Below are 56,321 nucleotides of genomic sequence, written 5' to 3' on the forward strand. Positions count from 1 at the left end.
GAACAGCTCCACGTCCAGCCCTTGCGACAGCGCCGAGGCGATTGGGGAAGTGCCCGCCTCGCCGATGGCGATCTGGCCCGACGCCATCGCGCGGATCACGTCGCCGCCGCCGCCGAACTGGCGGAACGAGACCTTGTAGCCGGTCTGCTTCTCCAGCTCCTTCATGTCTTGCGCATAACGCCAGGGCACCACCATGTCCTGGTAAGCAATGACTACATCCTTGCTTTGCGCGTGGGCGGCTGGCACCAGTGCTGCTGCCAGGGCGAAATACGTCGCAAGTCGCTTGATCCACCGCATGGTTCTGCTCCTCGAAAGGAAAGGGGTTGAAGGTCTCGGCTTTATAGGTGAGCGCCGATCCGGCGCTATAGGACCAGTTGGCCGGATTCGCTGGGGCCAGCCTCGCCGCGGCGCCGGAAATGGCGACAGGCCGGGCGGAGCGGTGGCCCGGGCCAGCGTCAATCATGGAAATCCTTAGCGGCCCGGAAGTGCGCCGGCGCGCATCCAAACTCATCGGTTCCGACGACGAGCTTTGTGGCGTGACGGGTCAACAATGTCCGGTCGAGGCAGCGACCCACCATCCGAGGAGACAGACATGAGCAAGCACCCCTTCGACCTGGCAGGAAAAGTGGCCCTGGTGACCGGCGGCAACGGCGGCATCGGGCTGGGCATCGCCGAGGGCCTGGCCGCGGCCGGCGCGGATATCGCGATCTGGGGCACCAACGCGGACAAGAACGCCGTGGCCGCCGACCGGCTGGCGCAGCATGGCCGACGCGTGCACACCGAGGTGTGCGACGTGGGCGACGAGCAGGCGGTCGATGCCGCGATGCAGCGCACGGTAGCGGCGCTGGGGCGGATCGATGGCTGCTTTGCCAACGCCGGCATCGGCGGCAACAAGGGGCCGTTCGATGCGATGACGGCCGAGGTATGGCGCAAGACCATGCGCGTCAACCTGGATGGCGCCTTCTTCACGCTGCGCGCCGCGGTGCGGCAGATGCTGGTGCAGGGCGAGGGCGGCGTGCTGTGCAGCACCGCGTCGGTCGCGGCCATCGAAGGCGCGCCGCGCACCGAGCACTACGCCGCCACCAAGGGCGGCGTGATCTCGATGATGCGCGGCCTGGCCGTCGAATATGCACGCAAGGGCATCCGCGCGCATTCGATCCTGCCCGGCTGGATCAAGACCGAGATGACTGGCGCCGCGCAGGCCAACGATGCCTTCCAGGAGATGGTGCACAAGCGCGTGCCGATGCGCCGCTGGGGCGAGGGCAGCGATTTCGCGGGCATTGCGGTCTACCTGATGAGCCCGGCGTCGGCCTACCACACCGGCGACACCTTCGTCATCGACGGCGGCTACACGCTGTTCTGAGGCCTGCTCTGAGCGCTGTACTAAGGTGCGCGGCCAACCGGCCAGACACGGCCGCCGCCGACCACGTAGACGCGTTCGTCCGGCTGCGGCCGCACCGTGGCGTGGCCGGTGAAGGCGCCGAAGGCGGGCAGGATGGCGCCGCACGGGCCGAACAGGAAGCACGGCAGGCGCAGGCTGTCGGCGCCGGCACCGCGCAGCCGGCACGCCGGGTGCAGGTGGCCGGCCAGCACGTAGCCCAGCGGCGATGCCCCGGGCATGTGGCACAGCGCGAACGGGCCCGCCGCGGCCGGCTCCGTCACTACGCGGATCTGCAGCGAAGCGGGCGGGTCTCCCGCGCGCGCATCATGGTTGCCTCGCACCAGCGTGCAGCGCACCGGCGGAGGCAGGCTGCGGCGCCAGCCGTCCAGCGCCGCCAGCACCGCCGGCGTGCGCGCGGCGCGGGCGTGCAGGAAGTCGCCGAGGAAGACCAGCTCCTCGACGGGCAACTGCCGCGTCAGCTGCGTCAGCAGGCCGAGGTTGTCGCCGGTGGTGCCGTGCGGCACGGGTTGTCCGAGCGCGCGGAATGCCGCGGCCTTGCCGAAGTGCACGTCGGCCACCATCAGCATGCCCGCCGCCGGCCACCACGCCGCATGCTCGGGCAGCAGCCACAGCGTTTCTCCCGCCACCTGAATGGGGCAGGCGCCGTTGGCCTGCAGGGTGCCGGTATCCGGTGTCATGGCAGCGGCAAGGGTCTGGAGGGCTTGCGCGCTCGACGCGGCTTGCGCGGCGTGCGGCCGGACGGACCGGCGTGGTCGGCCATGCCGAAGCGCGCCGCTTCTGCCACGGCGTCGGCCTGCATGCCGGCGGCTTCGCCGGGCTCGGCGCCAGCGGCCAGTTCCAGCTCGGCGAGCATGCGCGCGATGCGGTCGGCCAGCTTCTCGGTGCTGAGCTTCTCGCGCAGGAATTCCACCACCAGCGGGAACGACAGCGGCGTGGGGCGCTTCAGGGCGTGCAGGTCTAGCCTGAGCGTTGCCAGCCGTTCGAGGGTTTCAGCGAGCCGGTGTGCGTCCAGTTCCTGCATCAGCACTTCGCGCTCGGCCTGGCCAAGCAGCAGGTTGCCGGGATCGTGCTTGCGGAAGACCTCGTAGAACAGGCTCGACGACGCCTGCAGCTGCCGCGCGCTCTTGGGCGCGCCCGGATAGCCCTGGAAGATCAGCCCGGCGACGCGCGCGATCTCGCGAAAGCGCCGCAGCGACAGCTCGCCCGCATTGAGGCTGCCGAGCACGTCGGCGGCCAGGTCGCGCCGGCGCTCCTCGGCCAGCACCTGCGGCAGCCAGTGGCCCCAGTCCATCGGCGCTGAGGCGAGCAATTCGAGCCCGTAGTCGTTGACCGCGACCGAGAACGTCGCCGGCACCTTCTGCCCGAGCCGCCATGCCAGCAGGCTGCCCAGCCCGAGGTGCACCGAGCGGCCGGCGAAGGGGTAGAGGAACAGGTGCCAGCCCTCGCGCGAGTGCAGCGACTCGGCCAGCAGCGTCTGGCGCGTGGGCAGCGCCGACCACTGCGCCTGCAGGTCTACCAGCGGCTGGATCAGCGGCAGCTCGGGCGTGGTGCGCGGATCGAGCCGCCCCGCGGCGGCGGCTTCGAGCGTGTCGATCACCGCTTCGGCCAGCTCGGTCGACATCGGCATCTTGCCGCCGTTCCAGCGCGGCACCACCGGGCGCCTGCCGGTGGCGCGGCGCACGTAGGCGGTCATCTCCTGCACGCGCACCAGCTCCAGCAGGCGGCCGCCGAACAGGAAGCAGTCGCCTGGCGCCAGCCGGGCGATAAAGCCTTCCTCCACCGATCCCAGCGAGGCGCCGCCGCTGCCGGCGCGGCTCCAGTAGCGCACCTGCATGGTGGCGTCGCTGACGATGGTGCCCACGCTCATGCGGTGGCGCCGCGCCAGCCCGAGGTCGGGCACGCGCCAGACGCCTTCATCGTCGGGCACCGCGCGGCGGAAATCGGGATAGGCGGACAGCGTGGCGCCGCCCTGGCGCACGAAGTCCAGGCACCACTGCCATTCGGCATCGGTCAGGCCGCGGTAGGCCCAGGCGCCGCGCACCTCGGCCAGCAGCGCCTCGGGCCGGAAGCCGCCGCCCAGCGCCACCGTCACCAGGTGCTGCACCAGCACGTCGAGCGGCTTGTCGGGCGACTCGCGCGCCTCGATCCGGCCCGCCTGCACCGCATGCCGCGCGGCCACGGCTTCCACCAGTTCCAGGCTGTGCGTGGGCACCACCGTCACGCGCGACGCGCGGCCCGGCGCGTGGCCGGAGCGCCCGGCGCGCTGCAGCAGCCGCGCCACGCCCTTGGGCGAGCCGACCTGCAGCACGCGCTCCACCGGCAGGAAGTCGACGCCGAGGTCCAGGCTCGATGTGCAGACCACCGCGCGCAGCTCGCCGTTCTTAAGGCTCAGTTCCACCCACTCGCGCACCGCGCGGTCGAGCGAGCCATGGTGCAGCGCGATCTGTCCTGCCCAGTCGGGGCGCGCATCGAGCAGCGCCTGGTACCACAGCTCGGCCTGCGAGCGGGTGTTGAGGAAGACCAGCGTGGTGCCGCTGTGCCCGAGCTCCTCGACCACGTGCGGCAGCATCGACAGGCCCAGGTGGCCGGCAAACGGGAAGCGGCTGGCATTGCCGGGCAGCAGCGTGTCGATGACGAGGGGCTTGGGGGTGTGGCCGTGCACCAGCACGCGCAGGTCTTCCGGCACGCCGCACAGCAGCACGTCGGCGGCATGCGGCAGGTTGCCGAGCGTGGCCGACAGCCCCCACACCATCAGCGCCGGCTGCCATTGCCGCAGCCGCGCCAGCGCCAGCTGCGCCTGCACGCCGCGCTTGTTGCCGATCAGTTCGTGCCATTCGTCGACCACCACCATGCGCACGCGCCGCAGGGTTTCGTGCGCGTCGGCGCGGGTCAGCATCAGCGTCAGGCTTTCCGGCGTGGTCACCAGCGCGGTCGGCAGGCGGCGTTGCTGCGCGGCACGCTCGGCGCTGCCGGTGTCGCCGGTGCGCAGCGCCACGGTCCAGTCGAGATCGAGTTCCGCCAGCGGCGCCTGCAGCGCGCGCGTGGTGTCGGCGGCGAGCGCGCGCATCGGTGTCAGCCACAGCACCGTCAGCGGCGGCGCGGGCTTGTCGTGCGACAGCGCGGCGCGCGGCGTGCCGAATGCCATCAGCGCGCCCAGCCATGCCGCATAGGTCTTGCCGGTGCCGGTGGTGGCGTGCAGCAGGCCGCTCTGGCCGCGCGCGATCGCGGTCCAGACTTCGCGCTGGAACGCGAACGGCTGCCAGCCGCGCGCATCGAACAGTGCCTGCAGGCCCTGCGCGACGGTCAGCGGCTCGGTGGCGTCCTCCGCCGGCTTGCGCGCGGCACGCGGCGGGGTCATGCCGCATCCTCCCGCGGCGTGGCAGTGCCAGGCAGCATGGCTTCCAGCGTGGCCAGCGTGTCGGCTTCCTCGATGGGCTTGTCGGTGCGCCAGCGCAGCATGCGCGGGAAGCGCACTGCGATGCCGCTCTTGTGGCGGCCGCTGCGGGCAATGCCTTCGAAGCCGAGTTCGAACACCTGCGTCGGCTCGACGCTGCGCACGGGGCCGAATTTCTCGACCGTGGTGCGGCGGATGATGGCGTCGACCGCGCGCATCTCCTGGTCGGTCAGCCCGGAATAGGCCTTGGCGAATGGCACCAGCGCGCGGCCCGGCGTTCCCGGCGGCGCGTTCCACACCGCGAAGGTGAAGTCGGTGTAGAGGCTGGCGCGGCGGCCGTGCCCGCGCTGCGCGTAGATCAGCACCGCATCGACCGAATAGGGATCGATCTTCCATTTCCACCAGACCCCCACGTCCTTGGTGCGGCCGGCGCCATAGGCCGCATCGGCCGCCTTCAGCATGAAGCCTTCCACGCCCAGGTCGCGCGAGGCATCGCGCAGCCGCGCGTAGTGCTCCCAGCTGCCGGCGTCGACCAGCGGGCTCAGTTCCAGCGCGGGGTGGATGTGGCCGGCCACCACCTGCTCCAGCCGCGCGCGGCGTTCCGCCTGCGGCCGCGCGCGCCAGTCCTCGCCCTGCCATTCGAGCAGGTCGTACGCCATCAGGATCGCCGGCGCATCGCGCAGCAGCTTCGCGCCCAGCGTCTTGCGGCCGATGCGCTGCTGCAGCAGCGCGAACGGCTGCACGCGGCCGTCCTGCCAGATCACGATCTCGCCGTCGAGCACGGTGCCGTCGGGCAGCGCCGCCGCGGCGTCGATGATCTCCGGGAAGCGCTCGGTGATCAGGTCCTCGCCGCGCGACCACAGCCAGGTCTGCCCGTCGCGGCACACCAATTGCGCGCGGATGCCGTCCCATTTCCACTCGACCAGCCAGCCGCCAGGCGCGCCGAGCACGTCGCCGAACTGCTCGACGGGCGCCTGCAGCGGATGCGCGAGGAAGAACGGGTAGGGCTGGCCGCCGGCGCGCAACTGGCGGTCGTCATCGCTCTCCGGCGCCAGCAGGGCGAGGAAGCGCGCGGCATCGGGGCGCGCCGACAGGTCGGTGTAGCCGACCATGCGCTCGGCCACGCGCTTGGGCTCGATGCCCGCCACCTCGCCCAGCGCGCGCGTGACCAGCAGGCGCGACACGCCGACCCGGAAGGCGCCGGTGATCAGCTTGAACAGCACCAGCCGGCCTTGCGCGTCCAGCGGCCGCCACAGCGCATCGAGCCGCGGCATCAGGTCTTCCGGCGGCAGGCCGCGCAGCGGCAGCAGGCGCTGTTCGACCCATTCGGCCAGGCCGGCGTGGTCGGCATCCATGGGTTCGGGCAGCAGCAGGGCGATGGTTTCGGCAAGGTCGCCGACGGCCTGGTAGCTCTCCTCGAACAGCCAGTCGGGCAGGCGGGCGGCCTCGCGCGCGAGTTCGCGCAGCACCGACACCGGTACGATCTGCCGCGGCTTGCCGCCGGCCAGGAAGTACACCGCCCACGCCGCGTCCTGCGGCGGGGCGGCGCGCAGGTAGTCGACCAATGCTGCGAGCCGGGCCTTGGTGGAGGTGGTGCCGTCGAGCGCGGCGTAGAGGTCGGCGAAGGCCTTCATGGGGCGGCTTCTTCGTTGCTGGCTTCGCTCACGGCTTCGGCCTGCGCCTCCACGCGCACCGCTTCATCGTCGTCGCCATACTCGGTCTCGAACGCCTGCGCCTGCCAGCCGCGTTCGTTCAGGTAGCGCACCATCACCGGCACGTTGCCGTGGGTCACGATGATGCGGCCCGCGCCGGTGGCGCTGATCGCCTGCAGCAGCCCCGGCCAGTCGGCGTGGTCGGACAGCGCAAAGCCGCGATCGACGCCGCGGCGCCGGCGCGTGCCGCGCAGCTGCATCCAGCCGCTGGCAAAGGCATCGGACGCATCGCCGAAGCGCCGCAGCCAGGGCGAGCGCTGCGCCGACGGCGGCGCCACCACCAGCGCCTGCCGCAGCAGCGGGCTGCGCGGCGGCAGCTCGGACGCGAGCGCCATCGGCGGCAGTGCCACGCCGGCGCCGGCGTAGGCCGCGTTGAGCGTGGTCAGCGCGCCGTGCACGATCACCGGCCCGGGCAGGCCATCGACGCCGGCATGGTGCAGCAGCCCATGCAGGATGCGCTGCGCCTTGCCGAAGCTGTAGGCGTAGACGATGCTGGCGCGGCCAGCCTGCGCATTGGTGTACCACCAGCGGAAGATCTCCGCCATCAGCGTTGCCTGCGACGGCCAGCGGTAGATCGGCAGGCCGAAGGTGCTTTCGGTGATGAAGGTATCGCAGGGCACCGGCTCGAACGGATCGCAGGTGCCGTCGGCCTCCAGCTTGTAGTCGCCGGAGGCCACCCATACCTGGCCGCCGTGTTCCAGCCGCACCTGGGACGAGCCGAGCACGTGCCCGGCCGGATGCAGGCTCAGCGTGACGCTGTGGTGGGTGATGCGTTCGCCGTAGGGCAGGGTGTTCAGGTGGATGCCGGGCAGGCGCGCCAGCAGCACGTCGCGGCCCGGCTCTGAGCACAGGTAGTGCGCATGGCCGAAGCGGGCGTGGTCGGAGTGGGCATGGGTGATGACCGCGCGCTCGACCGGGCGCCACGGGTCGATATAGAAGTCGCCAGGCGGGCAATACAGCCCTTCAGGCCGGGCGACGACAAGGTCGCCGGGGCGCGCGGGTTCGGACGGGAACGGCCGGGGGTGGTCCAAGCGTGCCTCCTGATGCACTGCGGCCGCCATGCGGCTGCGATGCTCCCGGGGCGGGAGACTTGGGCATCATACTGCGGCGGCATGCGGGGTGAGGAGGCGGCGGGGTCCGGTTTGGGTGTCGGTGGTGGTCCGACAAGGCATGCAAGATTGATCGCCAACTGATGCGGTGGCGGCGGGGAGTTGGCACCCTATGGGAGCTTCACCTGGGCAGTTCATGTTTGATGAATAGATTGCCGTCGCGTCGTCTGTATCGAAATAGATCCCATCATAATGATCGCCCCTGAAATAAAGCGAATAAATTATGCGGCGCTTGAATTGACCTCTCAATCTAAAATCTGGCCATGCGCAATATGGGCCGTTCCTTGATATGGTGTCGAGGGAATTCAGTAGTCCATCGGTATTTCCCTTGTAATTTACGACGACGTCCCATCCGAGGTAGCGATGGCGTATTGCTTTCTGATTCGTAATCATGTTTGTCAATGAAATTTCCGCTATCCTTGTCAAGGACCCGGGTAACTCGTTCTTGTACATAACATTCTCCGCAAGCATAGGACATGTGGCGGGTTTCTATAATTATGTTCGGCTCAGATAAGGGGAAGGGATAGATTGATATCGCGCATGCACCGCCCGCGATACAGGCCATTGCGCAAAAAAACCGAAGCATTTTATTTTTGGGATTTTCATTGTGTCAACCATTTTTCGTCTATTACGCCTTTTTGTTTTGTTAGTTTTATTAGTCGGCCGCCCTTGAAAATCGCTCGGCTGCCGTGCCTGTAGTCCTGTCTTGGTTTGTCGTCAGCGTCAATTCCGGGGACGGCGTTCGTCGTGTGGCCGATTACGGACGACTTGATCTTTCCCGCCTCTTTCAGTCGTCTCGAGAAATCTGCTGCAATATTGTCTTCGTCTGTTGGATTGGCGGCCGTCTGGCATCCCTGGAACTCGATTTTCGCCTCGTTGGTGAAATTTGAAAATTGAATTTTCGAAAGATCGGGGCGCGAAAGAGATGCATTGTGGACAGCGTAGCGGTACCAGCGAAAATTATTAAAACCTCCATTATTTTCCTCGCGCACGGATACCATATAGGGCCTTTGCTGTCATGATGCGTTGGCAGAAACCGTCTTCGTCGGTGTGGCCGCTGTAGCTGGTCCCGTCCGACACATCAATGACATAAGCGACGCCAGCCAGGGTTTCTGTGTAATTTCATCTACCAGGCGCACTTGTTCGTCATAATCGGCCGAGGCAGGCTGAGCCGGTTTTGACGAGGCCAGTGGCGAGGCCTCTGGCCGAAGTAATGTCTGCCGACCACTCCGGTTTACTTCGATGACGAAATCGCTGCGTGAGTGAGTGACGATCGGGTTGATAGCGCATTTGCAGTGGACACGCGCTCCTGTTACTAATACCTGCTTGCCATCAATATCGAAGGCCGGGTAGCAGTCGTTCATGACCCGCCCGCCAGCCTTGCAGGCCGGGCATGTTGCGTGATCGCCTTCTACACCTACGATGGCGTCACGGTGGAATACACTGCGGCCTGTCGCGATAAGCACGCCGTTCGTACTGGTCTTGTCTCCGTTTCGGAGCGCGCAGCGATTATCGACCATAACTGCCCCTTGTATGCGAACAGGGTAATAAGCGGGAGTTCATCGTTGCTCCTTGAGTCGGTTTTTTTGCTGAGTAACTAATGAATCAGGATTGGCAACGGAACTCAATCGGAAAAATAAGAATTTGCAGCGACATCTAAAAAAGCCGCAGACTCGGCAGCACGCTATGGCGCCTTCTGTCGTACTGCTAGATTGTGTGTTGCGCGTGGCAATGGGTCGTGCGCGATGCAACGCACGCTACGAGTTATCCCTGCGAGGGGTATGCCAGTCCGGCTCGTGTGGGAAGTTTGTACCGTACGATTAGTGCTTGCTTCAGCGCCTTAGAAATACGATCACAAGGACATCGCATCGCCGGTGCTAGTGAACGCGAGAATGTGATGCCTGCTGCGCTGGTTGCGTATGCCTCGCGCGAGTGGGGGTCTCGGAGTGAGATGCCCAACCGGGAAGCGGGCCGGAGATTCTTCGGCGGTATGAATGAGGGACCAGGCACGTCCAAGCGGCTCAAGAACATGGTCTTGACCTGATCCCTGCAAGAAAGGAATGAGTTAGCAGCGGTCCCTTTGGATGGAAGCAACCGGCATCATCGGTGCTGTGGCCGCTTCAAAACACATCATCCTTCCAGTGATACCAGTGATACAGCGCCCGCTGCCCCATCCGGCGGAACGGCGCGAACATCCGCGACTCCGCCATCTCGAGCACGTTCGGGAACGGCAGCGGCGAGCGGAAGATCGGCAGCTGCGGCAGCGACGACTCCTTGCCGGCGATCAGCGCCGCCAGCCGCTTGCCCGCCTGCGCGGAGTACATCACGCCATTGCCGCCATACCCCATCGCGTAGTAGATCGATTGCGACGGGTCCGGCTGCGTGATACGCGGCATCATGTCGTGGCTGACATCGACCCAGCCCCACCACGAGTAGTCGATCTGGATGCCGCGCAGCGCCGGGAACTTGCGGTACATGTCGGCGATCAGCTTCTGCTTGTACTGGTCCTGCGGCGCGTCGTTGCCGGTGATGGCGCTGCGGCTGCCGATCTGCAGGCGGCCGTCGGGCATCAGCCGGTAGTAGTGGCGCAGGATGCGCGTGTCGGTGATGACCTGCGTGGTGCGGAAGTTACACGCGGCAATTTCGTCGGGGGTCAGCGGGCGCGTGACGATCGAGTTTGACAGGATGGGAAACAGCCGGTTCTTGAGCTGGCGGTGCAGCGACTGCGAAGTGTAGCCGCCGGTGGCCACGCCCACGGCGCGGGCGCGCACGATGCCGCCGGGAGTGCGCAGGTAGTGGACGCCGTTGCGCGTTTCCCAGCCGGTCACGGGGCTGGACGGATGCACCTTGGCGCCCAGCTCGCGCGCGCGGCGCAGGTAGCCGAAGGCCAGCTTGCCGGCGTGGATGCCGATGCCCTCGGGTTCGTGCATGGCGCCCGCGGCTTCCTTGTCATCGACGTATTCGCGCCGCACGGTGCTGGCATCGAGGATGCGCGCGTCGTAGTTGAAGACTTCCCGCAGGATTTTTGCTTCCTTTTCCAGCCCGGGCATCACCTTGTCGCGGTGCGCGATATACAGGTGGCCGCCCGGCTGCGGATCGCAGTCGATGTCCTTGATCAGCCCCTTGAAGGTCTCCATGCCGTCACAGACCTCTTCATGCAGGCGCAGCGCGGTGTCCAGCCCATAGCGCTGGATCCACTGCGAACGCTTGAGGCGCCCCGACGCGCATTGCGCCTGGCCGCCGTTGCGCGTGCTGCAGCCCCAGCTGACGCGGTTGGCTTCGAGCACGGTGGCCTTGATGCCGTACTGCTGCGCCAGGAAGATCGCGCAGGTCAGGCCGGTGAAGCCCGAGCCGATGATGGCCACGTCGACGTCGATGTCATGGGTGATCGGGCCGTCGTCGGCGGGCGGCGTGCCGGCGGTGCCGATCCAGTAGGTGGGCGCGTACTCGCGGCCCTGTCCGGGGGTAGGGGTATGCAGCGGGTCGTAGGCGGGGTCGTACGGACGCGACGGCGCGGTCGTGTGCTCGCCGCCCAGGGAACTGCGGGGGACTACGGCTTCCATGGCGCGTCTCCTGCGTTCAGGCTTGCGCTGCCACTACGGGCGCAACCACGGGCGGGCGGTCCTTGCGGTAGGCGTTCTTCACCGCGATCTTGCCGTCGCGGAAGGTGAAGACGTCGACCATGCGCGCCTCGATGCGGGCGCCGTCGGCGCGGGTGCCTTTGAAGGTGGATTCGCTGACGCCGCGGTCGCCCACGACAAAGTGATCGCCATCGACCCATTGTGCGTCGGGGAAGGTCTGCCAGGCGAGCTGGAAGCCTTCGCGCACGGCGTCGCGGCCGATGAAGCTGCGGCCGAGCAGTTCGCTGCCGGCCACGCCGTGGAAGGCGCAGTCATCGGCCATGAAGCCCATCAGGGCGTCGAGGTCGTGACGGTTCCAGGCGTCGTTGAAGGCTTGCAGCAGTTCGATGCCGGCGGCGGTGTTGCGATCGGACATGGCTTGGTCTCCTGAGTGTTGTCCACCGGCCCGCGCAACGGCGCTGCGGAACCGGCCATGACTCGAGGATAGGGAAGGCGGCCGCGGCGCTGTAGCGCCAGTTCGCGACAATCGCTTGGGCCAGCCTTTCGCGCGCCCGTTCAGGCGGCCGGGCGGGCGCGGGAAGTGGCGGCGGCGTCCGCTACAGCCGCACCTGCCGCGCCGGTGGTGGCCTGCAGTTCACGCGCGACACCCGCCAGCACGCGGATGCCGGGCTCGATGCGGTCCAGCGAGATCGAGGAGTAGCCCAGCCGGAACACGTTGCGAGGCGCCGGCTCCTCCATGAAGAAGACGCTGCCGGGCTCGATCAGCACGCCCTGCAGCTCGGCCAGCCGCGCGAGCGCGTTGGCGTCGAGCCAGGGCGGCCCTTCGATCCAGCAGGACGCGCCGCCGGCGATCGGCACCGGACGGAAATCGGGCATATGCGTGGCCAGCGCCGCCAGCACCGCCTCGGCGCGCTCGCGGTGCGCCGCCGACAGGCGCCGCAGGTGCGCGTCGTAGTGGCCCAGTGACAGGAACAGCGAGAACGCGCGCTGGATATACGCCGACGGGTGCCGCAGCATCAGCCGCCGCGCCGCGCGCAGCTCGGCGATCAGCGGCGCCGGCCCGACCACATAGCCGATGCGCAGCCCCGGCGCCAGGCTCTTGGACAGGCTGCCGACGTAGATCACGCGGTTGCTGCGGTCCAGGCTCTTGAGCGTGGGCGTGGGGTCGCCCTCGAAGCGGCTCTCGCTTTCGTAGTCGTCCTCGATCAGCACGAAGTCCGCTTCCTCGGCCTGGCGCAGCAGCGCCTGCCGGCGCGCCAGCGGCATGGTCACGGTGGTGGGGCACTGGTGGCTGGGCGTGACATAGACGTAGTCGCACGCGCGCTGCGCGTCGGACAGCACCAGTCCGTCGCCATCGACCGCCAGCGGTACCAGGTGCGAGGTATGCGAGCCGAAGATATTGCGCGCATCCGGATAGCCGGGATCTTCGATGCCGACCGGCGTATCGGGGCTGACCAGCAGGTCGGCCAGCAGGTACAGCGCCTGCTGCGCGCCCACGGTGACCACGATCTCGTCGGCGCCGGCCCAGACGCCGCGGCGCGGCAGCACGCGGGTGCGGATCTGCTGCACCAGCGACTCGTCGTCGCGCAGGATCATGTCCTGGGCCCAGTCGTGGATGTCGAGCACGCTGAGCGCCTTCAGGCAGCATTCGCGCCAGTCGGCAGTGGGGAACAGCGTGGGGTCGTACTGGCCGTAGATGAAGGGGTAGGGGTAGTCGCGCCAGTTGGCGCGCTTGACGATATTGCGCTGCTGCGTGGGGCGGAACACGAAGCGCCGCTCCCAGTCCGGTTCGCCGCCGCGCGCCGGCACCGGCTCGCCGCGCAGCGAGGCCACGCCGCTGACGCGCGTGCCGAGGATCCCGGGATTGACGAAATAGCCGCTGCGTTCGCGCGCCACCAGGTAGCCTTCATCGACCAGCTGCTGGTACGCCAGCACCACGGTGTTGCGCGCCACGCGCAGCTGCGCGGACAGCTCGCGGCTGCTCGGCAGCGGTTCGCCCTGCGGCAGTTGCTCGTCGAGGATCGCCGACACCAGCATCTGGCGGATCTTGCCCTGCAGGCTCAGTCCGGACAGGGCGTGCTGCTGGAACAGCTGGAACCACATGGTGGCGGGAGACTTGAGGCTCATGGTGCGGGAGCAATAACAACGACACTGCAAACGACACAGCGCGCCAGCTTACTGCACTGGCGCGCCGCGTGGCACATCAATACTTGTGAAGATCGGGCCTTGGCATCTCGGCCAGCGGGACTACCGGCCCCGCGCCACGGCGAAACAGTTGCCGCGCACCGTAGGCAATCAGCAGGATCAGCAGGCTGATGACCCCCAGCGCAAGCGGCGTGCGCTGGTCGGGGATAAAGGCCATGGCGATCACGATGCCCAGCATGCCCAGGATCGCGACATAGGTGAGATACGGGAAGCACCACATGCGCACGCGCAGCAGGCCCGGAGCCTCGCGTTCCAGCCGCGAGCGCAGGCGCAGCTGCGAGATCGCGATCAGGATGTAGACGAAGATGGCGACGGTGCCGTACGAGTTGACCAGGAAGGCGAACACCGTATCGGGCGAGACATAGGACATCACCACCGCGCCGTAGCCGAACAGCGTGGCCACCAGGATGGCGCGCACCGGCACGCCGTTGCGGCTGACGCGGGCCAGCGACTGCGGCGCATCGCCGCGGCGGGTCAGCGCGAACAGCATGCGCGACGAAGCGTACAGGCCGGAGTTGAGCGCCGACAGCACCGCGGTCAGCACGATCGCGTTCATGATCTGCGCGGCGGCGGGAACGCCCATCACGTTCAGCGCGCTGACGTACGGCGTGGCGATGCTGTTGGAGTTCCACGGCACCAGGCATACCACTAGCAGGATCGAGCCGACATAGAACACCAGCACGCGCGTGATCACCGAGCTGGTGGCCTTGGCCACGGCCTTCTGCGGCTCGGCGGTCTCGGCGGCGGCGATGGTGACGATCTCGGCGCCGAAGTAGAACCCGGTGGCCGCGACCGCGCCCGTCAGCACCGGCACGATGCCGTTCGGCAGGAAGCCGCCGTTGACGGTCAGGTTCGCCACCTGCATGCCCTGGGCGCCGGGAGCGAGACCCAGCACGTACACGCCGGCGACGAACAGGAACACGATGATTGCCGCGACCTTGATCGAGGCGAACCAGAATTCGAACTCGCCGAACGACTTGACCGACACCAGGTTGGTCAGCGTCAGCATCACCAGCAGCACCAGGCTGATGATCCAGTTGGGCACGTCCGGCAGCCAGTAGCGCACCAGGTCGGCGCCGGCGACGGCTTCGAGCGCCACCACGATGACCCAGAAGTACCAGTACATCCAGCCGGTCAGGAAGCCGGCGAGGTTGCCCACCCTGGGGCGGTCGCGCCAGGCTTCGCGCGCATACTCGTAGAAGCCGCCTGTGCCGGGCAGCGCGCACGCCATCTCGCCCAGCATGCGCATGACCAGCACGACCAGCAGGCCGGTGATCAGGAAGGAAAGGACCGCGCCGGGGCCGGCCGACTTGATGACGACGCCGCTGCCGACAAAAAGGCCGGCGCCGATCACGCCGCCAAGCGCGATCATGGTCATGTGGCGTTGCTTGAGGCCGTGGGATAGTCCGTTGCCGGACTCGGGTTGTTGGATCATGGTGTGTCTCCTGTGCTGCGCGTGCTGCCGGTGCTACTTGCAGCCAGACCAGCGTTTTTGGCAGGCGCCACGGCTTCTCTTCTGTATAGGTGGCGGCGCGGGAAACGCCAGCCGGGGCCGTGGTCGGTTCAGTGTTTGCAATCCCGGGTACGGGATGCTTATCCGTCCATGTCGACTAGTCTCCGGTGTCTACTTAAAAATCCGGAACCAGTTGTTCCGAAAACTTATTGTTTCACCGGAATGTAGGCCCTCCTCGGCGGAAGGTCAACCAGAAGTTTCGATAATTGATATGATTTGACTCTGAAAATGAAACTTACCTATGATGGAGCCAGGCATGAACGATATGCGCCTCGCCAAAAGTGACGCCAGGCCCGACGGAGACACGCCGGCACTGCGTTTGTTCGGCCTGCTCGAAGTCATCGCGGAGAAGGACCAGTCCTTCAACCTGCAGGCGCTGGTGGAAGAAACCGGCCTGCCCAAGCCCACGCTGCACCGCATGCTGCAGCAGCTCGAGGCGGCGGGGCTGATCCAGCGCAACGGCGACGGGCGGCAATACGGCACCGGCCTGCGGCTGCGCCGGCTGGCGGAGAACCTGTTGCTCAACAGCACCTCGCACGGCGCGCGCCACATGGTGCTGCGGCGGCTGGTGGAAGAGGTGGGCGAGAGCTGCAACCTGACCGCGTTCTCGGGCGGCGAGGTGCTGTACCTGGACCGCGTGGAAACCGCGGCGCCGCTGCGCTTCTACCTGCATCCGGGTTCGCGCGTGCCGGCGCACTGCTCCGCCACCGGCAAGCTGTTCCTGGCGCAGCTGGCGCCGGCGCAGCGGCAGCGGCTGCTGGCGCATGCGGAGCTGGAGCGGTACACGCAGAACACGCTGACCGATCACGCAAAGCTGGAAGCGGAACTGGAGCGCGTGAAGCGCGACGGCTACGCGCTGGATGACGAGGAGTTCCTGCCCGGCCTTATCTGCATCGGCGTGCTGGTGCCGGCCGTGGACGGCGGCAAGTCGAACCTCGGGCTCGCGCTGCAGGCCCCGGTGATGCGCGTGGCGCGCGACAAGGTGGTGCAGCTGCTGCCGGCGCTGCAGCGCGCGGCCAGCGCGCTGGCGGCGATCGAGGCTGAAAGCGCCACCAGCTGGCAGGGCGGCGCGGAGGGCGCGGATAGCGCCGAAGAGGACGAATAGCGCGCACGGCGTCACGCGGGATTGCTCCGCTGGTCGCGGTGCCGATGTGAAAGCAGGCATGGCGACCAATGAGGAGCATGAGGTGACGCAAGAGCAGTATGGCAAGCCGGACCGGATGATTCCGGTGCGCGAGGTGTTCGGCATCGATTCCGGCCTGATGGTGCCGGCCTTCAGCCTGCGCGACGACCACGTACCGGAGATCGACCCGGCCTACCGCTTCCACCCGGAGGTGACGCTGGCAATCCTGGCCGGCTTCATGCGCGACCGGCGCGTGATGGTGCAGGGGCTGCATGGCAGCGGCAAGTCCACCCATATCGAGCAGGTGGCGGCGCGGCTCAACTGGCCGTGCGTGCGCGTCAACCTGGACGGGCATATCAGCCGGCTCGACCTGGTCGGCAAGGACGCCATCGTCGTGCGCGACGGGTGCCAGGTGACCGAGTTCCAGGAAGGCATCGTGCCGTGGGCGCTGCAGCGGCCGGTGGCGCTGATCTTCGATGAATACGACGCGGGCCGTCCCGACGTGATGTTCGTGATCCAGCGCATCCTGGAACGCGATGGCAAATTCACGCTGCTCGACCAGAACCGCGTGATCCGGCCGCATCCGTCGTTCCGGCTGTTCGCCACCTCCAATACCGTGGGACTCGGCAACGTCAACGGGCTCTATCACGGCACCCAGCTGCTCAACCACGCGCAGATCGACCGCTGGAACGTGGTCGCCACGCTGGACTACCTGCCGCACGAGGAAGAGGCGGGCATCGTGCTCGCGCGCGTGCCCGAGCTGGACAACGACGCCGGCCGCGCGCTGGTCGACGCCATGGTGGCCATGGCGGGGCTGACGCGGCGCGGGTTTGCGGCGGGTGACCTGTCGGCGCTGATGTCGCCGCGCACCGTGATCAGCTGGGCCGAGAACTGCCAGATCTTCCGCGATCCGGGCCTGGCGTTCCGGCTGACCTTCCTGAACAAGTGCGACGAGGCCGAGCGGCCGGTGGTGGCGGAGTATTATCAGCGCTGCTTCGGGCAACTTCCCGGTGACCCCGCCGCGGTTGCGGCAGCGTCGGAGTCCGCGCGATGACCACGGCGTCGGCAGCGCAGCAGCTGCGCCGGCGCCAGCGGCAGGACGAACTCTCCGGCGCCGCCGTGCGCGCGCTGACCGGCGATGCGGCGCTGCATTTCCGCGACGGCCAGCTCTGGCGCGCGATGCGGCCGGTGCCGCAGCATGCGCCGCACCTGCGCACCGATCCGGGCACTGACACGGCTGCCTGCCTGCGCGGCGCCGCCGACGGCGCGGCACTGCGGCAGGCGCATTCCGATGCCGCGCTGCACCGCAGCCTCTGCCCCGCCGATCCGGTCGAGCGCCTGCTCTTCGAGCTGCTCGAGCAGCTGCGCTGCGAGACCCACCTGCCGCGCGGCATGGCCGGCGTGGCAGCCAACCTGCGGCACGGCTTCATGGCGTGGTCGCGCGCGTTCCATCGCTCGGGGTTGACCGAGGGCCATCTCGGCATCCTGCTCTACACGGTGGCGCAGGTGGCGTGGTCGCGCCTGAGCGGCGAGCCGGTGCTGGAAGAGACCGAAGACCTGATCGAGGCCACGCGCGCCGCCATCGTTCCCGTGCTGGGCACGGCGCTGGCCGGCCTGCGCGCGCAGCGCCAGGACCAGTCCGCGTTTGCCGTGCATGCGCTGGCGCTGGCGCGTGCCGTCGGGGACATGGTCCGCAGCGAAGCGCCGCGTGCCGGCGAGGACGACGACAACGCCGTTTCATCGGCACGCGCGGGCTTTGCGCTGTGGCTCGATTTCGACGAACCGCCCGCTGAAGCCTTCGCGCTTGCCGACAGCGGCCACAGCCGCGTGCTGGCCGACGCAGCCGATGGCTACCGTATCTTCACCACGCGCTACGACCGCGAAGTGCGCGCCGCCACGCTGGTGCGGCGCGCCTTGCTCGATGAGTACCGCACGCGTCTGGACGCACGCATCGCCCGCGCGGGCGTCAACGTGGCGCGGCTCGCGCGCAAGCTGCGCGCCGCGCTGGCGCAGCCGCGCGTTGATGGCTGGTCCTTCGGCGAGGAAAGCGGCCGCATCGACGGCCGCCGGCTGGCGCAACTGGTCAGCTCGCCCGCCGAACGGCGCCTGTTCCGCCGCGAAGCGCACAAGGCGCACACCGATTGCGTGGTGGGCTTCCTGGTGGATTGCTCGGGATCGATGAAGGCGCGGGCGGAGCCGCTGACTTTGCTGCTCGACCTGCTGGCGCGTGCCCTCGACCAGGCCGGCGTGGCCACCGAGGTGCTGGGCTTCACCACCAACGCCTGGAACGGCGGGCGCGCCCGCGCCGACTGGCTCGCGCGCGGCCGGCCGGCGCACCCCGGCCGGCTCAACGAAACCTGTCACATGGTGTTCAAGGATGCCGCGCGCAGCTGGCGCCGTGCGCGCACCGACATGACTGCCTTGCTCAAGGCCGACCTGTTCCGCGAAGGCATGGACGGCGAGGCGGTGGAGTGGGCCTGCGCCCGGCTGCACGCCACCGGCAAGGCGCGCCGCATCCTGCTGGTGGTGTCCGACGGTAGCCCGATGGACACCGCCACAGGGCTGGCCAACGATGCGTGTTATCTCGACAACCACCTCAAGGCCGTCGTGGCGCGGCATGAGGCGTTGCGTGATGTGGAGGTGCTGGGGCTGGGGGTTGGGCTGGATCTCAGCCCGTATTACCGGCACACGCTGGCGCTGGACCTGACGCAGCCGGTGGACATGGCGATGCTGGACGAGGTGGCGGGGTTGATCGCCGCGCGGCGGCGCTGAACTCAGGCGCGGACTGCCTCCCTGGGTTGCCACGACACCGCGATATCGCCCTCGATGAACGTCTGGCAAGCCAGCCGGAAGCCCCCTGCGAGCTCTTCTTCCGTCAGCAGTTTCTTTTCCTTCGGCTTGACCGCGTCGGTATGCTCGCGGCCTTTGTCGATGCGGCACTTGCAGGTGCCGCACAGGCCGCCGCCGCACTTGAACGGGATGCCGCCCCGCTCGCGCAGCGACACACGCAGCAGGTTGCTGTTCACCGGCGCGCTGACCGTCTTGCCGTGGTTGGTGAGGAAGGTGATCTGGATCATGGCGATGAATGCGTAGCGTGCGTGTGGGAGGCTTCAGGACTGGCCGCCCACGGCGACCGGCGTGGGCACGAGGGCGATGTCCATGCTGCCGAAGCTGGCCAGCTCGCGCAGCGCGGCGCGGGCGGCCTCCAGCGTGGCGTACTTGTCGAGGAACTTGGTCGATATCAGGTTGACGATGCCGGGTGGGGTTTCCTCCTGCACTCGTACCTTGCTATCGGCTGTATCGGCCGCCAGCTCGGCGATGACGAAGCGTGCAGTGCGCTTGCCATAGAACACGTAGTCGTATGCCTCGACGGCGGTCATGCCGTCGGTGGGCTCGGTGCGGAACTGGCCGGGGCGGCTGGTGAGCAGCACGAACATGTCAGGCTCCCGCGCATGCCGTGGCGAGGGCGGCGGGGGCCGGCAGGTCGTCCTGGGCCAGCTCGATGTCATGCTCGATCCAGAGCTGGCACGCCAGCCGGTAACCCTGCTCGAGCCGTTCGCCGAGCTGCTTCTTTTCCTTCCAGTTGGGCGGCGGCAGGTGCTCGGCCCCGGCGAGCACGCGGCAGGCGCACTTGGAGCATTTGCCCATGCCGCACTCGTAGCGCAGGTTGGGGTAGGGGAACTGCCGGATGCCGGCGCGGACAACCAGGTTGGTCTGGGGCTTGACCTCGTCGACAAAGGTCTCGCCGAGCTTGTGGAAGGTGACTTTGGGCATCGTCAGGTCTGGGAAAAGTCAGGGAAAACAGCGGTAGCGATGCTTGCGGGCGCCTACGACCACAACACCATCGCCGCCACGGTGGAGCAGCCCAGCCCGATCAGCACCGGGATCAGCAGCGCGCGCACCGCTTCCAGCACCGGCACCCGGGCGAAGCCTGCCACCGCGATCAGCGACGACCACGCCACCAGCGTGCCGCCGCCGGTCCAGACCGCGCCCATCTGGCCTACGGCCGCCAGCGTGGCCGGGTCGAAGCCGACCACCGGCCCCAGCGCGCCGGCCAGCGTGCCGGTCAGCGGCAGGCCCGCGAAACCTGAGCCGTCGATGCCGGTGATCATGCCGACCAGCAGCACGCCGAAGGCGACCAGAACGTGGTTGTCCGGGATCATGTGCTGGTAGGCCTGGATCAGCTCGAACAGCAGGCTCGGCGCCTTGCCCGGCGGCAGGCCGAGGATCTGCGCGGCGGTCTCGCCGGCGCCGACGAAGAAGAAGCCGGCGATCGGCAGCACCGAGCCCATCGCCTTGAAGGCGAAGACGAAGCCGTCGGTGATGTGCTCCGGGCAGACGTCGAGCATGCGGCGCGGGCCTTCGGCCGCCAGCGTCGCCAGCATCATCAGTACCGCCGCGACGCCGCCGACCAGCGCGGCCGCGTCGCCGCCCTTCAGATCCTGCACGCCGGTGCCAAGCTTGGGCAGCACCATCACGGCGACCACCGCAAGGAAGGCAACCGGCGTCACGATGGCAAAGCATTTCGACCACTTCACCCGGCGCCTTGCCACCATCGACAGGCTTGCCTCGATATTGCTGTCGGTGGCAAGCGGTTCGGTGTGGGCGGTGCCCCTGGCGATCTCGGCCTTGTCGAAGGTGATGCCGCCGTCGATCGCTTCGGCGGTGCCGCCCGCCTGCGCCTGCCAGCGGTCGAGCAGGGTGCCGCAAGCCGGCACGATGTGCTTGCGCATCGACAGGTACGCCAGGCACAGCGCGATGCAGCCGGTGATGATCGACAGGGCCAGCGCGCGGTCGGCCACCACCGCGGCGCTGACCGCCGCACCGGCGGCCTTGGCGCTGATGCCCGGCGCGACGCCGATCACATAGTCCGACGACAACGCCATGCCCTGACCGGCAATGGCGATCGCCATCGCGCCCGCCAGCGGCGGCAGCCCCGCCGCGATCGCGGCGGGCAGCAGGATGGCCGAGACCAGCGGCACGGCCGGCGTCGGCCAGAAGAACAGCGAGATGACGTAGGTGATGCCCGCCAGGATAAAGAACGCCGAATGCCCGTTCTTCATCACCACGCGGAAGGGCTCGACCATGCGGATGTCGGAGCGCAGCGTCTTGAGCGCATTGAGCAGCGCCGTCATGAATGCAATCACCAGGAAGATATTGAACAGCTCCTTGGCGGCAACCAGGCTCGCGGAAAACACCCCGCCCAGTGCCGACACCGGGCTGCCGGTCAGCGCAAAGACGACCAGGGCGGTGCCGACGATCGACGGGACAACAACATTGGCGCGCAGGATCATCGTCAGCACGATGACTGCTACCCCTGACAGATAGATCCAGTGCGCGGCACCGATCACGACTTGTTGTGACATGAAGACTCCCTGGGGGCGGAGGGTTTGTGGGGCGGATGGACTGGGCTGCGCTGCACCCGTTTCGGTATACTATATTCCATAATGTCTTCGCGCCAAGCGATTTCGCATCCGGACTTACGCTTACGCGAGAATGGTGCGGATCGCTCTAAGGCGCACATTTATTGGGAATTCGCCCGCTTTCACGGTCCTCCCATTGGTGCATCCCATCGGCGGGCCGGTTGCCCGGCACATCCTCAATATGTAGACTGTATACCGTTATGTATCGATTTCGGCGGGACAATCGAGCCAGATGAGCAGGACGCATGCCCGTTCCCGGGCAATCCGCCCACTCAGCCTGGCCGTCCGGCTATTCCCGCCACTACCGTTTCCGCCATGCCCGATCCGTTGCTCGCGATGCTGCCCGCCGGCCTGTCCGTCCCGGCCTACCTGTCGATGGGACTGCTCATCCTGGCGGGGGCCTGCCTGCAGGGTGTGGGCGGGATCGGCTTTGCCATGCTGTCGGCGCCGCTGGGCGCGATCTTCTTCCCTGACCTCGTGCCGGGGCCGCTGCTGGCGATGGGCTGCTGCCTGTCGCTGATGGGCGCCCTGCGCGAGCGCGAGGCCATCGTCTGGAACATCGCCGGCCTTGCACTGGCCGGCCGTGCGCTGGGCGGCGCCGCGGCGGTGCTGACCATCGCGTGGCTGGCCCCGGGTCCGCTGGCGCTGCTGTTCTCGCTGTCGATCCTCGCCGCCGTGGCGCTGAGCCTGCTCGGCTGGCGCCTGCTGCCTAGCACCCGCAACGTGGTCGTGGCGGGCACCTTGTCTGGCTTCATGGGGACGATCACCTCGGCCGGCGCGCCGCCGTTCGCGCTCGTCATGCAGCACATGGCGCCCGCGCCGTTGCGCGCGACCATGGGCTGCATCCTGTCCGGCGGGGCGGTGCTGTCGCTCGCCATGCTGGCGCTGGCCGGGCGCTTCGGCCTGCCGCAACTGGTGCTGGCGCTGGTGCTGGCGCCGTTCCTGCTGGCCGGTTTCGCGCTGTCCAACCGGCTGCGCGGGCGGGTGTCTCCCACTGCGGTGCGCCGCCTGCTGCTGGGCCTGTGCGCGGCCGGCGCGCTGGGCGTGCTCGGCCGCGCGGCATTTGCCTGATGCCGCCGGGCCCGCGGCGCTTCCGAATTTTTCCAGCTCAACCTAACCAGCGGAGTTTCCATGCAGCACATCACAGACGCGATGATCGATGCCCACGTCACCCCGGAAGATGCCCGGCAGGTCATGGAGGCGGCGTTTTCCAGCTTCGGGCGCGGCGACGCCGCGATGCAGGAGCGCATCCGCACCGAGGCCGGCGGCGTCAAGCTGTCCACGCTGGGGGCGGTGATTCCGCAGCAGGGCGTGGCCGGGGCCAAGGTCTACACCACCATCAACGGCCAGTTTTCCTTTGTCATCCTGATCTTCTCGACCGAAGACGGCCGGCCGCTGGCTTCGTTCGACGCCGGCGCCATCACGCGCCTGCGCACCGCGGCGTGCACCACGCTGGCGGCGCAGCGGCTGGCCCGTCCCGGCGCGCGCACGCTGGCCTTGTTCGGCGCCGGCACGCAGGGCGCCCAGCACGCGCGCCAGCTCGGCGCCACGCTGGGGCTGGAACGCATCCTGGTGTCCGATCCGCATGCGGACGCCGGCATGCCCGAGCGCCTGTCGGCGCTGTGCGGCATCCCGGTGGCGCTGGCCGAGCCCGATGCGGCGGTGGCCGAGGCCGACATCATTGTCACGGCCTCGCGCGCGACCACGCCGCTGTTCGCCGGCACGTCGATCCGGCCGGGCGCCTTCGTGGCCGCCATCGGCTCCAGCCTGCCGCATACGCGCGAACTGGACGACGCCGCGCTGCGCCGCGCCGCCGCGGTCGTGGTGGAGTGGCGGCCGCAATCGACCCGCGAGGCCGGCGATATCGTGCTGGCCGATCCGCAAGCGCTGCCGGCGGACAAGATCGTGGAACTGGCGGACGTCGTGCTCGGCAAGGCGTCGCCAAGGCAGCGCGACGACGACATCGTGATCTACAAGTCGGTCGGCGTGGGGCTGGAAGACGTGGCGCTGGCTGGTTTCGCCTGGTCGCGCATCGCGGGCGGGGCAGAGCGCCGCGCCGCCTGAGCGCCGTCGATCGCTCCAGCGCCGGGTAAACACCGACGTGATTAGTCAACAGAGCCCTTGTCGTCTCCGATTGACTGTATATAGTATACAAACATGCCGAAGCCGATCCGCCATGCGAGCCGGCCCCGGCATCCAACCCACCGAATCGCCCCGCATCGCCAACCAGGAGCCCCCGTCATGGCCGAACTGATGAACCGCGAAGATTTCCGTGCCGCCCTCGAAGAAGCCATCAAAGGCAAGAGCGCCAACAAGGCGCCGTTCAGCGTGGCCTGGGCCAGCGGCAAGCTGACCCGCGCCCATCTCGCGCGCTGGGCCGAGAACCACTACCACTACGTCGGCCCGTTCGCGGACTACCTGGGCTACATCTACGCCCGCACGCCGGACCGCTATACCGAAGCCAAGGATTTCCTGCTCGCGAACATGTACGAGGAAGAGATCGGCGGCGACCGCCACACCGACCTGCTGATCCGCTTTGCCGAAGCCTGCGGCACCACGCGCGAGCGCGTGACCGACCCGGACAACATGTCGCCCACCACGCGCGGCCTGCAGAGCTGGTGCTATGCGGTGGCCATGCGCGAAGACCCGATCGTGGCGGTGGCCGGCCTGGTGGTGGGGCTGGAATCGCAGGTGCCGTCGATCTACCGCAAGCAGACCCCGACGCTGCGCGACAAGTACCAGTTCACCGACGAAGAGGTCGAGTTCTTCGACCTGCATATCGTCTCGGACGAGATCCACGGCGAGCGCGGCTACCAGATCGTGCTGGAGCACGCCAACACGCCGGAGCTGCAGCAGCGCTGCCTGAAGATCTGCGAGATCGGCGCGCAGATGCGGCTGCTGTACACCACCGCGCTCTATCACGACTACGTCGAGAAAGAACTGCCGCTGCCCGAACTCGACATGGCAGCCTGAGCGCCGCCACGAAACGGGATCGACGATGACCGTATTCCTGAACCATATCGACGGCGAATGGACGGCCTGCCAGTCGGGCCGCACCTTCGACAACGTCAACCCGGCCGACACCGCCGACCTCGTGGGCCGCTTCCAGGCGTCGTCCGCGGTCGACGCGCAGGCGGCCGTGGCGGCCGCGGCGGCAGCCTTTGCCGGCTGGAGAAAGACCCCGGTCGGCAAGCGCGCCGCCATCCTCAACCGCGCGGCGGAGCACCTTGAAGCCAACGCCGACAGCATCGCCGCCGAGCTGACCCGCGAGGAAGGCAAGGCGCTGGCGCTGGCGCGCGACGAGGTGCTGCGCTCGGCCCAGACGCTGCGCTTCTATGCCGTGGAAGCGCAGACCTTCAACGGCGAGGTGTTCCCCAACGACGACCCTGACCAGCTCGTCTACAGCCAGCGCGAGCCGCTGGGCGTGGTAACGGTGATCGCGCCGTGGAATTTCCCGGTATCGATTCCCGCGCGCAAGATCGCGCCGGCGCTGGTGACCGGCAACACGGTGGTGTTCAAGCCGTCGTCCGAGGCGCCGCTGTCGGGCTACCGGCTGGCCGAGGCGCTGGTCAAGGCCGGGCTGCCCAAGGGCGTGCTGAACTTCATCACCGGCAGCGCCGCCGAGATCGGCGCCGCCATCACCGAAGCGCCTGCGGTGCGCGCGATCTCGTTCACCGGGTCGTCGCGCGCCGGCGAGCAGATCCACCGCGCGGCGCCGCTGACCACGCGCACGCAGATGGAACTCGGCGGCAAGAACCCGCTGATCGTGATGGAAGACGCCGACCTGGATCGCGCCGTCGACCTGACCATCAAGGGCGGCTTCTCGCTGTCGGGGCAAGCCTGCACCGGCACCAGCCGCGTGCTGGTGGCCGAATCCGTGAAGGCGGCATACACCGAGCGCCTGCTGGCGAAAGTCGCAACGCTCAAGGTCGGCAGCGGCATGACGCCGGGCATGGATCTCGGGCCGCTGGCCTCGGCCAGGCAGCTGGAGACCGTGCTGCGCTATATCGACATCGGCAAGTCCGAGGCGACGCTGCTGTGCGGCGGCACGCGGCTGACCGGCGGCGATCTCGACAAGGGCTATTACGTCGCGCCGACGGTGTTCACCGACGTGACGCAGCAGATGCGGATCGCGCGCGAGGAGATCTTCGGGCCTGTGATCGCCATCATCGGATTTACCGGCTACGCCGACGCCATCGCCAAGGCCAACGATACCGAGTACGGCCTGGCCGCGGCCATCGTCACCAGCAACCCGCGCTACATCCACCACTTCGCCACCGACATCGAGGCGGGCACGGTCAAGATCAACCGCACCACCACGGGCAACCTGGTCAACGCGCCGTTCGGCGGGGTCAAGAGGTCTAGCACCTCGACCTTCCGCGAGTCGGGCCGCACCGGGCTGGAATTCTATACGCAGGTCAAGACGGTCTACCGGGGCGCCTGAGCCCGGCCGTCGCAAGGAGTCTTACCGATGAAGAAAGCCATCAAGCTGGAACTGCGCGAAGCGCGCCACATGGTTGCCGCCGCGATCCGTCGTTCGGAGGAAATCGGCGTGCTGGAGTCGATCTGCGTGGTCGACGAGGGCGGCTACCCGCTCGCGCTCGAACGCATGGACGGCGCCCGCATCACCGGGCCGCAGATCGCGTGGAACAAGGCGTTCACCGCCGCGGGCCACAAGCGCTCCACCCACCTGTTCACCACGCCGCCGAACGGGCCGGCGCTGCCTGGCAACGAGGCCTTCGGCATCCAGTGGAGCTTCGAAGGCAAGTTCGCGGCGTTCGTCGGCGGCTTCCCGATCGTGGTCAACGACGAGGTGATCGGCGGCATCGGCCTGTCGGGCGGCAACGGCGAGCAGGACACGCAGGCAGGGCTGGCGGCGCTGCAGGCACTGGCCGAACTGCTGGCGCCGCAGGACCTGAAGGTGCTGGTGCAGGCCGACATCAAGAAGTAAGTACAAGTTCGTCTTAGCGGAGGTTCCATGTCGTACCGCATCCAGATCGCCGATACGCAGCAGGTCTTTTTCGTCGAGCGCGGCGAGACGCTGCTGCAGGCCGCGCAGCGCGCCAGCATCGCCTTGCCGCACGACTGCCAGCTGGGCGGCTGCGGCACCTGCCGCATCCGCCTGTTCGACGGGCAGGTGCGCTACGACGAGGAGCCGTTCGGCCTCGCGCCGGACGAGGCTGCCGCCGGTTACGCGCTCGCTTGCCAGGCACAGCCGCTGGCCGACCTCGTCATCGGCACCGCACGTGAGGGCGAGGCCTGCGCCGAGCCCGCGCGGCACCGCGCGGTGGTGCAGGCGGTGCGCCCGCTGTCGGCGGACGTCATGCACGTCGAACTGGAGGTGCCGGACGCGGGCACGCTGGACTATCGCCCCGGCCAATACCTGAAGCTGGTGAGTACCGACGGGCTCGCGCGCAGCTTTTCGATGGCGTCGGTGCCGCGGGACGGGCGGGTCGACCTGCACGTGCGGCGCATTCCGGGCGGCGCCTTTACCGACGGCATCCTGCCGCGCATGCGGGCTGGCGATGCAATCGACGTCGAACTGCCGCTCGGCAACTTCTTCTACCGGTCCCGCGACTACCGGCCGCTGCTGATGGTGGCCACCGGCACCGGGCTGGCGCCGATCAAGGCGATCCTGGAATCGCTGATGGGCGATCCCGACTGCCCGCCGGTGTCGCTGTACTGGGGCATGCGCCAGCCGCACGACCTGTACCTGCACGACGCCATCCCCGCGTGGGGCGAACGGCTCTATGACTTCCAGTACGTCCCGGTGCTGTCGCGCGCCGGGACGGACTGGCAGGGCAGGCGCGGCTATGTGCACGACGCGGCGCTGGCCGACCTGGGCGACCTGAGCGAGCACGCCATCTATCTGTGCGGCTCGCCCGACATGATCCGTGACGCCCGTGCCGCTTTCCTGGCGCACGGAGCCAGTCCTGACCACCTCTATGCGGACAGCTTTACCTTCCAGCACCTTTGTTAAGACATGACGGTATGCAAGGATGGCTGGTATACAATGACGCCAGCCTTTCCGCCTACGCCTCTGCCGACCCATGTCCCTCACTCCGTCTCCCGCCGCGCCCGCCGAGCCGCTGAGCCTCGGTGCCAGCCACTCGCCGCTGTTTGCCCTTGTCACCGACAAGGTGCGCGAAGGCATCCTGAACGGCAAGTACGCGCCGGGCGAGCGGCTGGTGGAAAACAAGCTGTCGGCGGAACTGGGCGTATCGCGCATTCCCGTGCGCGAGGCGCTGCGCGCGCTGGCCAGCGAGGGCCTGGTGCTGATCGAGCCGCGCCGCGGCGCCACGGTGGCGAGCCTGTCGCCGGTGATCGCGCGCGAGATGGTGGAGGTGCGCGCCACGCTGGAAGGCCTCAACGCCAAGCTCGCCGCGCAGCGGCGCGACCCGGCGCTGGTGGCGGAACTGGAAACGGTGCTGCGCCAGGGCATGGAGGCCGCCGCGCAGGGCCGCGCGGATGAACTGCTGGCGCTCAATACCCGCTTTCATGAGGTGCTCGGCACCATCGCCGCGAACAGCGTGCTGCAGGAAATGATGCGCTCGCTGCGCGAGCGCACCGCCGTGCTGTTCGGCCCCGCCAACGTGGTGCGCGCGCGCCAGAACTGGGACGAGCACGCCCAGATCCTGCAGGCCGTGATCGCCGGCGACGCCGACCTTGCCGCGCTGCTGGCCGCGCGCCATGTCTACAGCGCCGCCAAGGCGGCCGACCTGCCGGTGGGCGGGCAGGGCACGGCGCAGGCGGCCTGAGCGAAGGCTGCGGCCCCTGGCTGTCATCCGCTGCCGGCCGGTATTTTCCCAATCCGCGTGGCGATTGCTATTTCCGTTGCATGCCCCGCAACAGGGCGTTGCATGCCCGCGCATGACGCACTGCACCAAGAATGTGTATACTGTAGTCATTCAAGGTCAATTGGGATTTACCATGCAGTCGCCCGAGCAACGCTATCTGTCGCAACCCGTAGGTCAGCAACTGCTGCACCACCTTGCCGCGCGCGACGCCGTGCGCCATGCCTCGCCGCTGGTGCCGCTGCGCCTGCGCGATATCGGCCGCTTCCTGCAGGCGCTGGGCGGCCGCGCGCCCCGGCGCGGCCATTGCTGATCCAGCCTGAGTGAGCGGGCGGCGCATCGCGCCGCTCGTGGCCGTCGCTTCCCTTCTGGCACGCGTTCTGCGTGCCGCACTTCCCCCGATAGTCCATCCCCCTGGCGCTTGCCATCCGTGGTGCCCGCGCGCACATTCGCCTTGCACTGCGCGCAAGACGGAATATAGTATACCAACGCAAAGCAGTCCCTGAGCCCCTGATAATGCCCCCACCCGTGCCGAGCCGCGCGGATCACGACAAGGAGCCGATGTGAACCTGCCCGACTGGACGACCGGCGGCTTTCCGCCGCTATGGGAGGTGGCACAACGGCTCGCCGGCGGCACGGTTACATCGGAGGAACTTGTCGACGCCTGCGAGGCGGCCTGGCAGCGATGGCACGGCGTCATCAATGCGCTGGTGCTGCCGGATTTCAGCGCCGCGCGCGCCGCGGCACGCGACAGCGACCGGCGCCGCCGCGCCGGGCAGGCGCGCGGCGTCCTGGACGGCGTGCCGTTCTCGGTCAAGGAATCGTTCGACGTCGCCGGCTGGCCGACCACCTGCGGCAATCCCGCCTTGCGCGGGCACGTCGCCCAGCGGGATGCCGTGGTGGTGCAACGGCTGCGCGATGCCGGCGCGGTCCTGCTCGGCAAGACCAACGTCCCGCTCGGGCTGCGCGACTGGCAGAGCTACAACGCCATCTATGGCACGACTCGCAATCCGCACGATCCGTCGCGCACGCCGGGCGGCTCGTCCGGCGGTAGCGCGGCGGCGGTGTGCGCGGGTTTGTCGTTCTTCGATGTGGGTTCCGACATCGGTTCCTCGCTGCGCAACCCGGCGCACTACTGCGGCATCTTCTCGCTCAAGCCTAGTCACGGGCTGGTGCCACTGGCAGGCCACGGCACCGGCGCGGCGCGTTTCGGCGAGCAGGACATCAATGTCGCCGGCCCGCTGGCCCGCAGCGCTCGCGACCTGGAACTGGTGCTGCGCGCGATCGCCGGACCGGCCGGTGACGAGGCATTGCCATACCGCTTGCAGTTGCCGGAATGCCCGCACTGCACGCTCGCGGATTTCCGCGTTGCCGTCCTGCCCACCCATGCCCAGGCGGAAGCCGACACCGAGGTTGCAACGCAGATCGAACAGCTGGGTCACTGGCTGTCCGGCAAGGGCGCCCGCGTCGACTGGCATGTGCGGCCGGACTTCGACGCCGGCGAGCTCTGGCATGTCTACGTGACGCTGTTGCGCGCCACCACCTCTGTGCACATGGACGACGCCGCGTTTGCCGATGCGCTGGCGCGCAGCGCCACCGCCGCGGCGGGCGACCATGGCTATGCAACCCTGCAGTACACCGGCGCGACGCTGGGCCACCGCGACTGGTTGCGCCTGCAGGTCGCGCGCGAGCGCTTTGCCGCCGCCTGGCGCCGCTTCTTTACCGGCTACGACGTGCTGCTATGCCCGGCCGCGGCCACCACGGCATTTCCCATCGACGAGGCCGGAGAGCCCTGGCAGCGGACCATCAGCGTCAACGGCCGCCCGCAGCCGATGACCACGCAACTGTTCTGGGCCGGCCATTCCGGGCTGTGCGGCCTGCCTTCGGCCGTTGCGCCGATCACACCGATCGCACCAATCGGGCCAGGCGCCAGCGGCCTGCCGGTCGGCGTGCAGATCGTCGCCGGCCGCTACCAGGATCTCACCGCCTTGCGTTTTGCCAGCCTGCTGGAGGAAGCGGGCCATGCCTGCCGGCCGCCGCGGCCAGCCGCCTGACCGGCGGACCACCACCACCAACCACACCACATCACACCACCACAGGGGAGGGAATCATGTTCGATTGGTTCCGTGATTTGTCGCGCATGGAGCGCAAGGGATTCTATGGCGCGTTCCTGGGGCATGCCGTCGACGTGTTCGACTTCATGATCTATTCCTTCCTCATCTCCACGCTGCTGGGGCAGTGGGGCATGAGCAAGTCCACGGCGGGCGCGATCGTCACGTGGACACTGGTGTCGTCGCTGGTCGGCGCGATCGGCGCCGGCATCCTGGCCGACCGCTACGGGCGGGTGCGCGTGCTGCGCTGGACCATCATCGTGTTCGCGGGCGCGTGCTTCCTGTGCGGGCTGGCGCAGTCGCCGGAGCAACTGATGCTGTTCCGCATGATCCAGGGGCTGGGCTTCGGCGGCGAGTCATCGCTGTGCATGGTGCTGGTGACGGAGATGATCCGCAACCCCGCGCACCGCGGCAAATACTCGGGCTTTACCGCGAGCAGCTATTCCTTCGGCTGGGGCGCGGCGGCGATCGTGTATGCGATCACCTTCAGCGTGCTGCCGGCGGAGACGGCATGGCGCGTCTGCTTCTTCCTCGGCATCCTGCCGGCGCTGGTGGTGATCTACCTGCGCCGCAACCTGGAAGAGCCGGAGATCTTCCTGAAGAGCCGCGCGGCGGGCAGGCAAGGCTCCGCGCTGGCCGGGCTCGGCCGCCTGTTCCGCGGGCCGCTGCTGTCGAAGACGCTGCTGTGCAGCCTGCTTTCGGGCGGCATGCTGGGGGCGTACTACGCCATTGCCACGTGGCTGCCGACCTTCCTCAAGACCGAGCGCGGCCTGTCGGTGTTCGGCACCAGCTCCTACCTGACGGTCACCATCATCGGCTCATTGGTCGGCTACGTGGCGGGGGCCTACGCCACCGACCGCTGGGGCCGGCGGCTGACCTACATCGTGTTTGCGGCGGGGGCGTTCGTGGCCGCGCTGGTCTACATGGTGATCCCGGTGTCGAACACGTCGATGCTGTTCCTGGGCTTCCCGCTGGGGGTGCTGATGCAGGGCGTGTTCGCCGGCATCGGCGCGACCATCTCCGAGTCCTATCCCAACGATATCCGCGCGACGGGATATGGCGTCTCGTACAACGCCGGCCGTGTGATCGGCTCGCTGTTCCCGCTATCGGTCGGGTGGCTGAGTTCGGGGCACACCTCGCTGCCGATCGCGATCGCGATTGTCGCCGGGGTTGGCTATGCGATGGTAGTGGTTGCCGCCGTGTTGCTGCCGGAAACGACCGGTATGGATCTCGGGCAGGCCGGCGGCAGCGGCGAGAAAGAAGACGCCGCGCCGCTGGCGCAGCCCGCAGGCACGGTCGCCTGAACGCGCCGGGAGGGCGCTGCCCGCGCCCTCATCGAACCCACGCCGAGATCGCAGGCAGCATCAGGCTGACGCCGATCCCGATCAGCACCCCAAACGCAACCCGCCGCGTCGTGGTCGGCGAGAACGGCGGCGGAAAGCGCCGCCCCAGCAGCGTGGCGATTACCACCACCGGCACGCCCAGCGCCGCCTGCAGCCAGATCGCGCCATCGAGCTGGCCCTGCCAAGCCGAGAACAACGTGCGCACGCTGGACGTGACGGTAAATACCAGGATCAGCGCGCAGCGGATCTCCACCGGCTTCATCGGCTGCCGGTAGAACTGGAAGATCAGCGGCGGCCCGGACACGCCGAACATGCCGCTCAGCAGCCCGCCGAACACGCCGCTGACGAAGAAGCTGCCATCGCCTGAGCGTTGCCGCAGCGGTTCGGGCTTGAACGCGGCGCTCAGGCCGCCGTACAGGATCACCGCGCCCAGCAGCAGTTGCAGCAGCGTGGCGGCGCTGGAACTCAGGTACTCCAGTACCAGCACGCCCACCAGCACCGACGGCAGGATGCCGATGGCGGCAGCGCCCACGGCGCGCCAGTCGATATGCTCCAGCTTGCCGGGCAGCGCGCAGGCGCTGTTGGCCAGTGTCACCAGGCTGACCACGGCCGCGACGGTGGCCACCGGCGCGAGCCCCAGCCCGCTGGTGGCGCCCATCACGATCATGCCCAGGCCGAAGCCGGTCACCGTCTGGAAGTAGGTACCCGCGCCAAGCAGGGCTTGCAGCCCCAGCAGCGGCAACAACAATTCCGCCTTCATGCCGCCGCCTGTTCGCCTTTGCCGGCCTGTGCCGCGGTGGCCTGCGCCTGGACCACGGTGACGGCGATGACATGGAACACATCGTCCGCGCTGCACCCGCGCGACAGGTCGTTGGCCGGCTTGTTCAGCCCCTGCAGCATCGGCCCGATCGCCTTGGCGCCGCCGACGCGCTCGGCCAGCTTGTAGCCGATATTGCCGGACTCCAGGTTGGGGAACACCAGCACGTTGGCGCGGCCGTTGACCTGCGAGTGCGCGACCTTGCGCGCGGCGATCTCGGCGACGATGGCGGCATCGAGCTGCACGTCGCCATCGATGGCCAGGCCGGGGCGCTGCGCGCGCACGCGCTCGGTCGCGGCCACCACCTTGTCCACGGCGGCATGGTGCGCGCTGCCGCTGGTGGAGAACGACAGCATCGCCACGCGCGGCTCGTCGTTCAGCAGCGCGCGCGCGCTGTCGGCCGCGGCCATGGCGATCTCCGACAGCTCTTCCGCATCGGGATTCACCACCAGCCCGCAGTCAGAGAAGATCAGCCCGCCCTTGAGCGTGTGGAAGGGCTCGCACAGCATCATCAGGAAAAAGCTCGACACCAGCCGGAAACCGGGCGCCAGCCCGATCAGCTGGATCGCGTTGCGCACCACGTCGGCGGTGGTGTGTTCCGCCCCCGCGACCGACCCGTCCGCATGGCCGAGGCGCACCATCAGGTTGGCGAAGCACAGCGGGTCCAGCACCGCGCGCCTGGCTTCGTCCAGCGTCATGCCTTTCTTCTGGCGCAAGGCGTAGAGCTGTTGCGCGAACGAGGGCGTCAGCGCGGAGGTGGCCGGATCGACCAGCGTGATGCCGTCCAGCGCGATGCCGTGGATGGCCGCGGCGGCGTTGATCTGGCGCGGGTTGCCGACTAGCACGATGCGGGCGATGCCTTCCTGCGTGGCACGCTGCGCGGCCTGCAGGATGCGCGGGTCTTCGGCCTCGCACAGCACGATGCGGCGGGGGGCGGCGCGGGCGCGGTCGATGATGCGGAGGATGGGTTTCATGGTGGTTGGCTCGGTGAAACTGAAAAAAGGGCCAGCGCCGCGCGCTATGCCCTTGGTGTTCTCCCCTCTCCCGCTTGCGGGAGAGGGAGCACCCCATCGCGAGAGAAAGGGGTGCTGCTTGGATCAAACGTAGTCCTTGTACTTGTCCAGGTAACGCACCGGCTTCGACAGCGCATCGCGGCGGAACGGGTCGCCCAGTTCACGCGTGCACATGATCTCGATGATCGTGGTCTTGCCATGATTCATCTGCAGGTCGATGGCGCGCTTCAGTGCCGGGCCCACGTCTTCCAGGCGATCCACCACGATGCCTTCCGCGCCCATCGCCTTGGCGATTTCGGCGAAGCTCTGGTTGTCGAGCTCGCCCGCGACGAAGCGGCGGTTGTAGAAGTCCACCTGGTTCTTCTTCTCCGCGCCCCACTGGCGGTTGTGGAACACCACCGCGGTCACCGGGATGTTGTGGCGCACGCAGGTCATGGTTTCCATCAGGCTCATGCCCCAGGCGCCGTCACCGGCGTACGACACGGCCGGGCGGTGCGGCGCCGCGACCTTGGCGCCGATGATGGTCGGGAAGGCGTAGCCGCAGTTGCCCCAGCTCATCGCCGCAAAGAAGCTGCGCGGCTTCTCGAAGCGCAGGTAGCTGTTGGCCACCGAGTTGATGTTGCCGATGTCGGTGGACACCATCACATCTTCCGGCATGGCCTTTTCCAGCTCGCGCAGCACCTGGCGCGGATGCAGGTAGTGGCCGCCGTTGGGCGTGCGTTCCTGCTTCTGCTCTTCGATCATGTCCAGGCTGTACGGGTCGCGCTCATGCGTCCAGTCGTCCAGCTCCTTCTCCCACGCGGCCTTCTCGTTGGAGATATCGGTGGCGCGTGCGTCGCGGGTGGCGTCGCAGGCCAGCGTGCGGCCGGCCAGGCGCTGGGTCAGCGCGATGGCGGCAGCCTTGGCGTCGCCGCAGATGCCCACCGAGATCTTCTTCACCAGGCCCAGCATCTTGTGGTCGGCATCGATCTGGATGATCTTGGCGTTCTTCGGCCAGTAGTCCATGCCGTGCTGCGGCAGCGTGCCGAACGGCCCCAGGCGCGAGCCCAGCGCGATCACCACGTCGGCGCGCGAGATCAGCTTCATCGCGGCCTTCGACCCCTGGTAGCCCAGCGGGCCGCACCACAGCGGGTGGCTGGCGGGGAACGAGTCGTTGTGCAGGTAGCTGTTGACCACCGGCGCGCCCAGGCGCTCGGCCAGTGCCTTGCATTCCTCGATTGCATCGGCCATCACCACGCCGCCGCCCGAGATGATCACCGGGAACCTGGCATTGGCCAGCAGTTCGGCCGCTTCATTCAGGCTCTGCTCGCCGCCGGGGCCGCGATCGAGGTTCTGCGGCTTCGGAATCTCGGCGGTGATCTTGCCGTAGAAGTGGTCGCGCGGGATGTTCAGCTGCGTCGGCCCCATCTCGGCCTTGGCGCGGTCAAAACAGCGCGCGGTGAACTCGGCCATGCGCGCCGGGTTGGTGACGTGGCCCTGGTACTTGGTGAACTCCTGGAACATCGGCAGCTGGTTGGCTTCCTGGAAGCCGCCCAGGCCGATGCCCATGGTGCCGGCTTCGGGAGTGACGATCACCACGGGGCTGTGGGCCCAGTAGGCGGCGGCGATCGAAGTCACGCAGTTGGAGATGCCGGGACCGTTCTGGCCGATGACCACGCCGTGGCGGCCCGACACACGGGCATAGCCGTCGGCCATGTGGCCGGCGCCTTGCTCGTGCACCACCGGGATCAGGCGGATGCCGGCGGGGGCGAAGATGTCCATCGCGTCCATGAAGGCCGAGCCCATGATGCCGAACATATCGGTCACGCCGTTGGCAACCATCGTTTCGACGAAGGCTTCGGACGGGGTCATGGTCTGCGGGCCAGCCGGAACCTGGCTGTCTTTCGCTGCGGCCGAGCCACCGGAAACGGCGGGCTGCTTGGTGGTTTCGAGGTCGCGCATGGCGGGTGTCTCCTGGTTGGGGTGTTATAAAGTGGAACAGTTCGTTCCGAAAAATTGATGCGTTGGTCGAAATGTAGGTGGAAGATCGGCCGGCGTCAATAAGAAGTTTTGATTTATGGAATGCATCTAGCGAAAAAATGAGACAAAAAGCGGTTATGAGTGCCTGATGAGGCACTGGAGCGTTTGCGTTGGAGGAGCGGAAAGCAAGACAGCGCCGGCATGGGAGCCGGCGCAGGGGGAAGGCAGGAGAGAGGGCGCCGCGCCTACGTGGCGGCGCAGCGCGTCAGCGTGTCGACAGCGCTTCGAGCACCGGCAGGTTGCCCTCGCCGAAGCCCTGATGACCGTCACGCTGGACGATCTCGAAGAAGAACTCGCCCGCCTCGCGTTTCAGGAAGGCTTGCTGGAAGCACTCGCGAGGGCCACTACCATCAACCAGGATGCCGTAGCGTTGCAGGCCGGCAAGGTCCAGCCCATGGCCTGGCACGCGGGCAGGGACCGAATCGTAGTAAGCCGGCGGCGGCTGCACGAACTGCACGCCACGGCTGGCCAATGCCGCGGCGCTGGCAAGAATGTCCTCGCTGGCCAGGGCAATGTGCTGGATGCCTTCGCCGTGCTGATCCGACAGGTAATGCCGCATCTGGTCGTGCCGCGGCGTTCCCTTCTCGTATAGGGGGATGCGGATGCTGCCGCACGGCGAAACCAGCGCGTGTGACTCGCCGGCGCTGCGCAGTTTCCGGAACCCCAGCACCTTGCGGTAGAACTCCAGCCATTCTTCCAGGTGGCCGGGATCGACTGCCTGGGTGAGGTGGTCGACGCGCAGAAGGCCGGCGTCGGACATGTCGCCGGCCGGCGGCAGCGGCCGGAAATCCACGTCGTAGATCGAGATGTCGCCGACATCGCCCGGCCGACCCTCTTTCCCGCGCCAGCGGTCGATGAAATAGAGGACCGACTGCCCGATCCCCTGGATGGCGGGAATATTGAGCTCCATCGGTCCCACCGTGCCGCCCTCGAACGGCCAGGCGCCAGCCTCCAGCGCCCGCGCGAACGCCACAGCCGCATCGTCGACCCGAATCCCGATCGCACAGATCGACAATCCATAACGCGCCGCATAACGCGTGGCGAACGAATCCGGCTCGGCATCGACGATGAAATTCATCTCGCCCTGCCGGTACAGCTTCACCGCCTTGTGGCGATGCCGCGCGATGGCGGCGAAGCCGAGGCGTTCCAGCGTCCGGCCAAGCGCGGCAGGATCTGGCGATGCGAACTCGATGAACTCGTAGCCCCGGATGCCGAGCGGGTTGTCCCATGGTTGTGCGTCCCCTGCGCGCGGGGCGTGTGAGGAAGAGGCGGGTGCGGCGCTCATAGTCTTGGCTCCTGTCTGGGTATTGCGGGGGCGGTGCCGGGCCTTGCGGCGACGACCGATAGTAGCAACGGCGCCGCGGCTCGCCGTGCATTGGCGCCTGTCGCAGCGGCCTCGTAGAAACCCGCATTCGATGCCTTGATCGCGCATAGGCGTTCATTAATCGCCCAAAGTGCCGAAAAAGACGGTTGGCGGAGCGCCTGGCGACCACTAATCTCCGGTCAACGACGCGCCCCCGTCTCTCCGCCAAGGCCAACTCAGAAGGCCATGCATGCCGGAGTCCGGGTAGCGCGAATTACCGGAACCCAGGCACACATGATCCACGGCAAGACCACGCTAATCCCCCACATCGGCTATCCGACGGAGTCGTTCAAGGCGCCGATGATCTACAACCCCTGGTTCGACCGGCAGGGCATCGATGCCGCCGTAATCCCGATGGGGGTCAAGCCGGACGACTACGCGACGGTGTTCCCCGCGCTGTTCCGCATGACCAATATCCGCGGCGCGCTGGTGACCATGCCGCACAAGGTCGCCACCGTCGAGCTGGTCGACGAACTCACGCCCGCCGCGCGCATCGCCGGCGCCTGCAACGCCGTGCTGCGGCGTGACGACGGCACGCTGGTCGGCGGCCAGTTCGACGGCGAGGGCTTTGTGCGCGGCATCCTGCGCAAGGGCTGCCGGCTGGAAGGCGCGCGCGCCATTGTGTCGGGCAGCGGCGGGGTGGGCAGCGCTATCGCCGCCTCGCTGGCGGCGGCCGGCGTGGCCGAGCTGGCGCTGTTCGACGCCCGCGAGACGGCGGCGCGCGCCCTGGCGCATCGCCTCGCCGAACACTACCCGGCGTTGCGCGTCAGCATCGGCTCGGCCGACCCGGACGGATATGACGTGGTGGTCAATGCCACGCCGCTGGGCATGCAGCCCGGCGATCCGCTGCCGTTCGACGTGGCGCGCATCGCCCCCGGCGCCATAGTCGGCGAGGTGGTGATGAAGCAGGAATACACGCCGCTGCTGCAGGCCGCGCTCGCCCGCGGCTGCAAGGTGCAGGTGGGCACGGACATGCTGTTCGAGATGATCCCGGCCTACCTGGAGTTCTTCGGCTACGGCACGGCCACGCCCGACGCGCTGCGCGAGGTGGCGCAGATCCGCTACTGACGCATCGACGGGCCGGGGCGCAAGCCCTTGCCCCGAAGCCGCGCGCAGGCCAGCACACAAAGGCACGCCGGCAAGCAAGACTTCTATCCATTGGTGGAGACAGACAACATGACAACGACTCACAAGGAGCTGCCAGCGGCTTCCGCGTTCGGCAACTCGCTCGGCGACAAGGTGCGCGCCGCCTTTGCCTTCGGCAAGGTGCGCTGGGGCATGCTGGCGCTGGTGTTCTTCGCGACCACGCTGAACTATGTGGACCGCGCCGCGCTGGGCGTGCTGCAGCCGGTGCTGGCCAAGGCCATGGCCTGGACCGCGCAGGACTACGCCAATATCAACTTCTGGTTCCAGGTGGGCTATGCCATCGGCTTTGCGCTGCAGGGCCGCTTTATCGACCTGGTCGGCGTCAAGCGCGCCTTTGCGCTGGCGGTGCTGCTGTGGAGCATTGCCTGCGGCGCGCATGCGTTCGCGGCGTCGGCGGTCGGCTTCATGATCTGCCGCTTCTTCCTCGGCTTGTCTGAAGCGGCCAATTACCCGGCGTGCGTCAAGACCACGCGCATCTGGTTCCCGGCCAGCGAGCGCGCCATCGCCACCGGCATCTTCAATGCCGGCACCAACGTCGGCGCGATGCTGACGCCGATCATGCTGCCGCTGATCCTGCAGGCATGGGGCTGGCAGGCCGCGTTCCTGGTGATCGCCTCGCTGGGCGCGGTCTGGCTGGCGTTCTGGTTCACGCGCTACCACAACCCGGACCAGCACCCGACCGTCACCGCCGCGGAACTGGCGCACGTCACCCGCGACATCGATCCGCCGCCCCAGCGCATCCGCTACACGCAGATCCTGCGCATGCGCGGCACCTGGGCCTTTGCGCTGGCCTACGCCATCACCGCGCCGGTGTTCTGGTTCTACCTGTACTGGCTGCCGCCGTTCCTCAACCAGCAATACCAGCTCGGCATCAGCGTGACGCAGATGGGCATTCCGCTGATCGTGATCTACCTGTGCGCCGACGTGGGCAGCGTGGGCGGCGGCGCGCTGTCGTCGTGGCTGATCGCGCGCGGCATGCCGGCGGTGCGGGCGCGGCTGCTGTCGATGCTGGTCTTTGCCGTGTGCATCGTTTCGGTGGTGATGGCCGCCGGCGCCAGCAGCCTGTGGATGGCCGTGGCCGCGATCTCGGTGGCGATCGGTGCGCACCAGGCATGGACCGCCAATATCTGGAGCATGGTGATGGACTACACGCCCAAGCACGTGGTCAGCTCGGTGTTCGGCTTCGGCGGAATGATCGGCGCGATCGGCGGCATGTTCATGACGCAGCTGGTGGGCTACGTGCTGACCGTAACCAACAACAACTACGCGGTGCTGTTCACGATGATCCCGTGCGCCTACTTCATCGCGCTGACGTGGCTGTTCTTCCTCGCCCCGCGCAAGGTGCCTGAGGCCGCCTGACGACAATTCCTCGCCGGCACTGCTGGTGCCGCGAGTACGACAACAAAGACCGGGACAACACTCCGATGCATAAACGATTCATTGCGCTGCTCGCGCTGGGCGCGGGCAGCGTGCCCGCCGTCGCCCAGACTTCCGGTGGCGTCACGCTCTACGGGCTGCTCGATACCACCATCCGCTACAGCACCAACGAAGACGCGGCCGGCCACAGCCGCACGCAGATGACCGACGGCGTGCTGACCGGCAGCCGCTGGGGCATCCGCGGCGCGGAGGATATCGGCGGCGGCAACAAGGCGTGGTTCATCCTGGAGTCGGGCTTCTCGCCCGACACGGGGACCAGCCAGCAGGGGGGGCGGCTGTTCGGGCGTACCGCGGTCGTCGGCTTCGACGGTCCTTATGGCAAGCTCGCGCTCGGCCGCCAATACACGCTGGCGCATGAAGTGCTGTCGTCGTATGAGGCCATGGCCTTTGCCAACAACTCCATCGTCGGTTACCAGGGCGGCAACTATACGGGGCTGCGCTACGACAACACGCTCAAGTACATCAAGAGCTTCAACGGCCTGCAGGTGGCGGCGGCCTACACCTTCGGCGAGGTGCCGGGCAGCATGAAGACCAATTCGGCCGCGGCCGGGTCGCTGGTGTACAGCTCGGGACCGCTGGAAATCGGCGCGGTCTACCAGCAGACGCAGAACGTCACCTCGGCCTATTTCGGCGCGGTGCCGGCGGCGCAGGCGAGCAAGCAGACCGTATGGGGCCTGGGCGGGACGTGGAAGGCGGCGCGGTCGCAATACTACCTGGGCTATACCAACAACCGGCTCGACGTGGCGGACTATCGCAACAACGTAGGCTATGTCGGCACGCGCTTCAGCCTGACGGAGGCGCTGGCGTTTATCGGCACGTTCCAGTACGACTGGCTGCGGCACGCGGGGCAGGGCGGCAAACGGCTGACCACGGCGGGCATGCTGGACTACAACTTCAGCAAGCGTACCGATGTGTATGTGGAGGTGGACTACACCCACCTGCAGGGGCAATGGATTGCGCTGAACAGCGGGGCGGCGTTTGTGAACAGCGGGAATACGTACGGGAACAAGACGCGGCTGGGGGTGATGGCGGGGGTCAGGCATAAGTTCTGATCGCTTTCGGCCTTCTCCACCCGTGCCGGTTTGCTCCCCTCTCCCGCTTGCGGGAGAGGGGAGCAAACACGCGGCGTGCGCCGCCTGCAGCGGTCAGGCGGAAGCGGATTCCGCAACCACCCCGGTCACCTGCGCCACCGCCGCCACCGCCAGCCCATACCCCTTCACCCCCAGCCCCGCCATCACCGCCACCGCCACCGGCGAAATCCACGACTTGTGCCGGAACGCCTCGCGCGCATGCACGTTGGAGACGTGGTACTCGACCACCGGCACCGCCGCACCCTTGATCGCATCATGCAGCGCGATCGACGTATGCGTGAGCGCGCCCGCGTTCAACACCACGCCGGCCATCTCGCCGCTCGCGCACAGCTTGCCCGCCTCGTGGATCCAGTCGATCAGCTGCCCTTCGTGATTGGTCTGCCGGCACTCGGCCCGCAGCCCGAGCCGTTCTGCGGCCTGCTGGCAGATGCGTTCCACATCGGCCAGCGTCTCGCTGCCATAGACGGCCGGCTCGCGCGTGCCGAGCAGGTTGAGGTTGGGTCCGTTGAGCACCAGTACGGTCTTCATCATGTCTCCTTCATGTCTGCTGTAACGTCTGCTGTCGGCCGCGATGCTGGCGCGGCCACGGCCGATAGCCTATCGTTTAGCCCTCGTCTCATCATCGACTGCCATGGAAATTCAGCATGCGCCCAGCGCGAACAATGACCCGTTCCTGCGCGACCTGCGTCTGTTCTGCACGGTGGCGCGGCGCGCCAGCTTTATCGCCGCGGCCCAGGAGACGGGCATTTCGCCGGCCCATGTGAGCAAGCGCATCGCCATGCTGGAGGCCATGCTCGGCGCCAGGCTGTTCCACCGCACCACGCGCCGCGTCAGCGTCACGGCCGAGGGCGAGAGCGCGTTTGCGTGGGCGCAGAAGATCCTGGAAGACGTGGATGGCATGCTGGAAGCCGTCGGCGGTGCCGGCGGCGAGGCGCGCGGGCAGTTGCGCATCGCCACCAGCCTGCGGCTGGGGCGGCGGCACGTGGCGCCGGTGCTGTCGCTGCTGCGGCAGCAGCATCCGGGGCTGGAGGTATGGCTGGAACTGCTCGACCGCCGCGTCGACCTGATCGGCGAGCAGTTCGACCTCGATATCCGCGTGGGCGACGTGCAGGAGCCGCACCTGATCGCCAGCCGCATCGCCACCGGCAGCCGCGTGCTGTGCGCGGCGCCGGCCTACCTGGCGCGGCGCGGCATGCCGGAGCATCCGTCAGACCTGCCGCGCCACGACTGCCTGCTGTTGCGCGAGCGCGACCAGGCCTTCGGCGTGTGGCGGCTGCAGGGGCAGGACGGCGGCTGGGAGACCACGAAAGTCACCGGCCCAATGGCATCGAATGTTGCCGACGTGACGCACGAGTGGGCCCTGGAGGGCTACGGCATCATCATGGCGTCGGTCTGGGACGTGGCCGCCGCCGTGCGGGCGGGCGACCTGGTGCGCGTGCTGCCCGGCTGGCGGCATCCGTCCGACATCTGGGCCGTGACCAGCGCGCGGGCGTCGGCCTCGGCGCGCATGCGCGTGTGCCTGGCCTTCCTGAAGGCGCAACTGACACAAGGGCCGCACGCGCTGGCGACGTCGCTGGAAGGCCAGGCCGCTACAGCACGCGCATGATCAGGAGCGCCGTGTCCTGCAGCACCTGCAGCACGCGGTCCAGCGCCTGTTGCGGGGTCTCGTCGCCGATCGGCATGTTGACCGACAGCGCGGCGATCACCTTGCCGTGGCGATCGCGCAGCGGCACCGCCACGCCGCGCACGCCGGTCTGCAGCTGCTGCTCGAGCATCGCATAGCCCTGCGCGCCGGCCTTGCGGATTTCTTCCAGCAGCCGGTCGTGCTGCAGGATCGTGTAGGGCGTGTAGGGCGCCAGCACCACGTTTTCCAGCCAGGTCCTGACCTGTTCCTGCGGCCGTGACGCCAGCATCATCACGCCCGCCGACCCCAGCGGCGCCGGCACCCGCGCGCCCAGCACGAAGCCCGTGCTCATCACGCGGTTGGTGCTGGTGCGGGCGATGAAAACCAGCTCCCAGCCATCGAGCACGCTCAGGTAGGCGGCCTCGCCAAGCTGCGCGGTGATCTGCTGCAGGAACGGCTGCACCGTGCGCGGCAGCCGCGCCGAATCGAAATACGACCAGCCTACCTTGAGCACGCGCGGCGTCAGGCTGAACAGCGTGCCGTCGCTGGTGGTGTAGCCCAGGTGCTCCAGCGTCAGCAGGTAGCGGCGCGCGGCAGTGCGCGTCAGGCCGGTGCGCTCGGCTGCCTGCGTGGGGGTCAGGCGCGGATGGTCGTTGTCGAAGGCCTCCAGGATGGCCAGGCCCTTCTCCAGCCCGGCGATCCAGTCGCGCCGGTTCAGCGGTTCGTTTTCCATGGTTAACCCTTGCTTCGCGCGATAGATGATTGCATTGGAGCGATTGTCGCACGCGTGCGCGCGAATGACGGTTGTTGCGGGCAATGATGGCTCATAACCTTGGGAAATCCAAGCCGCTACCTCGACTGATCGCCATGACCCTGTTTCCTGTCCCGCTGCGCAAATCGATCGCTACCGTCACCTTGTCGGGATCGCTGCCGCAGAAGCTGCAAGCCGCTGCCGACGCCGGTTTCGACGGCGTGGAGATCTTCGAGGACGACCTGCTGCAGTTCCCCGGCACGCCCGCCGAGGTCCGGCGCATGGCCGCCGACCTCGGCCTGCAGATCCTGCTCTACCAGCCGCTGCGCGATTTCGAGGCCATGCCGGGCGGCCTGTCCGCCGCGGAGCTGGCGCGCGCCGAGCGGAAGTTCGATGTGATGGAGCAACTCGGGGTGCACCTGGCGCTGGTCTGCAGCAACGTGCAGGATGCGGCGCTCGACGATGCCGCGCGCGCCGCCACCGACCTGCACGCGCTGGCCGAAGCCGCGGCCCGCCGCGGCCTGCGGCTGGGCTACGAGGCGCTGGCCTGGGGCCGCCATGTGCGCCGCTGGCGGCAGGCGTGGGACATCGTGCAGCGCGCCGGGCATCCCGCGCTGGGACTGATGCTGGACAGCTTCCATACGCTGGCGCTCGGCGACACGCTGCATGGCCTCGACGCGGTGCCGGCCGGACGGATCTTCTTTGTCCAGCTTGCCGACGCGCCGCGCATGCCGCTGGACGTGCGCACCTGGAGCCGCCACCACCGCAATTTCCCTGGCCAGGGCGACCTGCCCGTGGTCGGTTTCACGCGTGCCGTGCTGCGGGCCGGCTATCGCGGCCCGCTTTCGCTGGAGGTGTTCAACGATGGCTTCCGCGCGGCGCCCCCGTTGCCGGTTGCGCAGGACGGGCTGCGCTCGCTGGAATGGCTGGAAGCGGTGACGAACGGCGTGCCCGTGGCCGCAGAGCGCGCCGGTGGCCCGGCTCTCGCGGCACGCTAAAACGCTATACCGCGACGCTATACCGCGACCCTATACCGCGACCCTATATCGCGACCCTACCCTATGCCGCGCTCGCCTGCCGCGCCGCCGGCCGTGCCGGCAAGGCGCGCTCGCGGGCCGCCACCGCGGTGCCGGCCACGCCGCTGGCGGCGATCATCGCCACGCCCAGCAGCGACCAGGCATCGGGCAGCCAGCCAAATACCAGCCAGCCACCCAGCATGGCAAAGGCGATCTGGAGGTAGAGATACGGCGTCAGCACGCCGACCGGCGCGCGCGCATAGGCCAGCACCAGGAACATGTGCCCGGCGCAGCCGGCGAGCGCCATGCCCGCCAGCAGCCACCAGTGCAGCGCGTCGACGTGCCAGGTCCACGCCAGCGGCAGCGCCGCCGACAACAGTGCCGCGGCAATGCAGCCGGTATAGAAATGCGTGGTGCCGGCGCCGTCGGTCCGGGTCAGCACGCTGGTCAGCAACTGGTAGGCGGCATTGAGGCAGACCGCCGCGAGCGGCAGCAGCATGGCCGGCTCCACGTCGGCGCCGGGCCGGATCACCACCAGCGCGCCGGCAAATCCGGCCAGCAGGCAGAGCCAGCGCAGCGCCGACATGCGCTCGCCGAACAGCGTCGCGGCCGCCAGCGCGATCGCCAGCGGCGTCAGGCTGACCACCGCGGTGAACTCGCCCACCGGCAGTACCTGCAGGCTGAAGAACGCGCAGGCGCTGGACACCAGCATCGTCACCGCGCGCGTAGCCTGCAGCCATGGACGGCGCGTGCGCAGCAGGATGCGGCCGCGCGCCGGCAGCAGCACCGCGCCGGTCAGCGCCGCCTGCGCAAGGTAGCGCACCCACAGCGCCATCACCACCGGCACGGCGGCGCCGGTGATCTTGGTCATCGTATCGAGCGCGGCGAAGCATGCCACCGCGGCAACCATCAGCGCGATGCCCTGCAGGGGCCGCGAACTTCCCGTGGCGCTCATGGCGCCATCCTTGACCGCAACATGTCAGCGTTCCAGGCTGTCCTTCATGAAGCCGAGGGTACTGTCCCGGGCGCGGTCGATGGCGGCGGCGGCTGGAAAGTCAGAATTCGCTGCCAGCGAACAATCCCTGCTCAATGGATGAAACCGCCCTTGACGAAGCGAACCGGCTCGGCGTCCATGCGCAGCAACAGCGCCGTCAGGCCATCGATCCCGGGGGGCAGGGGCCGCGTCGCGGCAGCCGGCCCGGACACGCAGACGAGGTCGGCATCGGACCATGTGCTGCCCGGCGTGCCGCGCGCGCGCAGCCATCCCGCGCCGTCGGCGAGCAGCTGGGTGCCGGCCAGCCGTGCCGGCGGCAGGCCGGCAATCGCCGCCAGTGCCTGCCAGGCCTGGGCGGAAGCTGCCGTGCAGCCGGCGCGGAAGCGCGGCACCTGCGCCGGCACGCGGCCGTCCGGTGTGACGAGCACGGTCAGGAAGCGCGGGTCTTCATAGGGCAGGGTAGCGGCGATCCCGTCCACCGCCACCAGCCGCACGCGCTGCTCGCCGCGCCAATGCGACAGCGCCACCGGCGCGGCGTCGCCGCAGCGGATGGCCATCTCCGGCAACCGCAGCGGCACCGGCCAGTTCCCTTCGGTACTGTTGGCTGCCGACAACGCCTTCATGTAGTCGATCACGGCCCAGGCCTCGCGCTCGGCAAGCTGGCTGCGGAAGCCCGGCATGGTCGGCTGGCCGCGGCGGTCGCGCATGCCGGACAGCACATGCCAGAACAGCTCGCCATCGGCGCGGCGCGCGAGCAGGGGACTGACCAGCGTCGGCGGCCATTGCGGCAGGCCGGCGGCCAGCGGTCCTTCGCCGCGGCCGTCATTGCCGTGGCACGCGGCGCAATGCTGTGCGTAGACGCGTTGCCCCAGCACGATGGCGTCGGCCGCAAAACCGGTAGGGCTGGCGTGGAAGCTGGTGGGGCTGGCCGGGCCGAGCAGCAGCGCGGCCCGCGGCCACGGCGCCAGCAGCAGGGCCAGCAGCGCTGCCGCGAGCAGCATGGGGCGGCCCCGGCGCCAGGCGCTGGCGACGGCGACGGCCAGCAGCGCAAAGGCGAGCGCGCACAGGCTGAAGCCGACCTGCCGTGCCAGGGCAAGGTCGATCAGCAGCGTTTCGCCGGCAATCCGCCGCGCCCACGGCCAGGCCGGCTGGCCATGGCTGGTGCCGGTCAGGCCCAGCGCATGCCACAGCCACAACAGGCCCAGCTGGCATTTCTCAATCAGGACAAGCAGTGCGTTCAGCCACGCCTGGGGCGGCGGGCCGCTCATGGCGCGGCTCGCCCGGTGCTGCGAAGGGCCATTACCAGCTCGCGTCCAGTCCCAGGTGGCGCAGCGCTTCGTGCCGCAGTTCGGTCAGGCGCGGGTCGCCGCGATGGCGCGGGTAGGGCAGGTCGAGCTTCAGCTCCGCCGCGATGCGCGCTGGCCGCTGGCTGAACACGATCACGCGCTGCGCCAGGAACAGCGCCTCTTCCACGTCGTGCGTGACCAGCAGCGCCGAGAAGCGCGAGCGCTGCCACAGTTCGACCAGGTCGCTCTGCATCGCCAGCCGCGTCAGCGAATCGAGCTTGCCCAGCGGCTCGTCCAGCACCAGCAGGCGCGGATCGTTGACCAGCGCACGCGCCAGCGCCACGCGCTGCGCCATGCCGCCGGAGAGCTGGTGCGGAAAGGCCCGCGCGAACGACTCCAGCCCGACGCGGCGCAGCGCGTCGTCGACGCGATGGCGCTGCTGCGCGAGGATACCCTGCGCCTGCAAGCCGAGCGCGACGTTGTCCCAGACACGGCGCCACGGGTACAGCGTGGGGTCCTGGAACACCACGATGCGCGACGGGTCCGGCTCGGTGATGGGCGTGCCGTCCTGCAGAATCTCGCCCGACGTGGGCTGGTCCAGGCCGGCGACCAGGCGCAGCAGCGTGGACTTGCCGCAGCCGCTGGGGCCGAGCAGCGCGACGAACTCGCCGGGCGCGACGTTGAGGCCGACGTCGTCGAGGACCTGCAGGCGCTCGTTGCCGTGGCCGAACCAGTGGCTGACCTGCCGGATATCGATGCGAGCCCCAGTCAGTACGTTCGAGTCATCACCCGCCGCCGCGTTAACTCCCCTCTCCCGCTCGCGGGAGAGGGGAGCCTTCTGCGGGCGTACGTGAGATCTCGATGCTTTCAACCGCTCGACCACGCTCACCATTTCACCGTCCCCTTCTGCCACGACAACACCCGGTCCCGCGCCACGAACAACAACGTAATCACCCCCGAAAACAGCAACGCCATCACGATCAGCGCCGCATACATATTCACGTACGAGGCCCAGCCCTGCGCCCAGGTCAGGTACCACCCCAGCCCCGATTTCACGCCCATCATCTCGGCCGTCACCAGCACCGAGAACGACGCGCCCAGTCCCATGAACAGCCCGACAAACACCTGCGGCAGCGCCGCCGGAATCGCCACGCGCAGCACCAGGAACCAGCCGGACGCGCCCAGCGTGCGCGCCACGTCGTAGTAGCTCTTGTTGACGCCGGCGACGCCCGACCACGTCAGCACGGCCACCGGGAAGGCGGTCGCCAGCGCGATCAGGAACACGGCCGCCGAATAGCTCGACGGGAAGAAGTAAAACGTCAGCGGCAGCAGCGCGGTCGAAGGCAGCGGCCCCAGCACGCGCAGCACCGGATGCACCCAGTAGCCGATGCGCCGCGACCAGCCGATCGACACGCCCACCAGGAAGCCCACCAGCCCGCCGTACGCCACGCCCAGCCCCAGCAGCTTGAGCGTGTTGAGCACGCTGTCGCCGAGCCGGCGCCAGTCATCGGCGTAGACCTCGATCAGCGCCTGCGGCGGCGCGAAGAAGGGCGTCGGCAGGATCGCGGTCTTGGCGGTCAGGATCTCCCATGCGGACAGCACCGCCGGCACCGCCACCAGCCACGGGCCCGCGGTCCGCAGCGCAGCCAGCGGCCGTTGCAGCGCGCGCACGTGCTGGCCGCCCAAGGCGAGCAGCGCCAGCAGCGCGGCCGCCGCCAGCGCGGCCAGGCCGAGCTCCTCGGTATAGGCCCAGTCGCTGAAGCCCACTACGTGGTTGGGCCAGCGCCACGTCAGCGCGCCGAAGGCGGCCCATGCCAGCGCCGCGAGCAGCCCCACGGGCCAGATGCGTGCCGGGGCAGCATCCTGCGCGGGCACTTCGGAAGCCGCGGCGGCCGGCTGGCGCGCCAGCCGCGCATCGAATGCAGGTTGGCTTGTCGTCATCGCTTACCCCAGGACGTTGGCGTAGACATGCTGCGCCAGGCGATTGGCATCGGTGGTCTTTTTCAGCACGCCGATGCGGCGGAAATCGTCGGCGTAGAACGCGATCTCGTCGCGCAGGTCGGAGCCGGTCGGATGGTGGTTGTAGGTCAGCGTCGCGTACAGCTTGCGCAGGTCGTCCGGATTGATCTTCGGCGAGTATTTGGCGAACACCCTGGCGGCCTCGTTGGGGTTCTCGTTGACGTAGTCGGTGGCCTGCACGATGGCGCGTGCCAGCGACGCGGCGGCGGGGCGGTCATTGCGCACCAGTTCGCCGCGCGCGCCGACCACGCAGCACACCTTGCGCGCATATTCGCCGGTCAGGTTGGTGGCCAGTTCCACGTAGGCGCCGTTGGTGCGCTTCTCCAGCAGGTACAGGTTGGGATCGCCGTCGGCGATGGCCTGGATCTCGCCCTTGTCGACCGCCACGCCGAGCAGGTCGGCCGGATACTGGCGCCATGTGATGTCCTTGTCCGGGTCGATGCCGTTCTTGGCCAGCAGGATGGTGAAGAAGTGCTTGCCGGGCGCGGCCAGGTCGCTGACGCCCACGGTCTTGCCCTTCAGGTGCTGCAGGCTGGTCACGCCCGCGGCCTTCGAACCCACCAGCCGCACGCAGCCACCGTGCGAGCTGCCGATGATCTTGACGTCGAAACCTGCCTCCAGCGGCTTGAGCCAGCGGTGGATCATGCCCACCGCGGCATCGGCCTTGCCGGTGGCGATCGACTCCAGCAGCTGGTCGGTCGAGCCGCTGTAGTTGATCAGGTCGACCTGCAGCCCGTTCTTCTCGAAGAAGCCTTTCTCCTGCGCCACCACGATCGGCGTCAGGCAGAACGAGTTCTGGTTCCAGGCGAAGGTCAGCTTGCGCGGCGCTGACCAGGCCTGGCGGCCGAGGATCAGCGCCGGCGCCGCGATGGCTGCGGCGCTGGCAAGGCGCAGCACGCTGCGGCGGCGCGGGTCGGTGTCGTTGTGCTTCTGGCTCATGGTGAGACTCCCCGATTCTTGTTGTGGGTGTTCAGGCGGCGCGGCGCTCCGCGTGGTGCGCGGCATCGTGCTGCGCCACCAGCTCGCGCACGCGCGGGATCAGCTCGCGGCCATAGTCGATGGCGTCTTCCAGCGGATCGAAGCCGCGGATCAGGAAGGTGGTCACGCCCAGTTCGTAATAGGCCAGCAGTGCCTGCGCCACCTGCTCGGGCGTGCCGACCAGTCCGGTCGAGTTGGAGCGCCCGCCGGTCTCGCGCGCGATCGCGGTCCACAGGCGCTGGTCGACACGGTCGCCCTTGTCGGCGGCGGCCAGCAGCCGGCGCGCGCCTTCGCTCTGCTGCGGGCCGCCACGGCTGTAGCCGGCCTGCACGCGCAGCGCGCGGGTGCGTTCCAGGATGCTGTCGGCGCGGGCCCACGCCTGCTCTTCGGTCTCGGCCAGCACCGGCCGGAACGAGACCGAGAAGCGCACCGTGCGGCCATGCCTTGCCGCCTCCGCACGCACGCGGGTGGTCAGCTCGCGCACCTGGTCGAGCGATTCGCCCCACAGCGCATAGACGTCGGCGTGCTTGCCGGCAACTTGCAAGGCCGCTGCCGATGCGCCGCCAAAATAGACCGGCACATGCGGATGCTGCGCCGGCTTGACCTCGGAAAAGCCCTGCGTGAAACGGTAGAACTCGCCAGCATGGTCGAACGGCTGCGGCTCGGTCCAGATGCGGCGCAGGATATGCAGGTACTCGTCGGTGCGCGCGTAGCGCTGGTCATGGTCGAGGAAATCGCCGTCGCGCTGCTGTTCGCTGTCGGAGCCGCCGGAGATGAAATGCACGCCCAGGCGCCCGCCGCTGAACTGGTCGAGCGTGGCGATCTGGCGCGCCGCCAGCGTCGGCGCGGTAAAGCCGGGCCGGTGCGCCAGCATGAAATGGATCCGTTCGGTCACGCTCGCGGCATAGGCAATGGTCAGCGTGGCCGACGGCCCGGTCGAATGGTGCGGCACCAGGATGCGGTCGAAGCCGGCCTGCTCGTGCGCCTGCGCAAAGGCACGCACATAGTCGCGGTCGATCGCGGGGCCCGCAGGGGGATGGATCTCGGACTGCTTCTGGCTCTGGATCATGCCGATGAAATCGACGCTCATTCGTACGCTCCTGATTCGGTGATGGCGGCGGCTTGCCGCCCGGGCCTTGTATGGACTGGGGAACAAAGTACGCCAGCGGCGCGCGGCGACTAACGAATAAAAACGACGGACCATATTCAATAAGCGTCGTTTCCGGAACGCGGGTGCGGCGCTACGCTATGCGGCATTCGCGGCAATCGGCTCAAGCATCAGCAAGTTGCCCGCATTGCCAGCCATCCCTCCCGGAGTTCCGTTCCATGTCTTCGACGTCTTCCCTGCGCCGCCTGCCCGCCAGCGCCGCGCGCCTTGGCGAAGTTCTGGCCGAACTGTCCGCGCGCTTCGCCGCCGGCGCCGCCGCGCACGACGCCGCCGCCAGCTTTCCGCATGACAATTTCGCGCAGCTGCACGCGCAAGGCCTGATCGCGCAGGTGGTGCCGCGCGACTACGGCGGCGGCGGGGCAGGGCTGGCGCAGGCGCGCCGCATCATCGCGGCCGTCGCCGGTGGCGACCCGGCCACGGCGCTGGTGCTGACCATGACCTACTTGCAGCATCGCGCCATCGCGCGCCCCGATTCGCACTGGCCGCATGTGGTGCGCGCGCAGGTCTTTGCCGATGCGGTGCAGGACGGGGCGCTGATCAACGCGCTGCGGGTCGAGCCCGAGCTCGGCTCCCCTGCGCGCGGCGGCCTGCCCGCCACCATCGCCACGCAGGTCGGCGATGGCTGGCGCCTGAGCGGCCGCAAGCTGTACAGCACCGGCATCCCCGCGCTGCGCTGGCTGGCGGTATGGGCACGCACCGACGAGCCGCAGCCGCGCGTGGGCGTGTTCCTGGTGCCGGGGCCGGCCGCGGGCGTGGCCGGGGTGCGCATCGTGGAGAACTGGAACCACCTGGGTTTGCGCGCCTCGGGCAGCCACGAGACCGTGCTCGACAATATCTGGATCCCGCCCGACCACGCCGTCGATATCCGCCCGCCCGCCGCGTGGGCGCCCGCGGGCGCGAGCCAGGCCGACATCGACGCCAATGCCGACCAGCAGGCGTGGATGACCGTGCTGCTCGGCAGCCTCTATGACGCCGTGGCGCGCGCCGCCGGGTCGTGGGTGCGCGGCTTCGTGCGCGAGCGCGCACCCGGCAGCCTGGGCGCGCCGCTGGCGACGCTGCCGCGCGTGCAGGAATCCATCGGCGAGATCGCCGCGCTGCTGCGGACCAACCAGGTGCTGCTCGACGATGCCGCCGCGCGCGCCGACGGCAATGCGCCACCTGCCACCGCCGACAGCGGCCTGCTCAAGTTCACCGTGACCGGCAATGCGATTCGCGCGGTGGAACTGGCGCTGCAGCTTGCCGGCAACCACGGCCTGAGCCGCAACAATCCGCTCGAGCGGCACTATCGCGACGTGCTGTGCAGCCGCATCCATACGCCGCAGAACGATTCGATCCTGGTCGCTGCCGGCAAGCACCAGCTGGGGCTGTAGGGGCATGCAGTGCTGGCATGAACGCGGGCGCCGCGCCGTGTTATGTTTGCAGCGGCAGCGCCCCGCAGAGGGCCCGAATACAGAACCACCCCCGGAGGCATTCCATGAGCAGTTCCCCCGACGCCAGCGGGCTCGCACCGCTGCGCGATTTCATCACCGGCCTGGCCGCGCTGCTGGACCAGCATCCCGACGAGCCGCGCATCCTGCGCGAGGGCGGGGCGCTGCTGGCGCGGCTGGTGGCACGCGACGACTGGCTGCCCGAGGCGTGGGCCGAGCCGCACCCCGAGTACTACCAGCAGCACCTGCTGCATTGCGATTCCGGCGAGCGCTTCTCGATCGTCAGCTTTGTCTGGGGCCCGGGGCAGCGCACGCCCATCCACGACCACACCGTATGGGGCCTGATCGGCATGCTGCGCGGCGCGGAGGACTCGCAGCCCTTCGTGCTCGACGCCGAAGGCCGCCCCGTGCCGCATGGCGAGCCGGTGCGGCTGCTGCCCGGACAGGTAGAAGCCGTGTCGCCGGCCGTGGGCGACATCCATTGCGTCAACAACGTGCATGACGACCGCGTCTCGGTCAGCATCCATGTGTACGGCGCCAATATCGGCGCGGTGCGCCGCTCGGTCTACGCCGAGGACGGCACGCGCAAGCCCTTTATCTCCGGGTATTCCAACCGGACCCTGCCTAACCTGTGGGACCGTTCCCGCGAAGACCGGAAGTCATGACCATCCAGCACGCCACGCAAGCCGCCGCCACGGCGATCCCCACCTTCACTCGCGCGCAGGTGCGCCAGGCCCTGCTGGCCGGCGCCGAGATCGCACTGATCGACGTGCGCGAGGAAGACCCCTTCGCGCAGGCGCATCCGCTGTGGGCCGCCAACTTCCCGCTGTCGAAGCTTGAGCTGGAAGCGTGGCCGCGCATCCCGCGCCGCGATACGCTGATCGTGGTCTACGGCGAGCACGCCGGGGAAGACCTGGCGCCGCGCGCCGCGGCGGTGCTGCAAACGCTGGGCTATACCAACGTGCACCGGCTTGAAGGCGGCCTGGCCGCCTGGATCGCCGAGGGCGGTGAGGTGTTCCGCGACGTCAACGTGCCGAGCAAGTCGTTCGGCGAAGTGGTCGAGGCAGAACGCCATACGCCCTCCCTGTCCGCCGAGGAAGTGCAGGCTCTGATCGACAGCAAGTCCGACGCGGTGATCGTCGACGCGCGCCGCTTCGACGAGTACCAGACCATGAGCATTCCCACCGCCACCAGCGTGCCCGGCGCCGAACTGGTGCTGCGCGTGCGCGAGCTGGCGCCCGATCCGCGCACGCGGGTGATCGTCAACTGCGCCGGCCGCACGCGCAGCATCATCGGCACGCAGTCGCTGGTCAACGCCGGCATTCCCAACCCGGTTGCGGCGCTGCGCAACGGCACCATCGGCTGGACGCTGGCGGGCCAGCAGCTCGACCACGGCGCCAGCCGCCGTGCGCCCGCCGAAGTGAGCAGCGGCAACCGCGACAGCGCCCGCAGCGGCGCGCGCGAGATCGCCGACCGCGCCGGCGTGCGCCGCATCGCGCTGGGGGCGTTGGCATCGCTGGAGGAGCCTGGCCGCACCGTGTACCGCTTCGACGTACGCACGCCGGAGGAATTCGCCGACGGCCACCTGCCTGGCTTCGTCAATGCGCCCGGCGGACAGCTGGTGCAGGAGACCGACCACAACGCCCCCGTCCGCGGCGCGCGCATCGTGCTGGCCGATGACGACGACGTGCGCGCCGGCATGACCGGTTCATGGCTGGCGCAGATGGGCTGGGAGGTCTGGGTGGTGGAGCCGGCCGATGCGGCCGAGCGCGGCGAGAGCGGCGCGGTGGCGGCAGACGTGCCGGTGCCGCCAGCGGTGCCGGCGGTCGCACCCGCCGAACTGGCCGCGTGGCTAGACGAGGACGCGGACGGCAGCACCGTGGTGCTCGACTTCACCGCCAGCGCCAACTACGTCAAGCGCCATATCCCCGGCGCGTACTTCGTCATCCGCGCTCAGCTGGCCGATGCGCTGGCGCGGATCCCGCAGGCGCGGCGCTATGTGCTGACTTGCGGCTCCAGCCTGCTCGCGCGCTTTGCCGCCGCCGACCTGCAGCGGCTGACCGATGCGGAAGTGGTGGTGCTGGAAGGCGGCACGCAGGCGTGGATCGCGGCCGGGCTGCCGCTGGAGTCCGGCGAGACGCACCTGGCGTCAGAGCGCACCGACCGCTATCGCCGGCCGTATGAAGGCACCGACAATCCGCGCGAGGCGATGCAGGGCTACCTGGACTGGGAGTTCGGGCTGATCGCGCAACTGGAGCGCGACGGGACCCACGGGTTCAGGGTGGTGTAGGGCCGCCCGGTCTTCTGAGACCCGCGGCTGTCCGAAACCCTGGCTCAGGGTTATCCCGGGCTTTTCAACGATCTGCTGGTAAAATCGCGCTATTGATATGCATCTTTTCGCTGCATTGCGGAACGAACGTAACGATTCTCTGTCAATCGTAATCGTTACGTTACAATGCTGTCCCGCAGCACGGCCGGTGCCCGTCCGAAAGGGCGCTTCCGCCCCGTGCTCCAAGCCCCCGACCCATGCGATTGTTGTTCCTGCTGCTGACTGCCATGTGCCTGTCACTGCTCTCCTTTGGAGCGGTGGCGGACGCGCGCACGTCGGTGCAGCCGCAGGTCCAGGCCAGTACCGAACTGGCCGCGCTGCAGTCGGTGGACGACATGGGTCGCGTCATCGTGCCCGGCGACGATGGGCTGCATGACGACGACATCTGCGAGGACCCGCCGCCCGGGTATTGCAATATCTGGTCGGCCGACCTGCTCGACCCGCTGGACCTGCTGGACGAAATCGAAGAATCCAGTGCCCTCATTGCCTTGCCCCCGGTGAAGCTGCTGCTGCCCGCCGGGGATGTCGCGCAATATCCCCCAGGCCGCGCCGAACCGCCGCCTTCGGCCTTCTTCCGGCCGCCAATAACCCGCTCCTGAGCGCCGGGCGTTCCACGCCTTGCCGCTCCCCCGCGCGCACGCGCTGCCTCCGCAGCTGCCGTGCCGCGGGCCGCGCCCCCTTGCCTGATAACGCCAGCCTGCCCGCCGCTACCGCGCGCGGGTAAGCCGCTGCCGTGGTCCGTCCCGCCGTGATTCCCAGCCGTGATTCGCGCCGGGGCGCGCGGCGGCATGGCGCAGGCGTCGTATTGCTTGCATTCCGGACTCATGACAACAACCAAGCTGACCCTGATCGCGTCGCTTTCGCTGCTCGCGTTCGCCGCTGCCCAGGCCTATGCCGGTGAGCAGGGCGCCGCCCCGGCGAAGGCCGCGGGGGCAGCGGGCACCACGCCCGCCGCCCCGGCCGCACCGCTCTCCAAGCCTTCCGCGAAGATTTCCGCCGCCCCGGCACTCACTCCCGGCGCCGAGCTGCTTGCGTCCACGGCCGTGCCCAAGGCGGCATCCGCACGCCCCGCGGGTACCGCGGCCGGACCCGCTTTCTCGCTGCCGCAGCTGCTCGACATGGCGCAGTCAACCAACAAGGGCGTCGCCGCGGCCGAGGCCAATGTCGATGCTGCCAGCGCCGCCATCAGCAGCGCGCGCGCCTATCCCAATCCGCAGGTCGAGGTGATGTACGGCCGGCTGTCCGGCAAGCAGCCCGGCGTGACCAGCGGCAATGCGCCCAGCTACGCCGTGGTGCAGAAGCTGGACTACCCGCACCAGCGCAGCTTGCGCGAGGCCATGGCCTCGCGCGGCCTGGAGTCGTCGCAGGCGGCCCGCCAGGGTTTCCGCGCCGACCTCGCCGCGCGCGTCAAGACCTCTTACTACGACGTGCTGCGCCGCGAAAGCGAGCTGCATGCCGCGGAAGAAGACCTGGCGATGATGCGGCAGATCCATTCGCGCGCACGCCTGCGCGTGGAGGTTGGCGAAGCGCCGCGCTATGAACTGATCAAGGCCGAGACCGAGCTGCTGGCCTCGCAGAAGAGCCAGCAGACCGCCGAGCTGCGCGTGAACCAGGCCAAGGCCGCGCTGCGCCAGCAGGTCGGCGGCGCCATGCCGGGCCAGTTCTCGCTGGACGGCACGCTGGGACAGTCGCCGGACGTGCCGCCGCTGCCGGTGCTGCGCGACACCATGGCCGCGAGCAATGCCGAGCTGGTCCAGCGCCGCACGGAGCTGGAGCGCGCCCGCCTGGGCGTCGACTACCAGCGCTCGCTGCGCTGGCCGGAAGTGGCGGTGCGCGCCAGCACCGACCGCCAGCCCGACAACAACGTCTCGCAGATCGGCCTGGTCATGACCATCCCGCTGTGGGACCGCCGCCGCGGTCCCGTGGGCGAGGCCACCGCGCAGGCGACGCAGGCGCAGAGCGCGCTGGAAATGCGCGAGTTCGAGCTGACGCAGGAACTGGAATCGGCCTACCGCCAGTACGAGATCACGCAGGCGCAGGTGACCGCGCTGGAGTCCGGCATCGTGCGCGAGGCCGAGTCGGCGCTGGGCGTGGCCGAGTCCGCCTATCGCTTCGGCGAGCGCGGCATCCTGG

Annotated in this window: 50 protein-coding genes and 1 pseudogene (2 of these 51 cut by a window edge); 24 read left to right on the plus strand and 27 right to left on the minus strand. The window is 68.5% G+C overall.

Features of this window, described 5'->3' with window-relative positions; translation table 11 throughout:
- Window positions 1-297, minus strand: the 5' end (the start) of a protein-coding gene (gene tauA / locus E1J61_RS12080; RefSeq protein WP_133094299.1) for a taurine ABC transporter substrate-binding protein. 702 nt of this gene lie to the left of the window's left edge; the window shows 297 of its 999 coding nt (coding positions 1-297); the start codon lies at window positions 295-297; the stop codon falls past the left edge of the window.
- 295 nt (window positions 298-592) lie between these two features.
- Here tauA and E1J61_RS12085 point away from each other — a divergent pair, with 295 nt between their 5' ends.
- On the plus strand, window positions 593-1,363 hold the full coding sequence (locus E1J61_RS12085) for an SDR family NAD(P)-dependent oxidoreductase (protein WP_133094300.1): 771 nt from the start codon (window positions 593-595) through the stop codon (window positions 1,361-1,363).
- Window positions 1,364-1,383: 20 nt separating this feature from the next.
- On the opposite strand, the gene pdeM is transcribed toward E1J61_RS12085, so the two are convergent.
- The 10 genes from pdeM to E1J61_RS12135 all read right to left on the minus strand — a co-directional run bounded on the left by pdeM (window position 1,384) and on the right by E1J61_RS12135 (window position 14,838).
- Window positions 1,384-2,079: a ligase-associated DNA damage response endonuclease PdeM gene (gene pdeM / locus E1J61_RS12090; protein WP_133094301.1), complete on the minus strand. Its 696-nt coding sequence runs from the start codon at window positions 2,077-2,079 to the stop codon at window positions 1,384-1,386.
- Window positions 2,076-4,760 carry a ligase-associated DNA damage response DEXH box helicase gene (locus E1J61_RS12095; RefSeq protein ID WP_207951204.1) on the minus strand — a complete coding sequence of 895 codons (2,685 nt, stop codon included), beginning with the start codon at window positions 4,758-4,760 and terminating at the stop codon, window positions 2,076-2,078. Before E1J61_RS12095 ends, pdeM begins: the two co-directional genes overlap by 4 nt.
- Window positions 4,757-6,430, minus strand: coding sequence for an ATP-dependent DNA ligase (locus E1J61_RS12100; protein WP_133094302.1), 1,674 nt, complete (start codon window positions 6,428-6,430; stop codon window positions 4,757-4,759). The genes E1J61_RS12095 and E1J61_RS12100 overlap by 4 nt, the downstream gene beginning before the upstream one ends.
- A complete protein-coding gene (locus E1J61_RS12105; protein ID WP_371703787.1) occupies window positions 6,427-7,569 on the minus strand; it encodes a ligase-associated DNA damage response exonuclease in 1,143 nt (380 codons plus the stop codon). Before E1J61_RS12105 ends, E1J61_RS12100 begins: the two co-directional genes overlap by 4 nt.
- Before the next feature lie 650 nt (window positions 7,570-8,219).
- A complete protein-coding gene (locus tag E1J61_RS12110) occupies window positions 8,220-8,618 on the minus strand; it encodes a hypothetical protein (RefSeq protein ID WP_133094303.1) in 399 nt (132 codons plus the stop codon).
- Window positions 8,619-8,633: 15 nt separating this feature from the next.
- The gene (locus E1J61_RS12115; RefSeq protein WP_133094304.1) at window positions 8,634-9,137 is read right to left on the minus strand and encodes a PAAR domain-containing protein; all 504 of its coding nucleotides are present in this window, start codon (window positions 9,135-9,137) and stop codon (window positions 8,634-8,636) included.
- 600 nt (window positions 9,138-9,737) lie between these two features.
- Complete coding sequence (locus E1J61_RS12120; RefSeq protein ID WP_133094305.1) at window positions 9,738-11,180, minus strand: FAD-binding oxidoreductase; 1,443 nt, start codon at window positions 11,178-11,180, stop codon at window positions 9,738-9,740.
- 16 nt (window positions 11,181-11,196) lie between these two features.
- The gene (locus E1J61_RS12125) at window positions 11,197-11,613 is read right to left on the minus strand and encodes a nuclear transport factor 2 family protein (RefSeq protein ID WP_133094306.1); all 417 of its coding nucleotides are present in this window, start codon (window positions 11,611-11,613) and stop codon (window positions 11,197-11,199) included.
- 140 nt (window positions 11,614-11,753) lie between these two features.
- Window positions 11,754-13,325: a PLP-dependent aminotransferase family protein gene (locus E1J61_RS12130; protein ID WP_133094307.1), complete on the minus strand. Its 1,572-nt coding sequence runs from the start codon at window positions 13,323-13,325 to the stop codon at window positions 11,754-11,756.
- A 76-nt stretch (window positions 13,326-13,401) separates the two neighbouring features.
- Window positions 13,402-14,838 (minus strand): amino acid permease, encoded by a 1,437-nt coding sequence (locus tag E1J61_RS12135; RefSeq protein ID WP_133094308.1) that lies wholly within the window; start codon window positions 14,836-14,838, stop codon window positions 13,402-13,404.
- Between the two features lie 334 nt (window positions 14,839-15,172).
- Between E1J61_RS12135 and E1J61_RS12140 the strand changes: the two genes are divergently transcribed.
- Genes E1J61_RS12140 through E1J61_RS12150 form a run of 3 tightly spaced genes read left to right on the plus strand, consistent with a single transcriptional unit; the run spans window position 15,173 to window position 18,811 of the window.
- Window positions 15,173-16,021 (plus strand): IclR family transcriptional regulator, encoded by an 849-nt coding sequence (locus tag E1J61_RS12140; protein WP_133094309.1) that lies wholly within the window; start codon window positions 15,173-15,175, stop codon window positions 16,019-16,021.
- Between the two features lie 58 nt (window positions 16,022-16,079).
- Window positions 16,080-17,093 (plus strand): AAA family ATPase, encoded by a 1,014-nt coding sequence (locus E1J61_RS12145; protein ID WP_133094310.1) that lies wholly within the window; start codon window positions 16,080-16,082, stop codon window positions 17,091-17,093.
- Entirely contained in the window at window positions 17,090-18,811 is a 1,722-nt protein-coding gene (locus E1J61_RS12150) for a cobalt chelatase (RefSeq protein ID WP_133094311.1), read from the plus strand. Before E1J61_RS12145 ends, E1J61_RS12150 begins: the two co-directional genes overlap by 4 nt.
- A 2-nt stretch (window positions 18,812-18,813) precedes the next feature.
- On the opposite strand, the gene E1J61_RS12155 is transcribed toward E1J61_RS12150, so the two are convergent.
- Genes E1J61_RS12155 through E1J61_RS12170 form a run of 4 tightly spaced genes read right to left on the minus strand, consistent with a single transcriptional unit; the run spans window position 18,814 to window position 21,405 of the window.
- Window positions 18,814-19,116 carry a 2Fe-2S iron-sulfur cluster-binding protein gene (locus E1J61_RS12155; RefSeq protein WP_133094312.1) on the minus strand — a complete coding sequence of 101 codons (303 nt, stop codon included), beginning with the start codon at window positions 19,114-19,116 and terminating at the stop codon, window positions 18,814-18,816.
- Between the two features lie 33 nt (window positions 19,117-19,149).
- Entirely contained in the window at window positions 19,150-19,476 is a 327-nt protein-coding gene (locus E1J61_RS12160) for a ferredoxin (protein WP_133094313.1), read from the minus strand.
- A 1-nt stretch (window position 19,477) separates the two neighbouring features.
- The gene (locus E1J61_RS12165; protein ID WP_133094314.1) at window positions 19,478-19,813 is read right to left on the minus strand and encodes a 2Fe-2S iron-sulfur cluster-binding protein; all 336 of its coding nucleotides are present in this window, start codon (window positions 19,811-19,813) and stop codon (window positions 19,478-19,480) included.
- A gap of 53 nt (window positions 19,814-19,866) precedes the next feature.
- Complete coding sequence (locus E1J61_RS12170) at window positions 19,867-21,405, minus strand: hypothetical protein (RefSeq protein ID WP_133094315.1); 1,539 nt, start codon at window positions 21,403-21,405, stop codon at window positions 19,867-19,869.
- 372 nt (window positions 21,406-21,777) lie between these two features.
- Between E1J61_RS12170 and E1J61_RS12175 the strand changes: the two genes are divergently transcribed.
- From E1J61_RS12175 to E1J61_RS12215, 10 genes are all read left to right on the plus strand, one after another.
- Window positions 21,778-22,533: a sulfite exporter TauE/SafE family protein gene (locus E1J61_RS12175; RefSeq protein ID WP_371703797.1), complete on the plus strand. Its 756-nt coding sequence runs from the start codon at window positions 21,778-21,780 to the stop codon at window positions 22,531-22,533.
- A 60-nt stretch (window positions 22,534-22,593) separates the two neighbouring features.
- The gene (locus E1J61_RS12180; protein ID WP_133094316.1) at window positions 22,594-23,526 is read left to right on the plus strand and encodes an ornithine cyclodeaminase family protein; all 933 of its coding nucleotides are present in this window, start codon (window positions 22,594-22,596) and stop codon (window positions 23,524-23,526) included.
- 177 nt (window positions 23,527-23,703) lie between these two features.
- Complete coding sequence (locus E1J61_RS12185; RefSeq protein WP_133094317.1) at window positions 23,704-24,435, plus strand: TenA family transcriptional regulator; 732 nt, start codon at window positions 23,704-23,706, stop codon at window positions 24,433-24,435.
- Window positions 24,436-24,460: 25 nt separating this feature from the next.
- Complete coding sequence (locus E1J61_RS12190; protein WP_133094318.1) at window positions 24,461-25,906, plus strand: aldehyde dehydrogenase family protein; 1,446 nt, start codon at window positions 24,461-24,463, stop codon at window positions 25,904-25,906.
- Window positions 25,907-25,933: 27 nt separating this feature from the next.
- Window positions 25,934-26,413, plus strand: a complete 480-nt coding sequence (locus tag E1J61_RS12195) for a heme-binding protein (protein ID WP_013953475.1) — start codon at window positions 25,934-25,936, stop codon at window positions 26,411-26,413.
- A 27-nt stretch (window positions 26,414-26,440) separates the two neighbouring features.
- Complete coding sequence (locus E1J61_RS12200) at window positions 26,441-27,442, plus strand: 2Fe-2S iron-sulfur cluster-binding protein (RefSeq protein ID WP_133094319.1); 1,002 nt, start codon at window positions 26,441-26,443, stop codon at window positions 27,440-27,442.
- A 70-nt stretch (window positions 27,443-27,512) separates the two neighbouring features.
- Entirely contained in the window at window positions 27,513-28,220 is a 708-nt protein-coding gene (locus E1J61_RS12205) for a GntR family transcriptional regulator (RefSeq protein ID WP_133094320.1), read from the plus strand.
- A 172-nt stretch (window positions 28,221-28,392) separates the two neighbouring features.
- The gene (locus tag E1J61_RS37375) at window positions 28,393-28,569 is read left to right on the plus strand and encodes a hypothetical protein (protein ID WP_165971459.1); all 177 of its coding nucleotides are present in this window, start codon (window positions 28,393-28,395) and stop codon (window positions 28,567-28,569) included.
- A gap of 250 nt (window positions 28,570-28,819) precedes the next feature.
- Window positions 28,820-30,310 (plus strand): amidase, encoded by a 1,491-nt coding sequence (locus E1J61_RS12210; RefSeq protein WP_133094321.1) that lies wholly within the window; start codon window positions 28,820-28,822, stop codon window positions 30,308-30,310.
- A gap of 56 nt (window positions 30,311-30,366) precedes the next feature.
- Window positions 30,367-31,671, plus strand: a complete 1,305-nt coding sequence (locus E1J61_RS12215; protein ID WP_133094322.1) for an MFS transporter — start codon at window positions 30,367-30,369, stop codon at window positions 31,669-31,671.
- A gap of 28 nt (window positions 31,672-31,699) precedes the next feature.
- On the opposite strand, the gene E1J61_RS12220 is transcribed toward E1J61_RS12215, so the two are convergent.
- The 4 genes from E1J61_RS12220 to E1J61_RS12235 form a co-directional block, all read right to left on the minus strand.
- A complete protein-coding gene (locus tag E1J61_RS12220) occupies window positions 31,700-32,470 on the minus strand; it encodes a sulfite exporter TauE/SafE family protein (RefSeq protein WP_133094323.1) in 771 nt (256 codons plus the stop codon).
- Complete coding sequence (gene pta / locus E1J61_RS12225) at window positions 32,467-33,501, minus strand: phosphate acetyltransferase (protein WP_133094324.1); 1,035 nt, start codon at window positions 33,499-33,501, stop codon at window positions 32,467-32,469. The genes E1J61_RS12220 and pta overlap by 4 nt, the downstream gene beginning before the upstream one ends.
- Before the next feature lie 123 nt (window positions 33,502-33,624).
- Entirely contained in the window at window positions 33,625-35,391 is a 1,767-nt protein-coding gene (gene xsc, locus E1J61_RS12230) for a sulfoacetaldehyde acetyltransferase (RefSeq protein WP_133094722.1), read from the minus strand.
- A gap of 373 nt (window positions 35,392-35,764) precedes the next feature.
- A complete protein-coding gene (locus E1J61_RS12235; protein WP_133094325.1) occupies window positions 35,765-36,844 on the minus strand; it encodes a 4-hydroxyphenylpyruvate dioxygenase family protein in 1,080 nt (359 codons plus the stop codon).
- Between the two features lie 135 nt (window positions 36,845-36,979).
- On the opposite strand from E1J61_RS12235, the gene E1J61_RS12240 reads away from it, so the two are divergent.
- From E1J61_RS12240 to E1J61_RS12250, 3 genes are all read left to right on the plus strand, one after another.
- Window positions 36,980-37,990, plus strand: coding sequence for a shikimate dehydrogenase (locus E1J61_RS12240; protein WP_371703809.1), 1,011 nt, complete (start codon window positions 36,980-36,982; stop codon window positions 37,988-37,990).
- A 108-nt stretch (window positions 37,991-38,098) separates the two neighbouring features.
- Complete coding sequence (locus tag E1J61_RS12245; protein ID WP_133094327.1) at window positions 38,099-39,427, plus strand: MFS transporter; 1,329 nt, start codon at window positions 38,099-38,101, stop codon at window positions 39,425-39,427.
- A 65-nt stretch (window positions 39,428-39,492) separates the two neighbouring features.
- Window positions 39,493-40,557, plus strand: coding sequence for a porin (locus E1J61_RS12250; protein ID WP_133094328.1), 1,065 nt, complete (start codon window positions 39,493-39,495; stop codon window positions 40,555-40,557).
- 93 nt (window positions 40,558-40,650) lie between these two features.
- Here the strand turns inward: E1J61_RS12250 and aroQ are convergent, their stop codons facing one another.
- Window positions 40,651-41,124, minus strand: a complete 474-nt coding sequence (gene aroQ / locus E1J61_RS12255; RefSeq protein WP_133094723.1) for a type II 3-dehydroquinate dehydratase — start codon at window positions 41,122-41,124, stop codon at window positions 40,651-40,653.
- Between the two features lie 103 nt (window positions 41,125-41,227).
- Here aroQ and E1J61_RS12260 point away from each other — a divergent pair, with 103 nt between their 5' ends.
- Complete coding sequence (locus tag E1J61_RS12260) at window positions 41,228-42,202, plus strand: LysR family transcriptional regulator (protein ID WP_133094329.1); 975 nt, start codon at window positions 41,228-41,230, stop codon at window positions 42,200-42,202.
- Here E1J61_RS12260 and E1J61_RS12265 read toward each other — a convergent pair.
- Window positions 42,186-42,953, minus strand: coding sequence for an IclR family transcriptional regulator C-terminal domain-containing protein (locus E1J61_RS12265; RefSeq protein WP_133094330.1), 768 nt, complete (start codon window positions 42,951-42,953; stop codon window positions 42,186-42,188). The two genes, E1J61_RS12260 and E1J61_RS12265, sit on opposite strands and share 17 nt — an antisense overlap.
- A gap of 134 nt (window positions 42,954-43,087) precedes the next feature.
- Between E1J61_RS12265 and E1J61_RS12270 the strand changes: the two are divergent.
- Window positions 43,088-43,933 (plus strand): annotated as a pseudogene (locus E1J61_RS12270) (sugar phosphate isomerase/epimerase family protein); the annotation flags it as partial.
- 97 nt (window positions 43,934-44,030) lie between these two features.
- On the opposite strand, the gene E1J61_RS12275 reads toward E1J61_RS12270, so the two are convergent.
- The 6 genes from E1J61_RS12275 to E1J61_RS12300 form a co-directional block, all read right to left on the minus strand.
- On the minus strand, window positions 44,031-44,942 hold the full coding sequence (locus tag E1J61_RS12275; RefSeq protein ID WP_133094332.1) for a DMT family transporter: 912 nt from the start codon (window positions 44,940-44,942) through the stop codon (window positions 44,031-44,033).
- 131 nt (window positions 44,943-45,073) lie between these two features.
- Window positions 45,074-46,249, minus strand: a complete 1,176-nt coding sequence (locus E1J61_RS12280; RefSeq protein WP_133094333.1) for a cytochrome c — start codon at window positions 46,247-46,249, stop codon at window positions 45,074-45,076.
- Window positions 46,250-46,280: 31 nt separating this feature from the next.
- Entirely contained in the window at window positions 46,281-47,159 is an 879-nt protein-coding gene (locus E1J61_RS12285) for an ABC transporter ATP-binding protein (protein WP_207951212.1), read from the minus strand.
- Window positions 47,153-48,208 (minus strand): ABC transporter permease, encoded by a 1,056-nt coding sequence (locus E1J61_RS12290; RefSeq protein WP_133094334.1) that lies wholly within the window; start codon window positions 48,206-48,208, stop codon window positions 47,153-47,155. Before E1J61_RS12290 ends, E1J61_RS12285 begins: the two co-directional genes overlap by 7 nt.
- 3 nt (window positions 48,209-48,211) lie before the next feature.
- Complete coding sequence (locus E1J61_RS12295; RefSeq protein WP_133094335.1) at window positions 48,212-49,225, minus strand: ABC transporter substrate-binding protein; 1,014 nt, start codon at window positions 49,223-49,225, stop codon at window positions 48,212-48,214.
- A gap of 31 nt (window positions 49,226-49,256) precedes the next feature.
- Window positions 49,257-50,354, minus strand: coding sequence for an LLM class flavin-dependent oxidoreductase (locus E1J61_RS12300; RefSeq protein ID WP_133094336.1), 1,098 nt, complete (start codon window positions 50,352-50,354; stop codon window positions 49,257-49,259).
- A gap of 236 nt (window positions 50,355-50,590) precedes the next feature.
- Here E1J61_RS12300 and E1J61_RS12305 point away from each other — a divergent pair, with 236 nt between their 5' ends.
- The 5 genes from E1J61_RS12305 to E1J61_RS12325 all read left to right on the plus strand — a co-directional run.
- Window positions 50,591-51,802, plus strand: a complete 1,212-nt coding sequence (locus tag E1J61_RS12305; protein WP_133094337.1) for an acyl-CoA dehydrogenase family protein — start codon at window positions 50,591-50,593, stop codon at window positions 51,800-51,802.
- A 104-nt stretch (window positions 51,803-51,906) separates the two neighbouring features.
- Entirely contained in the window at window positions 51,907-52,524 is a 618-nt protein-coding gene (locus E1J61_RS12310) for a cysteine dioxygenase (protein ID WP_133094338.1), read from the plus strand.
- Window positions 52,521-54,149 (plus strand): rhodanese-related sulfurtransferase, encoded by a 1,629-nt coding sequence (locus E1J61_RS12315; RefSeq protein ID WP_133094339.1) that lies wholly within the window; start codon window positions 52,521-52,523, stop codon window positions 54,147-54,149. The genes E1J61_RS12310 and E1J61_RS12315 overlap by 4 nt, the downstream gene beginning before the upstream one ends.
- Before the next feature lie 236 nt (window positions 54,150-54,385).
- Entirely contained in the window at window positions 54,386-54,787 is a 402-nt protein-coding gene (locus E1J61_RS12320) for a cobalt-zinc-cadmium resistance protein (protein WP_133094340.1), read from the plus strand.
- 225 nt (window positions 54,788-55,012) lie between these two features.
- Window positions 55,013-56,321: the 5' portion of a TolC family protein gene (locus E1J61_RS12325; protein ID WP_133094341.1), read on the plus strand. 167 nt of this gene lie beyond the right edge of the window; only the first 1,309 of its 1,476 coding nucleotides appear in the window; the start codon lies at window positions 55,013-55,015; the stop codon falls past the right edge of the window.

Source organism: Cupriavidus sp. L7L (assembly GCF_004353535.1).
Lineage (GTDB): Bacteria > Pseudomonadota > Gammaproteobacteria > Burkholderiales > Burkholderiaceae > Cupriavidus > Cupriavidus oxalaticus_A.

Coding starts and splice junctions, on each gene's coding strand:
- pdeM (WP_133094301.1), bottom strand. CDS start 2,079: ATGACACCGGATACCGGCACCCTGCAGGCCAACGGCGCCTGCCCCATT.
- E1J61_RS12185 (WP_133094317.1), top strand. CDS start 23,704: ATGGCCGAACTGATGAACCGCGAAGATTTCCGTGCCGCCCTCGAAGAA.
- E1J61_RS12200 (WP_133094319.1), top strand. CDS start 26,441: ATGTCGTACCGCATCCAGATCGCCGATACGCAGCAGGTCTTTTTCGTC.
- E1J61_RS37375 (WP_165971459.1), top strand. CDS start 28,393: ATGCAGTCGCCCGAGCAACGCTATCTGTCGCAACCCGTAGGTCAGCAA.
- E1J61_RS12305 (WP_133094337.1), top strand. CDS start 50,591: ATGTCTTCGACGTCTTCCCTGCGCCGCCTGCCCGCCAGCGCCGCGCGC.
- E1J61_RS12195 (WP_013953475.1), top strand. CDS start 25,934: ATGAAGAAAGCCATCAAGCTGGAACTGCGCGAAGCGCGCCACATGGTT.
- E1J61_RS12110 (WP_133094303.1), bottom strand. CDS start 8,618: ATGGTATCCGTGCGCGAGGAAAATAATGGAGGTTTTAATAATTTTCGC.
- pta (WP_133094324.1), bottom strand. CDS start 33,501: ATGAAACCCATCCTCCGCATCATCGACCGCGCCCGCGCCGCCCCCCGC.
- E1J61_RS12250 (WP_133094328.1), top strand. CDS start 39,493: ATGCATAAACGATTCATTGCGCTGCTCGCGCTGGGCGCGGGCAGCGTG.
- E1J61_RS12155 (WP_133094312.1), bottom strand. CDS start 19,116: ATGATCCAGATCACCTTCCTCACCAACCACGGCAAGACGGTCAGCGCG.
- E1J61_RS12265 (WP_133094330.1), bottom strand. CDS start 42,953: ATGGAAAACGAACCGCTGAACCGGCGCGACTGGATCGCCGGGCTGGAG.
- E1J61_RS12170 (WP_133094315.1), bottom strand. CDS start 21,405: ATGTCACAACAAGTCGTGATCGGTGCCGCGCACTGGATCTATCTGTCA.
- E1J61_RS12320 (WP_133094340.1), top strand. CDS start 54,386: ATGCGATTGTTGTTCCTGCTGCTGACTGCCATGTGCCTGTCACTGCTC.
- E1J61_RS12150 (WP_133094311.1), top strand. CDS start 17,090: ATGACCACGGCGTCGGCAGCGCAGCAGCTGCGCCGGCGCCAGCGGCAG.
- E1J61_RS12165 (WP_133094314.1), bottom strand. CDS start 19,813: ATGCCCAAAGTCACCTTCCACAAGCTCGGCGAGACCTTTGTCGACGAG.
- E1J61_RS12095 (WP_207951204.1), bottom strand. CDS start 4,760: ATGACCCCGCCGCGTGCCGCGCGCAAGCCGGCGGAGGACGCCACCGAG.
- E1J61_RS12130 (WP_133094307.1), bottom strand. CDS start 13,325: ATGAGCCTCAAGTCTCCCGCCACCATGTGGTTCCAGCTGTTCCAGCAG.
- E1J61_RS12105 (WP_371703787.1), bottom strand. CDS start 7,569: ATGGCGGCCGCAGTGCATCAGGAGGCACGCTTGGACCACCCCCGGCCG.
- E1J61_RS12310 (WP_133094338.1), top strand. CDS start 51,907: ATGAGCAGTTCCCCCGACGCCAGCGGGCTCGCACCGCTGCGCGATTTC.
- E1J61_RS12300 (WP_133094336.1), bottom strand. CDS start 50,354: ATGAGCGTCGATTTCATCGGCATGATCCAGAGCCAGAAGCAGTCCGAG.
- E1J61_RS12175 (WP_371703797.1), top strand. CDS start 21,778: ATGCCCGATCCGTTGCTCGCGATGCTGCCCGCCGGCCTGTCCGTCCCG.
- E1J61_RS12135 (WP_133094308.1), bottom strand. CDS start 14,838: ATGATCCAACAACCCGAGTCCGGCAACGGACTATCCCACGGCCTCAAG.
- E1J61_RS12145 (WP_133094310.1), top strand. CDS start 16,080: ATGGCGACCAATGAGGAGCATGAGGTGACGCAAGAGCAGTATGGCAAG.
- E1J61_RS12220 (WP_133094323.1), bottom strand. CDS start 32,470: ATGAAGGCGGAATTGTTGTTGCCGCTGCTGGGGCTGCAAGCCCTGCTT.
- E1J61_RS12285 (WP_207951212.1), bottom strand. CDS start 47,159: ATGGTGAGCGTGGTCGAGCGGTTGAAAGCATCGAGATCTCACGTACGC.
- E1J61_RS12245 (WP_133094327.1), top strand. CDS start 38,099: ATGACAACGACTCACAAGGAGCTGCCAGCGGCTTCCGCGTTCGGCAAC.
- E1J61_RS12085 (WP_133094300.1), top strand. CDS start 593: ATGAGCAAGCACCCCTTCGACCTGGCAGGAAAAGTGGCCCTGGTGACC.
- E1J61_RS12275 (WP_133094332.1), bottom strand. CDS start 44,942: ATGAGCGCCACGGGAAGTTCGCGGCCCCTGCAGGGCATCGCGCTGATG.
- E1J61_RS12140 (WP_133094309.1), top strand. CDS start 15,173: ATGAACGATATGCGCCTCGCCAAAAGTGACGCCAGGCCCGACGGAGAC.
- aroQ (WP_133094723.1), bottom strand. CDS start 41,124: ATGAAGACCGTACTGGTGCTCAACGGACCCAACCTCAACCTGCTCGGC.
- E1J61_RS12290 (WP_133094334.1), bottom strand. CDS start 48,208: ATGACGACAAGCCAACCTGCATTCGATGCGCGGCTGGCGCGCCAGCCG.
- E1J61_RS12125 (WP_133094306.1), bottom strand. CDS start 11,613: ATGTCCGATCGCAACACCGCCGCCGGCATCGAACTGCTGCAAGCCTTC.
- E1J61_RS12190 (WP_133094318.1), top strand. CDS start 24,461: ATGACCGTATTCCTGAACCATATCGACGGCGAATGGACGGCCTGCCAG.
- E1J61_RS12160 (WP_133094313.1), bottom strand. CDS start 19,476: ATGTTCGTGCTGCTCACCAGCCGCCCCGGCCAGTTCCGCACCGAGCCC.
- E1J61_RS12180 (WP_133094316.1), top strand. CDS start 22,594: ATGCAGCACATCACAGACGCGATGATCGATGCCCACGTCACCCCGGAA.
- E1J61_RS12115 (WP_133094304.1), bottom strand. CDS start 9,137: ATGGTCGATAATCGCTGCGCGCTCCGAAACGGAGACAAGACCAGTACG.
- E1J61_RS12120 (WP_133094305.1), bottom strand. CDS start 11,180: ATGGAAGCCGTAGTCCCCCGCAGTTCCCTGGGCGGCGAGCACACGACC.
- xsc (WP_133094722.1), bottom strand. CDS start 35,391: ATGACCCCGTCCGAAGCCTTCGTCGAAACGATGGTTGCCAACGGCGTG.
- E1J61_RS12280 (WP_133094333.1), bottom strand. CDS start 46,249: ATGAGCGGCCCGCCGCCCCAGGCGTGGCTGAACGCACTGCTTGTCCTG.
- E1J61_RS12215 (WP_133094322.1), top strand. CDS start 30,367: ATGTTCGATTGGTTCCGTGATTTGTCGCGCATGGAGCGCAAGGGATTC.
- E1J61_RS12315 (WP_133094339.1), top strand. CDS start 52,521: ATGACCATCCAGCACGCCACGCAAGCCGCCGCCACGGCGATCCCCACC.
- E1J61_RS12235 (WP_133094325.1), bottom strand. CDS start 36,844: ATGAGCGCCGCACCCGCCTCTTCCTCACACGCCCCGCGCGCAGGGGAC.
- E1J61_RS12295 (WP_133094335.1), bottom strand. CDS start 49,225: ATGAGCCAGAAGCACAACGACACCGACCCGCGCCGCCGCAGCGTGCTG.
- E1J61_RS12205 (WP_133094320.1), top strand. CDS start 27,513: ATGTCCCTCACTCCGTCTCCCGCCGCGCCCGCCGAGCCGCTGAGCCTC.
- E1J61_RS12260 (WP_133094329.1), top strand. CDS start 41,228: ATGGAAATTCAGCATGCGCCCAGCGCGAACAATGACCCGTTCCTGCGC.
- E1J61_RS12100 (WP_133094302.1), bottom strand. CDS start 6,430: ATGAAGGCCTTCGCCGACCTCTACGCCGCGCTCGACGGCACCACCTCC.